The 57335-nt window shown below is 58.4% G+C and carries 51 protein-coding genes (2 of these 51 running past the window's edge); 24 read left to right on the top strand and 27 right to left on the bottom strand.

Annotated elements, in window-relative coordinates; all coding sequences use genetic code 11:
- The 7 genes from AC0TN7_RS23440 to AC0TN7_RS23410 all read right to left on the bottom strand — a co-directional run.
- Nucleotides 1-1217, bottom strand: the 5' portion of a protein-coding gene (locus AC0TN7_RS23440) for a TIGR04028 family ABC transporter substrate-binding protein (protein ID WP_473702515.1). It extends 403 nt beyond the left edge of the window; the window shows 1217 of its 1620 coding nt (coding positions 1-1217); it begins with the start codon at nt 1215-1217; the stop codon falls past the left edge of the window.
- A gap of 150 nt (nt 1218-1367) precedes the next feature.
- Complete coding sequence (adhP, locus tag AC0TN7_RS23435) at nt 1368-2378, bottom strand: alcohol dehydrogenase AdhP (RefSeq protein WP_032647362.1); 1011 nt, start codon at nt 2376-2378, stop codon at nt 1368-1370.
- 196 nt (nt 2379-2574) lie between these two features.
- Nucleotides 2575-4284 (bottom strand): ABC-F family ATP-binding cassette domain-containing protein, encoded by a 1710-nt coding sequence (locus AC0TN7_RS23430; RefSeq protein ID WP_473702514.1) that lies wholly within the window; start codon nt 4282-4284, stop codon nt 2575-2577.
- 382 nt (nt 4285-4666) lie between these two features.
- Entirely contained in the window at nt 4667-6364 is a 1698-nt protein-coding gene (locus AC0TN7_RS23425; RefSeq protein WP_024909550.1) for an NAD-dependent malic enzyme, read from the bottom strand.
- Nucleotides 6365-6540: 176 nt separating this feature from the next.
- Complete coding sequence (gene sra, locus AC0TN7_RS23420; RefSeq protein WP_008501714.1) at nt 6541-6678, bottom strand: stationary-phase-induced ribosome-associated protein; 138 nt, start codon at nt 6676-6678, stop codon at nt 6541-6543.
- Between the two features lie 95 nt (nt 6679-6773).
- The gene (bdm, locus tag AC0TN7_RS23415) at nt 6774-6989 is read right to left on the bottom strand and encodes a biofilm-dependent modulation protein (RefSeq protein WP_008501713.1); all 216 of its coding nucleotides are present in this window, start codon (nt 6987-6989) and stop codon (nt 6774-6776) included.
- A gap of 233 nt (nt 6990-7222) precedes the next feature.
- A complete protein-coding gene (locus AC0TN7_RS23410) occupies nt 7223-8074 on the bottom strand; it encodes a Vmh family MBL fold metallo-hydrolase (protein WP_148768744.1) in 852 nt (283 codons plus the stop codon).
- A 110-nt stretch (nt 8075-8184) separates the two neighbouring features.
- On the opposite strand from AC0TN7_RS23410, the gene AC0TN7_RS23405 reads away from it, so the two are divergent.
- Nucleotides 8185-9060: a LysR family transcriptional regulator gene (locus AC0TN7_RS23405; protein WP_024909548.1), complete on the top strand. Its 876-nt coding sequence runs from the start codon at nt 8185-8187 to the stop codon at nt 9058-9060.
- A 19-nt stretch (nt 9061-9079) separates the two neighbouring features.
- On the opposite strand, the gene AC0TN7_RS23400 is transcribed toward AC0TN7_RS23405, so the two are convergent.
- Nucleotides 9080-10039 carry a hypothetical protein gene (locus tag AC0TN7_RS23400; protein WP_024909547.1) on the bottom strand — a complete coding sequence of 320 codons (960 nt, stop codon included), beginning with the start codon at nt 10037-10039 and terminating at the stop codon, nt 9080-9082.
- A 115-nt stretch (nt 10040-10154) separates the two neighbouring features.
- Between AC0TN7_RS23400 and AC0TN7_RS23395 the strand changes: the two genes are divergently transcribed.
- Nucleotides 10155-10583: an OsmC family protein gene (locus AC0TN7_RS23395; RefSeq protein ID WP_023311893.1), complete on the top strand. Its 429-nt coding sequence runs from the start codon at nt 10155-10157 to the stop codon at nt 10581-10583.
- Between the two features lie 23 nt (nt 10584-10606).
- Here AC0TN7_RS23395 and AC0TN7_RS23390 read toward each other — a convergent pair whose 3' ends face one another.
- Complete coding sequence (locus tag AC0TN7_RS23390; protein WP_463726734.1) at nt 10607-11512, bottom strand: LysR family transcriptional regulator; 906 nt, start codon at nt 11510-11512, stop codon at nt 10607-10609.
- Between the two features lie 115 nt (nt 11513-11627).
- Here AC0TN7_RS23390 and AC0TN7_RS23385 point away from each other — a divergent pair, with 115 nt between their 5' ends.
- Nucleotides 11628-12377 carry an SDR family NAD(P)-dependent oxidoreductase gene (locus AC0TN7_RS23385; RefSeq protein ID WP_008501706.1) on the top strand — a complete coding sequence of 250 codons (750 nt, stop codon included), beginning with the start codon at nt 11628-11630 and terminating at the stop codon, nt 12375-12377.
- Here the strand turns inward: AC0TN7_RS23385 and AC0TN7_RS23380 are convergent.
- From AC0TN7_RS23380 to AC0TN7_RS23350, 7 genes are read right to left on the bottom strand one after another with little or no spacing between them, the layout of a single operon-like run.
- Nucleotides 12374-13303, bottom strand: a complete 930-nt coding sequence (locus AC0TN7_RS23380; RefSeq protein ID WP_463726733.1) for an oligopeptide/dipeptide ABC transporter ATP-binding protein — start codon at nt 13301-13303, stop codon at nt 12374-12376. The two genes, AC0TN7_RS23385 and AC0TN7_RS23380, sit on opposite strands and share 4 nt — an antisense overlap.
- A complete protein-coding gene (locus tag AC0TN7_RS23375) occupies nt 13296-14282 on the bottom strand; it encodes an ABC transporter ATP-binding protein (RefSeq protein WP_167210803.1) in 987 nt (328 codons plus the stop codon). The genes AC0TN7_RS23380 and AC0TN7_RS23375 overlap by 8 nt, the downstream gene beginning before the upstream one ends.
- Nucleotides 14282-15175 (bottom strand): D,D-dipeptide ABC transporter permease, encoded by an 894-nt coding sequence (gene ddpC, locus AC0TN7_RS23370; RefSeq protein ID WP_047647662.1) that lies wholly within the window; start codon nt 15173-15175, stop codon nt 14282-14284. Before ddpC ends, AC0TN7_RS23375 begins: the two co-directional genes overlap by 1 nt.
- On the bottom strand, nt 15172-16194 hold the full coding sequence (locus AC0TN7_RS23365) for an ABC transporter permease (protein WP_417927439.1): 1023 nt from the start codon (nt 16192-16194) through the stop codon (nt 15172-15174). The genes ddpC and AC0TN7_RS23365 overlap by 4 nt, the downstream gene beginning before the upstream one ends.
- 23 nt (nt 16195-16217) lie before the next feature.
- The gene (locus tag AC0TN7_RS23360; protein ID WP_417927438.1) at nt 16218-17750 is read right to left on the bottom strand and encodes an ABC transporter substrate-binding protein; all 1533 of its coding nucleotides are present in this window, start codon (nt 17748-17750) and stop codon (nt 16218-16220) included.
- A 15-nt stretch (nt 17751-17765) separates the two neighbouring features.
- Nucleotides 17766-18341, bottom strand: coding sequence for a D-alanyl-D-alanine dipeptidase (gene ddpX / locus AC0TN7_RS23355; protein ID WP_061715081.1), 576 nt, complete (start codon nt 18339-18341; stop codon nt 17766-17768).
- Between the two features lie 12 nt (nt 18342-18353).
- A complete protein-coding gene (locus AC0TN7_RS23350) occupies nt 18354-19208 on the bottom strand; it encodes a MurR/RpiR family transcriptional regulator (RefSeq protein ID WP_032647349.1) in 855 nt (284 codons plus the stop codon).
- A gap of 264 nt (nt 19209-19472) precedes the next feature.
- Here AC0TN7_RS23350 and AC0TN7_RS23345 point away from each other — a divergent pair, with 264 nt between their 5' ends.
- From AC0TN7_RS23345 to dsbG, 15 genes are all read left to right on the top strand, one after another.
- The gene (locus AC0TN7_RS23345) at nt 19473-20954 is read left to right on the top strand and encodes an alpha/beta hydrolase (RefSeq protein WP_473702513.1); all 1482 of its coding nucleotides are present in this window, start codon (nt 19473-19475) and stop codon (nt 20952-20954) included.
- Nucleotides 20955-21049: 95 nt separating this feature from the next.
- Nucleotides 21050-22261, top strand: a complete 1212-nt coding sequence (locus AC0TN7_RS23340) for a diguanylate phosphodiesterase (protein ID WP_473702512.1) — start codon at nt 21050-21052, stop codon at nt 22259-22261.
- An 88-nt stretch (nt 22262-22349) separates the two neighbouring features.
- The gene (locus tag AC0TN7_RS23335) at nt 22350-23240 is read left to right on the top strand and encodes an aminoimidazole riboside kinase (protein WP_473702511.1); all 891 of its coding nucleotides are present in this window, start codon (nt 22350-22352) and stop codon (nt 23238-23240) included.
- Nucleotides 23241-23412: 172 nt separating this feature from the next.
- Entirely contained in the window at nt 23413-24930 is a 1518-nt protein-coding gene (locus tag AC0TN7_RS23330) for a carbohydrate porin (protein WP_024909535.1), read from the top strand.
- A 67-nt stretch (nt 24931-24997) separates the two neighbouring features.
- Nucleotides 24998-26368, top strand: coding sequence for a sucrose-specific PTS transporter subunit IIBC (locus AC0TN7_RS23325; protein WP_024909534.1), 1371 nt, complete (start codon nt 24998-25000; stop codon nt 26366-26368).
- Complete coding sequence (locus AC0TN7_RS23320) at nt 26368-27774, top strand: sucrose-6-phosphate hydrolase (RefSeq protein WP_463726732.1); 1407 nt, start codon at nt 26368-26370, stop codon at nt 27772-27774. Before AC0TN7_RS23325 ends, AC0TN7_RS23320 begins: the two co-directional genes overlap by 1 nt.
- A gap of 28 nt (nt 27775-27802) precedes the next feature.
- On the top strand, nt 27803-28810 hold the full coding sequence (locus AC0TN7_RS23315) for a LacI family DNA-binding transcriptional regulator (RefSeq protein WP_267216430.1): 1008 nt from the start codon (nt 27803-27805) through the stop codon (nt 28808-28810).
- Between the two features lie 98 nt (nt 28811-28908).
- The gene (locus AC0TN7_RS23310; protein ID WP_024909531.1) at nt 28909-30459 is read left to right on the top strand and encodes a methyl-accepting chemotaxis protein; all 1551 of its coding nucleotides are present in this window, start codon (nt 28909-28911) and stop codon (nt 30457-30459) included.
- 119 nt (nt 30460-30578) lie between these two features.
- Nucleotides 30579-31097, top strand: coding sequence for a P-loop nucleotide/nucleoside kinase family protein (locus tag AC0TN7_RS23305; protein ID WP_024909530.1), 519 nt, complete (start codon nt 30579-30581; stop codon nt 31095-31097).
- A gap of 579 nt (nt 31098-31676) precedes the next feature.
- A complete protein-coding gene (locus tag AC0TN7_RS23300; RefSeq protein WP_463726731.1) occupies nt 31677-32096 on the top strand; it encodes a hypothetical protein in 420 nt (139 codons plus the stop codon).
- 5 nt (nt 32097-32101) lie between these two features.
- Nucleotides 32102-32662 carry an RNA polymerase sigma factor gene (locus tag AC0TN7_RS23295; protein ID WP_417927707.1) on the top strand — a complete coding sequence of 187 codons (561 nt, stop codon included), beginning with the start codon at nt 32102-32104 and terminating at the stop codon, nt 32660-32662.
- A gap of 87 nt (nt 32663-32749) precedes the next feature.
- Complete coding sequence (locus AC0TN7_RS23290; protein ID WP_024909526.1) at nt 32750-33121, top strand: hypothetical protein; 372 nt, start codon at nt 32750-32752, stop codon at nt 33119-33121.
- A 48-nt stretch (nt 33122-33169) separates the two neighbouring features.
- A complete protein-coding gene (locus AC0TN7_RS23285; RefSeq protein ID WP_473702510.1) occupies nt 33170-35194 on the top strand; it encodes a protein-disulfide reductase DsbD family protein in 2025 nt (674 codons plus the stop codon).
- 7 nt (nt 35195-35201) lie between these two features.
- On the top strand, nt 35202-35813 hold the full coding sequence (locus AC0TN7_RS23280; RefSeq protein WP_024909524.1) for a DsbA family protein: 612 nt from the start codon (nt 35202-35204) through the stop codon (nt 35811-35813).
- A gap of 41 nt (nt 35814-35854) precedes the next feature.
- On the top strand, nt 35855-36613 hold the full coding sequence (gene dsbG, locus AC0TN7_RS23275) for a thiol:disulfide interchange protein DsbG (RefSeq protein ID WP_473702509.1): 759 nt from the start codon (nt 35855-35857) through the stop codon (nt 36611-36613).
- A gap of 41 nt (nt 36614-36654) precedes the next feature.
- On the opposite strand, the gene AC0TN7_RS23270 is transcribed toward dsbG, so the two are convergent.
- The 9 genes from AC0TN7_RS23270 to AC0TN7_RS23230 all read right to left on the bottom strand — a co-directional run bounded on the left by AC0TN7_RS23270 (nt 36655) and on the right by AC0TN7_RS23230 (nt 49664).
- Nucleotides 36655-37947, bottom strand: a complete 1293-nt coding sequence (locus tag AC0TN7_RS23270) for a glycoside hydrolase family 10-like protein (RefSeq protein ID WP_463726730.1) — start codon at nt 37945-37947, stop codon at nt 36655-36657.
- Nucleotides 37948-37954: 7 nt separating this feature from the next.
- Nucleotides 37955-38242 carry a VF530 family protein gene (locus tag AC0TN7_RS23265; protein WP_032647326.1) on the bottom strand — a complete coding sequence of 96 codons (288 nt, stop codon included), beginning with the start codon at nt 38240-38242 and terminating at the stop codon, nt 37955-37957.
- A 94-nt stretch (nt 38243-38336) separates the two neighbouring features.
- Nucleotides 38337-40508, bottom strand: a complete 2172-nt coding sequence (locus AC0TN7_RS23260; protein WP_473702533.1) for a glycoside hydrolase family 2 protein — start codon at nt 40506-40508, stop codon at nt 38337-38339.
- Entirely contained in the window at nt 40508-43174 is a 2667-nt protein-coding gene (locus AC0TN7_RS23255; RefSeq protein WP_473702508.1) for a hybrid sensor histidine kinase/response regulator, read from the bottom strand. The genes AC0TN7_RS23260 and AC0TN7_RS23255 overlap by 1 nt, the downstream gene beginning before the upstream one ends.
- 11 nt (nt 43175-43185) lie before the next feature.
- The gene (locus AC0TN7_RS23250) at nt 43186-43611 is read right to left on the bottom strand and encodes a globin family protein (RefSeq protein ID WP_024909518.1); all 426 of its coding nucleotides are present in this window, start codon (nt 43609-43611) and stop codon (nt 43186-43188) included.
- Nucleotides 43608-45002 carry a DUF3131 domain-containing protein gene (locus tag AC0TN7_RS23245; RefSeq protein ID WP_473702507.1) on the bottom strand — a complete coding sequence of 465 codons (1395 nt, stop codon included), beginning with the start codon at nt 45000-45002 and terminating at the stop codon, nt 43608-43610. The genes AC0TN7_RS23250 and AC0TN7_RS23245 overlap by 4 nt, the downstream gene beginning before the upstream one ends.
- Nucleotides 44987-46534, bottom strand: coding sequence for a DUF3131 domain-containing protein (locus tag AC0TN7_RS23240; protein WP_473702506.1), 1548 nt, complete (start codon nt 46532-46534; stop codon nt 44987-44989). The genes AC0TN7_RS23245 and AC0TN7_RS23240 overlap by 16 nt, the downstream gene beginning before the upstream one ends.
- Nucleotides 46531-47850 (bottom strand): DUF3131 domain-containing protein, encoded by a 1320-nt coding sequence (locus AC0TN7_RS23235; protein WP_473702505.1) that lies wholly within the window; start codon nt 47848-47850, stop codon nt 46531-46533. The genes AC0TN7_RS23240 and AC0TN7_RS23235 overlap by 4 nt, the downstream gene beginning before the upstream one ends.
- Nucleotides 47847-49664 (bottom strand): glycosyltransferase family 2 protein, encoded by a 1818-nt coding sequence (locus AC0TN7_RS23230; RefSeq protein ID WP_090416884.1) that lies wholly within the window; start codon nt 49662-49664, stop codon nt 47847-47849. The genes AC0TN7_RS23235 and AC0TN7_RS23230 overlap by 4 nt, the downstream gene beginning before the upstream one ends.
- 280 nt (nt 49665-49944) lie before the next feature.
- Here AC0TN7_RS23230 and opgC point away from each other — a divergent pair, with 280 nt between their 5' ends.
- Genes opgC through AC0TN7_RS23205 form a run of 5 tightly spaced genes read left to right on the top strand, consistent with a single transcriptional unit; the run spans nt 49945 to nt 54051 of the window.
- Complete coding sequence (gene opgC, locus AC0TN7_RS23225; RefSeq protein ID WP_473702504.1) at nt 49945-51162, top strand: OpgC domain-containing protein; 1218 nt, start codon at nt 49945-49947, stop codon at nt 51160-51162.
- 11 nt (nt 51163-51173) lie between these two features.
- The gene (locus AC0TN7_RS23220) at nt 51174-52073 is read left to right on the top strand and encodes a hypothetical protein (protein WP_463726725.1); all 900 of its coding nucleotides are present in this window, start codon (nt 51174-51176) and stop codon (nt 52071-52073) included.
- A gap of 9 nt (nt 52074-52082) precedes the next feature.
- Nucleotides 52083-53297, top strand: a complete 1215-nt coding sequence (locus AC0TN7_RS23215; RefSeq protein WP_473702503.1) for a PP2C family protein-serine/threonine phosphatase — start codon at nt 52083-52085, stop codon at nt 53295-53297.
- Nucleotides 53287-53625, top strand: coding sequence for an STAS domain-containing protein (locus tag AC0TN7_RS23210; protein ID WP_196352235.1), 339 nt, complete (start codon nt 53287-53289; stop codon nt 53623-53625). Before AC0TN7_RS23215 ends, AC0TN7_RS23210 begins: the two co-directional genes overlap by 11 nt.
- On the top strand, nt 53626-54051 hold the full coding sequence (locus tag AC0TN7_RS23205; RefSeq protein ID WP_473702502.1) for an ATP-binding protein: 426 nt from the start codon (nt 53626-53628) through the stop codon (nt 54049-54051). It begins immediately after the preceding gene.
- Nucleotides 54052-54079: 28 nt separating this feature from the next.
- Here AC0TN7_RS23205 and AC0TN7_RS23200 read toward each other — a convergent pair whose 3' ends face one another.
- Nucleotides 54080-55567, bottom strand: coding sequence for a UbiD family decarboxylase (locus AC0TN7_RS23200; RefSeq protein WP_473702501.1), 1488 nt, complete (start codon nt 55565-55567; stop codon nt 54080-54082).
- A 113-nt stretch (nt 55568-55680) separates the two neighbouring features.
- Here AC0TN7_RS23200 and AC0TN7_RS23195 point away from each other — a divergent pair, with 113 nt between their 5' ends.
- Nucleotides 55681-56565 carry a LysR substrate-binding domain-containing protein gene (locus AC0TN7_RS23195; protein ID WP_473702500.1) on the top strand — a complete coding sequence of 295 codons (885 nt, stop codon included), beginning with the start codon at nt 55681-55683 and terminating at the stop codon, nt 56563-56565.
- On the opposite strand, the gene AC0TN7_RS23190 is transcribed toward AC0TN7_RS23195, so the two are convergent.
- Nucleotides 56556-57335: the 3' portion of a LysR family transcriptional regulator gene (locus tag AC0TN7_RS23190; RefSeq protein WP_473702499.1), read on the bottom strand. It continues 132 nt past the right edge of the window; 780 of the gene's 912 nt are visible here — the last part of the coding sequence; its start codon lies beyond the right edge, outside the window; its stop codon occupies nt 56556-56558. The genes AC0TN7_RS23195 and AC0TN7_RS23190 overlap by 10 nt on opposite strands.

The raw sequence follows: 57335 nt of genomic DNA, 5'->3' as shown, positions 1-57335 counted from the left end.
ACGCTCAGCGCCACTCCCACCTGTCGCCACTGCTGGGCAACCAGCTGCAGCACCTCTTTATTTTGTGGCTGCGGCAGGGATTCATACACCGTCAGCGCCAGCCGCTGGCCGTCTTTGGCGCGGATCCCGTCGCCGCCCGCTTTCCAGCCCGCCTCGTCCAGCAGCTGGTTGGCTTTAGCCGGGTCAAAGGTCAATTTATCGCTGAGATCGACAAAACCTGCGGCGGAATCGGCAATCACCGACTTCGCCTGCGGATAGTTGGCCGAGAAGAGGGTCTCGACCACCTGCTTTGCATTGGTGGCATGCAGCAGCGCCTGGCGTACGCGAATATCAGAGACCAGCGGGTTATCCGGGCGGAAGCTGATGCTGTCATTCACCCCGCGCGTCGGGGCGGCGTAGATTTTATAGCCCTGGTCTGTCGCCTGCTTTTCGTCATACGCCTGCACCTGACGAATAAAATCCGCCTGACCGGCCAGCAGGGCGCCGACGCGCACGCTGTCCTCCTGGGTCACAATAAACTTGATGCCGTCAAGATTGGCTGGCCCCTGCTGCGCCAGGTTTTTCGGTCCCCACTGGTAGTCCTTACGCGCTTCCAGCGTCACTTCGCGACCCAGCTTCTCGTCCTTCACCACAAACGGGCCGGAGCCAATAATATGCCGGGCATCACCCAGCTCTTCAAAGTTGCGCTTCAGCGTGCTGAGCGAGACCAGGCCCGACCCGATTGTGGCGGTGCCCTGCAGGAACCCAGGCGACGGTTTTTTGAAGTAGAACTTCACGGTCAGCGGGTCGATGACTTCGCTACGATCGTAGTTATTGATCACTTCTGACACTGGCAGGCGCTGCGCCTTGTTACCTAAGCCGTAGGTATCAAAGTTTTTCGCCACGGCGTTGGCGTCCAGCGGCGTGCCGTCGGAGAAAGTGATCCCAGGTCGAATTTTAAAGGTGTATTCGGTTTTATCGGCGTTGGTGGTCCAGCTTTCGGCCACCCAGGGTTCCACCTGCAGCGTCTTTGGGTTCTGCCACGTCAGTTTGTCGGTGATCTGGTTCAGGATGCCGCCGTTCGGGTAAAAGCCACCGGCAGGCGGATAGAGGTTGGTGTGCGCCTGTTGCTCCAGATAAATCAGCGTGCCGCCTTTGACGGGCGCATCCGCGGACCAGGCTGCGGTTGTCGTCAGAATCAGCGCCGTCAGCAGCGGCAGACGAAATGGGGTTTGCATGGTGAATTCCTTTGTTATCTTCTTGTTAGCGTCGGATTCATCATCGGGCGCGGGGGAAAACAAGGGAACAAAGGAATTGAGATAAGGATTGCCGGAAAATGGCTATAAAAAAACCGCCCCTGTCAGGAGCGGTAATTGAACGGTGGGTGATTATGAACGCAGGTCAATCACCATACGGCCGCGGATCTGGCCCTGTTCCATCTCTTTAAAGATGGCGTTGATATCCTCGATCGGGCGCATCGTGACTTTCGGCACGACCTTGCCTTCAGCGGCGAACTGGAAGGCTTCCTGCAGATCCTGACGGGTACCGACGAGCGAACCCACTACCTGAATGCCGTCCAGCACCAGGCGCGGAATGTCGAGGCTCATGGCTTCCGGCGGCAGACCAACGGCCACCACGCGGCCACCGGCACGCACGGCATCAACGGCTGAGTTGAAGGCGGCTTTTGCGACGGCAGTGACGACTGCGGCATGCGCGCCGCCGGTTTTCTCCTGCACAATTTTAGCGGCATCTTCGCTGCGGGAGTTGATGGTGAGATCCGCACCCATGCTGGCCGCCAGCTTCAGCTGTTCGTCGTTAACGTCAAGGGCGATGACTTTGGCGTTAAAGACGTTTTTGGCGTACTGCAGCGCGAGGTTGCCCAGCCCGCCCAGACCGTAAATCGCAATCCACTGGCCCGGTTTAATACCCGACACCTTCACTGCTTTATAGGTGGTGACGCCAGCGCAGGTGATGCTGCTGGCCGCCGCCGAATCCAGACCGTCCGGCACTTTTACCGCGTAATCTGCGGTGACGATGCACTCTTCCGCCATCCCGCCGTCGACGGAGTAACCGGCGTTTTTCACGTCACGGCACAGGGTTTCGTTGCCGGTATTACAGTATTCGCAGTGGCCACAGCCTTCAAAGAACCAGGCCACGCTTGCGCGGTCGCCGACTTTCAGCGACTTCACGCCAGGGCCGACTTCTTTTACGATACCAATCCCTTCATGGCCCAGGATAACCCCGGTTTTATCGCCGAAATCACCGTTCTTCACGTGGAGGTCGGTATGGCATACGCCACAGCACTCCATTTTCAGCAGGGCTTCCCCATGCTTTAGCGGGCGTAAGGTTTTTTCGGTAACGTTGACCTGGTGATCCTGAGTGACAACAGCAGCCTTCATGTGTATCTCCTTGTTCATGATAAGAATCTGCATAGCAGGTATAGTACCTCTTAAGGATTAATACATTAGCCTGGTAATGCAAGGCTGCGGCAACATAATGTCATCATTTGATTCGATTTCAGATTAAGAATACGGCGTTCCTCTAATAATTAAGGGGGAAAATTCTGGCCCGGCGAGATGCTCGCCGGGCGCAGACTTACAGCTGTGCTTCTATCTCCTCTATCTCTTTACGCCATTGCGCCTGTAGCTGCGGCTTTTGATGCTTCGGCTTACGCGCCAGATCGTCTTCCAGCAGCGTTTCCAGCGCGACCAGCCGCTCCAGCAGATCGTCATACGGCGAGGATTGAATCGTCGCGGCGACAGCGGGCGCAGCGGATGTCATAAGCCCCGCGCTTTCACGCAGACGCTCAAACACCGCTTCTGCATCGTGCCACTCGCTCAGTTTTCCCTCTTCAATCAGCCAGAAACGGTTGCAGCTTTGGCTAATTAACTGACGATCGTGGCTGACCAGCAGCACGCCGCCTTCAAACTGCTGAAGGGTTTGCGCCAGCGCCTCTTTGCCTTCCATGTCGAGGTGGTTGGTCGGCTCATCCAGCATCAGCAGGCTATAGCGGGCGAGCGTCAGGCCAACGAACAGCAGGCGCGAACGTTCACCACCGCTGAGCGTGCTGACCGTTTGCCCGTGACGCGCCCACGGGAAACCGGCGCTTATCAGGGCCATTTTGCGGTTCTGCGGATCCGGCGCGAAAGGTTCCAGCGCGTCGAGCAGCGTGGCGTCATCCGGCAGCTGATGAAGCGTCTGGTCGTAATAGCCTGGCGACACGCGCGGATGGATTTTCAACCCGCTGTCTGCGGACTCATCAGCAAATTGTTGCCAGATAAGCCTCATCAGCGACGATTTGCCGCAGCCGTTACGCCCGACAATCGCTACGCGATCGCCGCTTTTCAGCCGCGCCATGTCGATGTTAAACAGCGGCGGTAGCCCGGGCGCAGGCGGGACGCTGAGATTTTCCATCTCCAGCAGACGGTCAGCCCGCAGCGCGTCGCCGCGCAGAGTTAACGTCCACGGGCTGCCTGCCGTGAGCGCCGTCTGGCTCTCCTTCAGCCGTTCGACCTGTTTTTCCATCTGTTTGGCTTTGCGGGCCAGGTCTTCGTTGTCGTAAACCTTGCCCCAGGTCGCCAGCCGCTTCGCGCTGGCGGTCACGCGATCGATCTCCTTTTGCTCGGCCTTGTGGCGCTGGGCATCGCTTTCATCCTTTGCTTCAAGCGCCTTGCGGGCGGCCGTGCAGGGAAGGGCGAAGTAGTGCAGCGTTTTATCGCGCAGGATCCAACTGCCGTTGGTGACGGCATCCAGCAGCTGTCTGTCATGCGAGACCAGCACAAAGCTGCCCGACCAGTTCTGTAGGAAGTGTTCCAGCCAGAGCATTGTCGGGAGGTCCAGGTGGTTGCTGGGTTCATCCAGCAGGAGCAGATCCGGCTCGTGAATCAGCGCCCGCGCCAGCAGCAGGCGGGTGTGTTGCCCGCCGCTCAGCGTGGCGGATTGCAGCATCATATCCTGCGGCGTGAAGCCCATGCTCGCCAGCAGCGTTTCGGCTTTCCAGCGCAGACTGTCCCGTTCAGTTGAGGGCAACTGGGCCAGGACGGCATCCAGCATGGTCAGCGGAAAAATAGCGTCCGGGAGATGTTGCTCCACGCGCGCCATCAGGCAGTGCCCGGCCAGTGCTACCGTTCCGGCGGCAGGGGAGTCCGTGCCGTTCAGCACCTTCAGCAGCGTACTTTTGCCGCAGCCGTTGTCGCCCAGCAGGCCAATGCGGTCGCCTTTTTTCAGCGTAAAGGAGAGTGAGTCGAAGAGCGTGCCAAACGCCGTATCAACGCGTAAAGATTGTGCAGTGAGTAAAGTGCTCATTGTTGCTTACCCAAGAGTTACAGGCATGTTTATGCCTCGTCAAACATCGCTGACGATAACTCAGTAAGCCCGAGAGAAGGGATTTCAGGGGTTGGTGTCTTCGCTCAAGCAGAAGTTATCGCAGCACGATACCGATAACGCTTGAGCTGGTGCGATCACCAAATGTATGTGAAACATTGAAAATTTCACAGTACAGCATAATTGGCCTCCTTATATATTCAGTGGGTTAATGGATGAAGGGAGTGTAGCGGGGGAAAAGGGGTTTGGCTAGTGGGTATTCGATGGTGCGGTCTGGTGCCCTCACCCTGACCCTCTCCCACAGGGAGAGGGAAAACAGCCAGCCCGTAGGCCCGGTAAGCGAAGCGCCACCGGGCGGAGCGAATTAAATCGACGTACGGCGATAGCTGCGGTATTCAGGCTTCCAGAAGTTGTCGTCGATGGCCTGCTGCAGCGCGTCGGCAGAGGTTTTCACCGCCACGCCCTGCTGCTGCGCCATTTTACCTACCGCAAACGCGATGGCGCGCGACACCTTGTGAATGTCCTTCAGCTCCGGCAGCACCAGCCCTTCACCGTCATTGACCAGCGGAGAGTAACCCGCAAGGGTTTCGCTCGCCGACATCAGCATTTCGTCGGTAATGCGGGACGCGCCGGAGGCGATCACCCCCAGACCAATACCCGGGAAGATGTACGAGTTGTTGCACTGGGCAATCGGATAGGTTTTATCCTTCCACACCACCGGATCGAACGGGCTGCCGGTCGCGACCAGCGCGTTACCTTCGGTCCACGCGATGATGTCCTGCGGCGTCGCTTCCACGCGGGAAGTCGGGTTAGACAGCGGCATCACGATAGGGCGCTCACAGTGCTTGTGCATCTCGCGAATGATCTCTTCGGTAAAGAGACCGGTTTGCCCGGAAACGCCGATCAGAATATCCGGCTTCACGTTGCGCACCACGTCCAGCAGGGAAAGGACTTCGTTGTCGGTATCCCAGTTTTTCAGGTTTTCGCGCTTCTGCACCAGCTTGGTCTGGAACGGCAGCAGGTTTGGCATACCGTCGGTCAGCAGGCCGAAACGGTCAACCATAAAGACGCGGGAGCGGGCCAGCTCTTCGCTTAACCCTTCACGCTGCGTCTGGGCGATAATCTGCTCGGCAATACCGCAGCCCGCAGAGCCTGCGCCCAGGAAGACGATTTTCTGGTAGCTCAGCTGGCTGCCGGCTGCGCGGCTGGCGGCGATAAGCGTACCCACGGTCACGGATGCGGTGCCCTGGATGTCATCGTTAAAGGAGCAGATCTCATCGCGATAGCGGTTCAGCAGCGGCATCGCGTTTTTCTGCGCGAAGTCTTCAAACTGCAGCAGAACGTCCGGCCAGCGGTGCTTCACGGCCTGAATGAAATCGTCGACAAACTGATAGTACTCATCGTCGGTGATGCGCGGGTGGCGCCAGCCCATATAGAGCGGATCGTTGAGCAACTGCTGGTTGTTGGTGCCAACGTCCAGCACCACTGGCAGGGTATACGCCGGGCTGATGCCGCCGCAGGCGGTGTAGAGAGAGAGCTTACCGATTGGGATCCCCATCCCGCCAATGCCCTGGTCGCCAAGGCCGAGAATACGTTCGCCGTCGGTTACCACAATCACTTTGATATTGTGGTTCGGCACGTTCTGCAGAATATCGTCCATGTTGTGACGGTTCTGATAAGAGATGAATACCCCGCGTGAACGACGGTAGATCTCTGAGAAACGCTCACAGGCCGCACCCACCGTCGGGGTGTAGATCACCGGCATCATCTCTTCGAGATGGTTCTGCACCAGGCGATAGAAGAGGGTTTCATTGGTGTCCTGAATGTTACGCAGGTAGATGTGTTTGTCGATTTCGGTTTTGAAACCCTGATACTGGATCCACGCGCGCTCCGCCTGTTCTTCAATGGTCTCAACCACTTCCGGCAGCAGGCCAAGCAGGTTAAAGCTGCTGCGCTCTTCCATGCTGAAGGCGCTGCCTTTGTTGAGCAGGGGGAATTCGAGTAAAACCGGTCCGGCGTATGGGATGTATAAGGAACGATGTTTTTTCAGTTTGTTGTCCATGTCACTCACTCTTTTTATGAAGATCCGTCCCTGACACTGCTGTTTGTCATCTTTCTGGCCTGTGCGCTGGGAGGCGGTCAGGCGGTATTATAAAGGAGCTAAATATTAATTACCGCAACACATAAACAAAAACACCATCGGGATTACCGATGGTGTTCTGGATCTCAGTCTGGAACTTACTTGCCCGCGTGGCGTTTTCTGCCGGTGGCGTGAGTGACCTGCGTTTCATGGTCGCCTTCAATCACCACTTTGCGCTGATTAGAAAGCTTGTAGTTCAGTCCCAGAATATGGCGTGCCTGACGGTTCGATTTCATATTAACTCCTCAATCCTGTTGATAGTTTTAAGGACCAGTTTGCTTACGCAAACGAAATGTAACCCCTTAGGTTGCTGATCCAGCTTAGCAGGTTTTTACAAAGGTGCGTTTTGCCCGCTGACTACGTAGTTAATGGTCTGCTGGTAGATGTCACTGAGGATGTCATTATCTGTGGATTCCACCCACCTGGTCAGTTCCATCAAAATGTCATCTTCAGTCACAGCACCGTGCTCGGCGTGAAGACCCTGCGCAATCGCGTTAACGAGTTCAGGTTGTGCTGCTGCGGTATTAGCCGGGTAATAAGTAAACATGCTGCCTCCGTGTCGTTGTCTGTTTAATGGTACGGCTCGCAAAAAATTTAATTCATAAACAGAATGGCAAATATTTTCCCGGTTGTGGCTCAGATTCATCTTAGAAATAAAAATGACATAAGTGTATGCTTTTGTGTGCTTTTGAAATGTGGGGGGGTAAATTGAAGTGGCGTTGAGAGGATATTATAACGTGCTCCTGCTATCACGAAAATATAGCAGGAGCAGAGTTTACATTACCACTTCATTTCGCCGGTATTCACCTTGGCGCTTAATTCCAGCGAGCTCTCTTCAGCCAGGTTCGGATACTGTTTTTTCAGGGTGCTGATGACGCCTGCAGAATCTTTATGAACGGATAAGGCCTTTTCAAAGCGCTGGAGATAGTCACGGGTAAAATCAATCGCACCCGCGCCGGCTGGCGGGGTACCCAGATAGTGACCCGGGATCACGCGCTCGGGTTTGTGCGCCGCCATATTTACCAGCGTTTCCTGCCACTGCTTACGGCTTGCCGCCGTCTGGGTGTCAGCCGTCCAGACGTGGATCCCCCAGGCTACCCCGGTGCCGCCGAGGATGGTTTTCGCTGACGGGATCCACACATAGGCCGCGTAGCTGTCAGGCTCTTCGATATCGATCTTTTCCCCGTCCACCATAAACGTGGTGGAGGCGAGCACCTGCGGGACGACCAGCTCCGTTGGCGCGCCGTCTTTCATCTGCGGACCCCAGAAGGCGAGCTTGGCGTCTTTGGTGGCCTTGATGTGGTCAACCACGTGCTGCGTGGCCACCACTTTGGCGTTCGGGAAGGCTTTGACCAGCGGCTGCAGGCCAAAATAGAAATCCGGATCGCCGGAGGTGATCACAATCTTGTTCAGGGTCTTACCGCTTTGACGAATTTTCTCTACCAGCGCTTCGCCATCCTTCACGCTGAACTGCGCGTCAAACAGCACAGCCTCTTTCGGGCCGGAAACCAGCGTGGAGGAGACCGCGAAAATGCCTTTCTCCTGCGGGTTATAGGTATCAATGCTCAACGGCGCGGCAAAAACAGCCGGAGTGAAAAGCGTGGAAAGCAGGGCAAGGTGAGTGAATTTCATGCTGTTGTCTCTGTTGTTCAGGAATGTCTCTATTGTACGGATATTCGCATTTGCCAGAATTCCTGAAACAGGACATGCTTAGTTTCATAAATCGAGCAAATGGAGCTTATATGGATCGCGTTATCGCCGCCCAGGTTTACAACCGGATATGCGAGCTGGGAAGTTTGAGCGCGGCGGCCCGCGCGCTGGGTATTTCCCGACCGATGGTGAGCCGCTACCTTGAACAAATGGAAAAGTGGGCGGGGACGCGTCTGGTAAACCGCTCCACGCGCAAGCTGACGCTGACCGCGGCAGGGGAAAAGGTGCTGCAAAAAACGCGGACGCTCTCGCAGATTTCGCAGGAAATTGAAGGCCAGTCGGAGAAAGATCTCCCGTCCGGCACGCTGCGGGTGGCCTGCGCGCACTTTACCGCGATGCACCTGATTGCGCCGGTACTGCCCGGTCTGCTCTCGCGCTACCCACAGCTGCGCATTGAGCTGGACGTGAATAACCACCCGGTCAGCCTGGTGGGAGAGCGCATCGACGTCGCCGTGCGCATTACGGATAACCCTGAACCCGGCATGATTGCCCGCCGGCTGGGGGAATGTCGCTCGGTGCTTTGCGCCTCGCCGGACTATCTGGCGCAGCACGGTACCCCCGTCAGCCCCGAAGAATTAGCGCAGCACAACTGCCTGCACTACAGCTTTTTCGCCGGGCAGTCCTGGCACTTCCTGACGCCGGAAGGCGAAAGCCTGAGCGTGGCCGTCAGCGGTAACCTGAGCGCCAGCATCTCTTCGCTGCTGATGGACGCGGCGATTAAGCACTGCGGCATCGCCATGCTGCCGGAGCGCGAAGCGTCTGCCGCGCTGGAGCAGGGATTACTGGTGCCGGTACTGGCGGCCCTGGAGCCGAAACCGCTTGCCATCCATGGCATTTATCAGTCCCGTGAATACCAGCCTGCCGCGCTGCGCGTGTTCCTTGACGAACTTGCCCGGTACCTGGCTTAAGAGCGGGATGTGCAGGCGATTACTTTGCCTTTAGCCAGGGAGACGAGGTGCTCCAGAATATAATATCGGCACCGAGATAACTTTCGCCGAAGCGGACAAATTCCGCTTTGGTAAAGGGCTTACCGGTCTGAGGATTCTTATAGGTCAGGGTCGGTTCCTGAACCGCCATGGCGATGAGCGGCAGCGTTTGTTTATTTTTATGGAAGAAGGGATAGGCATTCTTCATGTGTGCCTTGCGGTTGGGAACAATGTCCGGCCCACCCAGGCCGACATTGTTAGCGCTGGCATACGCAAATAGACGCCCCATGTAGTTGCGGTCATTATCCCATTCGCACGGCCAGAAGTTCACATATTGCACCACGTGTGATTTCTGAAAAGCCTTTCGCGCAAAGGCCAGGTTTTCCATTTCTCCCGCAAAATAGCTGTCGCAGGTAAACCCGGCTGGCGGATTTTTTTCGTCGATATCAATCGCGGTTTCGGGCAGGTTTACCCCATACACCTCGCCGTCAAAGCGCTTCGCGAGGGCGGCCAGCAGCGCCTGGTAGCGTTGGCGCACGGCAGGATCCCACTGACGCGCCACCCATCCAGAACCGACTGGCTTGCCTTCGCCGGGGTTATCGAACTGCGGCGCAATCCCGCCGCTATATCGCTTATCGTGCATCAGATAGTCCGGCACGTAGCGGGCGTCCGGCTCAAAGAAACGATCCTGGATTTGAATAAAAAGCTTTTTTCGGGCGGCCTTAACGCGCGCCAGATCCTGTTCAATCCGCGAGAAGTCATAGTTGTCCTTCTCGGGTTCCAGCAAGCGCCAGTTGTAAACGATCTGCACGCCGCCGATATCGCTTCGCGCAACAAGCGGAAACGCCGCGTCGAGATCGCCCGAGCTGGTGTAGATAAAGTTCTCCGGCGTTTTCGCCAGTGAAGACAGCGACAGAGCCAGTGTGGTTACGGCAACGGCCATCCTGAATTTTAGCGCCATATCATTATCCTTTTTGCCGGTACAGCAGGTGAAAGTCCTGGAATTGTCTGTGTTCCAGGGTGTGCCAGATGCGTAGTCTATACTTAACCCTTTGTAAGCCAAAAGGAGAGCAAGAATGACTATTCATAAGCACGGTTCGGCACACTGGTCTGGCGACATTAAGCGCGGTAAAGGGACGGTTTCCACCGAGAGCGGCGTTCTCAATCAGCAGCCTTATGGTTTCAATACCCGCTTTGAGGGTGAAAAGGGGACCAACCCGGAAGAGCTGATCGGCGCGGCACATGCGGCCTGTTTTTCGATGGCGCTGTCGCTGATGCTCGGCGAAGCGGGCTATACCGCTGACTCTATTGATACCACTGCGGACGTCTCTCTGGATAAAACCGACGGCGGCTTTGCTATTACGAAGGTAGCTCTGAAAAGCAAGGTGACCGTTCCCGGCATCGCCCCACAGCAGTTCGACGGTATTATTCAGAAAGCCAAAGCGGGCTGTCCGGTATCGCAGCTCCTGAAGGCTGAGATTACGCTGGACTATAAACTTAACTAAGCCACAGCCGGGTTTACGCCCGGCTATCCCTTCAGTGCGGCGGGAAACACCTCCGCCAGCCACGCAATAAACACCTTAAGACGGTGCGTCAGATGCCGGTTCTGAGGGTAAACCACATGAAACGGATAGGCGGCAGGGCGCCAGTCGCTCAGGATCGCCGTCAGCGTACCCGCCTGTAAATACGCATTTGCCGAATACTCAAACGTCTGAACGATCCCCAGTCCCGCCGCGGCAGCCGCCAAATGGGCATTACTTTCGTTTACGCCGAGATAATGCGGAATATTGATTTCCAGCGCCTCGCCGTTTTTTCTGAAGCGAAACGGAAATGCCCGCCCGGTGACGGGCGAAAGGTAGCTGATAAGCTTGTGGCCGTTGCACAGCTCCTGCGGATAGGCCGGGACGCCATGATTTTTCAGGTAGCCCGGCGTCGCGCAGGTCACCATCTCAGCGTTGCCAATATGGCGTGCGATAAGGGTCGAATCGTCCAGCGGACCGCCGCGGATGACGCAGTCTACGTTACCGCTAATGAGATCGACCGGCCGGTCGGCCACGCCAAGGTCGATGCGGATTTCCGGATAACGCTGCATAAAATCCGGAAGCCGAGGGATAAGAACGTCCCGGGCGGTGGAGCCGCCCACGTCAACCCGCAAATGCCCTTTGGGCGTCGAGCGTGAAACGCGAAACGCGGTGTCGATATCTTCGATATCAATCAGCACCCTGAGCGCTTTTTCATAGTATTCCATCCCTTCCGGCGTCGCGACCACCCGACGAGTCGTCCGGTGCAGGAGACGTATCTCCAGATGCGCCTCAAGGGATTTCACCAGCTTGCTCAGGGTGGCGATGGGCATGTTCAGAGAGTCCGCCGCGCGGGTAAAGCTGCCGGTTTCCACCACCCGGGTAAAAGCGCGCATCGCCATGAGCTGGTCCATTAGGCTCCCCTGATTATTTCTGTGTGTGAATAGTCATTTTCATTCTTGCCGGTTTTTCACTAATCCCGCAAGGGCTAAAGTTTGTCCAACGCAAACCCAACAAAAGGTAAATGACATGAACACGACTCTCTCAGGAAAAATCGCACTGGTCACCGGCGGCAGTACCGGCATCGGTCTTGCCACGGCGCAGGAGCTGGCGGCTCAGGGCGCGAAGGTATACATCACCGGGCGTCGCCAGGCCGAACTGGACGCGGCGGTGGCTGAAATCGCTTCAACGGCAGTGGGCATTCGCGCTGACGTGTCAAAACTGGCGGACCTGGACGAAGTCTATGCCCGGATAGCCAAAGAAGAAGGCCGCCTCGATATTCTGTTCGCCAATGCGGGTGGCGGCGATATGCTGCCGCTGGGCGCGATAACCGAAGAGCAGTTTGACCGGATTTTCGGCACCAACGTCCGCGGGGTGCTGTTTACGGTACAGAAGGCGCTGCCGCTGCTGTCCGCCGGATCCTCGATTATTCTTACCGGCTCGACGGTGTCCATTAAGGGGACGGCCAACTTTAGCGTCTACAGTGCCAGCAAAGCCGCCGTGCGCAATTTTGCCCGCTCCTGGGCGCTGGATTTGCAGGGCCGTGGGATCCGCGTCAACGTGGTGAGCCCGGGTCCGATCAAAACCCCTGGTCTCGGCGATCTGGTGCCGGAAGAACATCGTCAGGGGCTGTACGACGCGCTGGCCGCTCAGGTGCCGCTCGGCCGTTTAGGCGCGCCGGGTGAGGTGGGTAAAGCGGTGGCGTTTCTGGCCTCCGACGCGGCCAGCTTTATTAACGCCACCGAGCTGTTCGTGGACGGTGGGATGGCGCAAATTTAACCCACACTGCGCCAGCAGCGGACGTCACGGCCCTCGCGTGAGGGCTGTAACGGCTGGGGACGCTCACACCCTTGCGTTGCCATTGGACAACGGTCGCGGAAGAAACAGCCTTCGGGCAGGCGGCGATTGCCGGGAAGCTCCGTTTTGCGTAAGGTCAGCGTCTCATCCAGCGGTTCACCGGTGCGGGGAACAGAGTCGAGCAGCAGACGGGTGTAAGGATGGCGCGGCTCGCCAAGCACCTGCGCGGCGCTGCCCAGCTCCACAATCTGCCCAAGGTACATCACCGCCACGCGGTCGCTCATGTGCCTGACCACCGAGACGTTATGTGAGATCAACACGTAGGTCAGATTACGCTGCTGTTGCAGGGTCACCAGCAGGTTGAGGATCTGCGCCTGCACGGAGATATCCAGCGCGCTGGTGGGTTCATCGAGCACGATAATATCCGGATCGGACGAGAGCGCCCGGGCGATGGCAATGCGCTGGCGCTGCCCGCCGGAGAAGGCGTGCGGAAGCCGGTCGAGATACTCTGGGCGAATGCCCACCTGCAGCGCCAGGTTTTCAGCCAGGTGACGACGCTCGCGCTCGCTGCTGCGCTTTTGCACCCATACCGGCTCGGTGATGATGCGCCAGACCGGCAGGCGCGGGTCGAGCGAGGAGAGCGGATCCTGAAACACCATCTGCATGCCGCCCGCGTGGTGCGCCCGCTGGCAGGCGCCGGTGCTGGGCTTAAGCATGCCCATCAGCAGCTGGGCCAGCGTGCTTTTCCCGCAGCCGGATTCCCCGACAATGCCAAGCGTCTCTCCCCGACGGATCTCCAGGTCGAGCCCGTTGAGCGCATGGACCTGTTCCGTCACGCGACCCAGCCAGTTTTTGCGCGCCGCAAAGTTCACGTGCACGCTATCCAGTTCCAGCAGTACATCAGACATGGGCTTTCTCCCGTTGTGGATACCAGCAGGCAGCCTGTTGGCCTTCTGCGCCATGGGGCTGCAGGCGCGGCGTTTCGCTGCATTTCGCCCCGGCGGCAAAGCAGCGCTCGCGGAACGCGCATCCCTGCGGAAGCTGGCTGAGGTTGGGGACCGTGCCGGGGATGGCGGGAAGCGGGGCGCGCGGCTGGCCGTTTTCCGGCGCGCACTGCAGCAGGCCGATGGAATAAGGATGAACAGGCTGATGGATCAGCGTTTGCGTGGCACCGCTCTCGATCACGCTGCCCGCATACATCACGTACATTCTGTCGCAGAGCTGGGACACCACGGCCATATCGTGGCTGATAAACAGCACCGAGGTGCCGCTGGCCCGTGCCTTGTGCTTCAGCAGGCGCAGCACCTGCAGCTGGACGGTGACGTCCAGCGCGGTGGTCGGTTCGTCGGCGATAATCAGCTCCGGCTCGCAGGAGAAGGCAAGGGCGATCATCACCCGCTGGCGCATCCCGCCGGACAGCTCAAACGGATAGCGCGCCATGACCGCCTTCGCATCCGGGATTTGCATCTCTTCCAGCAGGGTAATCGCCTTCTGCTGCGCCTCATGCCGGGAAAGCGGCTGATGCTGGCGGATCACCTCGACCATCTGTTTGCCAATTCGCCGCGTCGGGTTGAGGGCAGTCATCGGCTCCTGAAAAATCATCGCGACCTTTGCGCCGCGCCACTGGCGAAGCTGTTTCTCGGATGCCGTCAGGACATTTTCGCCGAGTAATTTCACCTGACCATGATGAATGCGGTAGCTGCCTTCCGGCAGCAGACGCATGGCGAGCATGGCGGTCACCGACTTCCCCGAACCGGATTCGCCCACCACGCCGACAATTTCACCCCTGCCGATCTCCAGCGAGACGTGGTTCAGCGCGTGAACCTCGCCGCGAAAAATCGGGAAGCTCAGATGCAGGTCTTCAATCTTGAGTACCGGATCGGTCATCACTGTTTACCTCCCGATTTCGGATCCAGCAGATCGCGGATACCGTCGCCAAACAGGTTAAAGCCCACGGCGGTTATCAAAATCGCCGCACCGGGAAACGCGCAGTACCACCACTGGTCCAGAACGTAGTTACGGCCGACGGCCACCATCGCCCCCCATTCGGCGGTGGGCTGCTGCGCCCCCAGGCCAATAAACCCCAGCGTGGCGGCCATCAGGATGGCGCTGCCGATGTCCAGCGACGCCTGCACAATTAGCGGCGGCAGGGCGTTGCGCAGGATATGCCAGCGGATCAAATGCCAGCGGGACGCGCCAAAGGTGCGGGCGGCCTGCACGTAGGTAAACTGGCGCACCACCAGGGTTTGCCCGCGCGCCAGGCGGACGTAAAACGGAATGCGGACAATCGCAATCGCCAGCATGGCGTTAAACAGGCTCGGCCCGAGCGCGGCGGCCAGCGCCATGGTCAGCACCAGGGAGGGAATCGAGAGCATAATGTCCATCACCCGCATGATGATGGCGTCGCCGCGCCCGCCGAGCACGCCGGACAGACAGCCCAGCAGCGAGCCAATGCCGCCCGCAATCACCACCACCGCCAGCCCGGCAGTAATCGACTGCTGGCTGCCCGTCAGCACGCGGCTGAACAGGTCGCGGCCCACCTCGTCGGTACCAAACCAGTGCTGCGCAGAAGGCGCCTGCAGGCGGGCGGTCAGATCCAGCGCGTTCGGGTCATGCGGCACAATCCACGGTGAGGCCACCATCAGGAAGAGCATCGCAATCATAATGACGCCGCCAACGATCGTGAGCGGGCTTTGACGCAGCATCCAGAACAGCTTTGCCCAGTTGATGCGTTGTCTGGCGGTTTTAACCGGGACGGGCGTTTCCTGCGTTAACATCATTCGGCACCTCCGCGCCCGATTCGCGGGTCAATCCACAGGTAAAGCAGATCGACCACCAGATTAACCAGCACGTAGGCCAGCGAAACAACGACGGCAAAGCCCATCACGGCAGGGAAATCGAGCGCCTGAATGGAGGTCACCACCCAGGCGCCCATGCCCGGCCAGGCAAAGACGGTTTCGGTCAGCACGGCGCCGTACAGCAGATCGCCCAGCGCCAGCCCGAGTACGGTAATGGACGGGATCATCGCATTCGGCAGGGCATAGCGCAGGACGATATACCAGCCGGGCAGGCCGCTGGCGCGGGCCGTGCGAATGTAGTCTTCGCTAAGCTGCTCCAGCATCGCGGAACGGACCTGACGCGCCACGATGCCCAGGTGAACAAACGCCAGCGTCAGCGAGGGCAAAATCAGGTGCTGCAGCGCATTGAAAAAGACCTCTCCGTTACCTTCCAGCAGCGCGTCCAGCAGATAAAAGCCGGTGACGTGGGCAGGCGGGTCGAGCCAGTCGTCCAGCCTGCCGCCGCCCGGCAGGATCTGCAGGTGCCCATAGAACAGGACAATGACGCCCAGACCGAGCCAGAAGGCCGGCGTGGAGATCCCGGTCATCGCCATTAAACGCACCAGGTGATCCAGCCAGCGGTTGCGGTAAACCGCCGACAAAATCCCCAGCGGCACGCCGATGACCAGCGCCAGCATCAGAGAACAAAAGGCCAGCTCCAGCGTGGCGGGGAAAAAGGCCTTCAGGTCTTCAGCGACCGGACGCCCGGTACGGATGGAGGTGCCTAAATCACCGTGGGCCAGAGCGTCCACGTAGCGGCCAAACTGTATATACAGCGGCCGATCCAGCCCTAACTGCTGGCGGATGTTCTGCACGATTTCGTCGCTGGCGCGATCGCCGGCCAGCAGACGGGCCGGATCGCCGGGGATCAGGTGTGAAATAATAAAAGTGATAATACAGACACCGGCCACCACCAGGAGTAACCCCCAACAGCGCTGGCGCACTATGCTCCAGAACGTCATACACTTTCCCCCGGCGAGAACCGTTATTTACTCATGGTGGCGATGTTGAACACCTGCTCGAGCATCGGATTAAAGGTGAAGCCTTTGACCTCTTTGTTCATCGCCAGCTGGTAGTTCTTCTGGAACAGATAAACGTAGGCCGCCTCGTCGATGACCACCTTTTGCGCCTGCTGGTAATCTTTGGTGCGTTCCGCCTGGTCGGTGGTTTTCAGCGCCGCCTGCAGCAGGGAATCGACCTCTTTGTTCTCATAGAACGACCGGTTGCCCGGCAGCCCTTTTTTGTCCGATTCGAACCAGTAGTTCATGAACATGTACGGGTCGGCAAAGTCCGGGCTCCAGTTGCCGATGGCAATGTCGTAATCGCCTTTGCCGACGCGGTCGCGCATGGTGGCGTTGGCCAGTTTTTCCAGCTTGACGTTAATGCCGATCTTGCCAAGGCTGGCCTGCGTCGAGAGGGCGATAGGCTCCCAGTTCGGATCGTTGTCCGAGTAGAGGAAGGTCAGGCTGGCGGGCTTATCTTTGACCTTCTCCAGCGCCGATTTAGCTTTGGCCTCATCGAAGCTGTACTGCATTGCCGTGGCGTCAAAGCCCCACATGCCTTCCGGGATCGGGCCGCGCATCTGCTTGCCGTTGCCGCTCAGAATGCCTTTCACCATCCCCTGATAGTCCGTCGCCCAGGAGACCGCGCGGCGTAAATCGACCTGATTGAGCGGCGCTTTGCTGTTGTTGAGATAGAGGTAAGTCACGCGCAGGGACGGGTATTCGGCGACGGCCACTTTCCCTTCCTGCTTCAGGGCCGCAAGCTGATCGACCGGAAGTGAGTCGGCAATGTCCAGGTCACCGCGGGAAAGCTGCAGACGACGCGATGCGCTCTCACCGATAATTTTCACCGAGACGCGCTTGAAGTGCGGCTTGTCGCCCGACCAGTGCGGGTTTGGCACCAGCACCAGCTGCTGGCCTTTCTGCCAGCTCTTCAGCATAAACGGCCCGGACCCGGCGGTGTTTTGCGCCAGATAGCCGCGCGCGTCGTCCGCGGCATTGGCCTTCAGCACCGCAGGGTTAATGATGGAGGCGCCGTCGTTCGCCAGGGTGTAGAGGAAAGGCGCGAACGGCTGGCTGAGGGTGAATTTCACCGTGTGCTCATCAACGGCCTCCACTTTCAGATCTTTCGGGAAGGCCTCAGACGGCCCCTGGCCGAGCTTCAGCAGGCGCTCAAAGGAGAGTTTGACCGCCTCGGCGGTGACCGGCGTGCCGTCGGAGAATTTGGCGTTATCCGCCAGGGTGAAGGTCCACTCTTTCTGGTCGTCGGACGCTTTCCAGCCCGTCGACAGATCGCCTTCCACCTCGGTAGAGCCTGGCTTGTACTTGACCAGACGCTGGTAGGACGGATAGGTGACGGTCCAGTCGTTGTTATCAATGGTGATGGCCGGATCGAGCGTTTGTGGGTCAGCGGCTTTGCCGATCGCCAGCATGTCTTTCGGGACGGCAGCCAGCGCCAGCGGGGCACTCAGGGCCAGCGTGGCGGCGATCAGAGTCGAGATAAGCGATGTTTTCATGGCAGTGCTCCAGGTTTAAAGAGGGGTGTGCGTCAGTGGAAAACAGGCAAAACGGTCGTCAAGCAGCGGGTAGCTGGCGGCATTCGGCAGTTCAAAGTGCCACCATTCGCTGCTGATACCCACAAAACCGCCGCCAAACATGATGGCGTTCAACAGCAGACGGTTGCGCTGGGCGTGCGGCGGCACGGAGGGGTGATACGGATGCGATCGGTCATGCATTTCATCAAAACCGGCCCCCATATCCAGCACGGCGTTATGTTCATCCATCAGGGTCACGTCGATGGCCGTGCCGCGGCTGTGATTGGAGCCAATCGCCACGTCGACCACGTATTCCGGGTTCGGACAGGCATCCCACAGCTGAGCCTGCGCCTGCTGCGGCCGATAGGCGTCGTAGACCACCAGCTTCAGACCGGCCAGAGAGGCAATGCTGATGGCTTTTGCCAGGGCGGTGGCCGCGTCGGTATGCAGCAGGCACAGCGCCTCCTGATAGATCGGGCGGCCGGTGATGTTGTCGGCGGTGGCGTACTTCAGATCGATATGCAGCGTGGGAAACGTCTTCACCACATCAATCAGTTCACTCTCTTCGGGCATAGCTCCGCTCCTTTAGCGTTCGAATTGACCAAACTCTTGTTGTAATTGTCGGTTTACCGCCAGACGCGCCGGGAGCGCCTCACCCAGCGCTTCCACCACGCCCGACAGCAGCAGGTTGAACAGACAGCTCACGGGGGCAAGTGAATCCCAGAAATGACCGGTATCGGTTTTCACCTGCAGTAAATCAATCGGGTAATCCCGCGCCCACGGGCACCAGATGTCGGTGATTAAGGCCAGCGGAATGCCTTTCTCGCTCGCGACGCGGCAGTACTGGCGGGCCATCGTGGAGTAGGTGCGCGTGTCGGTCAGCACGACATAAGGGTGCGCAAACCCGGAGTTCAGGGATTCCACCCAACTGCCGGAAGCGCCCTCCGAATAGCTCACGCGCGGGCGGAGGTATTCAAGGTGGCTGAAGAAGGCATTGGCAATCCCGCGCGTGGACTGGATCCCCAGCACAAAAACCGCGTCCGCGTGGGCGAGGTTGTGCACCACCTGACGAAAGGCATCCGTTTGTGCCAGCTGGTACACCTGTGTGATGGCATCCACCTCCAGCGACAGGGCATGCTGAAGGCGGTTGGGCAGGGGGCGCTGCTGCTGCCAGGAGTCGAGGCGCTCGTTCATGCCCCAGGGCTGGTACGGATCGCGCAGGCTCTTTTTGGCATCCTCCAGGTTGCGATACCCCAGCTTGCGCAGGAAGCGACCGACGGTAATTCCGCTGGTCCCGCTTGCCAGCCCGACGCTCTCCGCCGTTTCAAACGGGATTTGCGCGGCGTGCGCCAGCAGCCAGCTCCCGACCCGCTTTTCGCTGGGTGTCAGCTGGCTGAAGGTCGCTTCGATACGGCTCAACATCTCAGGTTTCGTCGTCATACCGCCTCGCTGTTAACTGGCTGTCAATGGCCGAAAATGTGTTACCTGGTTAACAATGCATGACGCGTGCCATGTTCACAGGCGGGTGAAACCCCGCTGCGCAGTAAACTTCATGCAATATTTGGTTAACCAATGATCAACATTTGTGCAGCGTAGTTCACTTTTGGTGCACTGTCTGACCGTGCAGGTATGAATTTGGTGAATACGTCAGCCTGTTCACATTTTTGATAAGATAGAAGCACTGAGAACATAAAAGGATCCCTCATGGCGAATTTGCCCTGGCGAGTCAGCGTGCGCCTGATCGCGCTTGCAAAGAAAACAGGAATGGTCGTGGGGATCGTTCTGGTCGTTCTGCTGGCGGTGCGGGTGTATCTCTCGCAGCAGGGGCCGGAACTGCACCTCTGGCACACCTGGCGGGCCGATGAGATGTCCGTGCGCGAGCTGGATAACGCCGACTTTGCCGGGTACCTCGCGCGGGAAAAGGCGATTTTCACCGATCTGGATAACGCGGTGACGGCGAAAACAGCGGGCGAGGAACAAACCCCGTTAAACCGCTATTACCGTCATAGCCTGGTGTGGCCCGGTCAGTTTGCCCCCGATGCCAACCGCTCCTTTGTGCTGATGCCAGCCGGCAAGCCCCTCGGCGCGGTGGTGCTGCTGCACGGGCTGACGGATTCGCCATACAGCGTCAGGCGCCTTGCCGTGAACTATCAGCAGCACGGCTTTGTGGCCGTAGTCCCGCGTCTTCCCGGACACGGCACCGCGCCCAGCGCGCTGACGGACGTTGACTGGGAAATGTGGCTGGCGGCCACGCGCCTTGCCGTACGGGAAGCCACACGCCTGGCGGGTGAGGCTGTCCCTCTGCATCTGGTGGGCTACTCTAACGGCGGGGCGCTGGCGATGAAATATGCCCTCGATGCGCTGGACGCGCCTGCGCAGCGCAAACCGCAGCAGGTGATACTGCTCTCACCGATGATCGGCGTGACGGCCTTTGCGCGGTTCGCCGGTTTCGCCGGGCTACCGGCGCTGCTGCCGCCGTTTGCCAAAGCGGCCTGGCTGAATATCTCCCCGGAATATAATCCGTATAAATACAATTCGTTCCCGGTGAACGCCGCCCGCCAGTCGTGGTTATTGACAAAGGCCCTGCAGGAGCAGATTGGCCGCGCGGCGCGGGAAAACAGGCTGGCGAATTTGCCGCCGGTGCTGGCGTTCCAGTCGGTGATGGACTCCACGGTCAGTACCCGCGCGGTGGTCAGTGGCCTGTTTGACCAGCTTCCGGCAAACGGCAGCGAGCTGGTGATGTTCGATATCAACCAGGCGGCGAGCTTCCGTCCGCTCTTCAAACCGTCGTCCTGGACGGCCACCACGGCGCTGCTACCGGTCGCGCAGAGACGTTACAGTGTCACTATCATCACCAATGCCAGCGAGCACACTTTCTCGACGGTGGCGAAAATAATCCCGGCAGGCAGAACGCAGGAGACGGTGGTGCCGCTTGCCCAGTCCTGGCCGCAGGATGTCTATTCCCTGTCGCACGTTGCGGTGCCGTTCCCGCCGGATGACGATCTCTATGGTCGCGAACCTGGGGTGAAAAATCGCTACGGTATCAGCCTGGGGACGATTGCGCTCTGGGGAGAAACGTCCGTATTAAGCGTCGGAAAAGAGGCGCTGATGCGGGTCACCTCGAACCCGTTTTACGACTACATGCAGGAGAGGATTAACAGCCGGATCGGGGACGCGAAAAAGTAACGTTCCCCTGTAGCGTGAATATGTTAGGTCGCATTGATTAAGTATGTTACATAGTAGCTTCAAGGCACCTCTCTTTCTCATTGGAACCCCTTTTTGTGCTGACGACTCTGATCTACCGAAGCCAGTTGAATTTATCCCGCCCGTCCACTGAACTGCGGGAGCTGGTGGCGCGCGCCAGGGGCCGCAACACAAAACTGTCTATTACCGGCGTCCTCCTGGCTAATGGGAATGAGGTTCTGCAGGTCCTCGAAGGGTCGGAAGAGAGTGTGGTCAAACTTTTCCATACCATCCGTGAGGACAAGCGGCACAGTGGGGTGGTAGAACTGCTGCGGGACTATGGTCCGCGCAGACGCTTCGAAAACGTCGGCATGCTGCTGTTCGATCTGCAAACGCAGTCGCCGAAAGAGGTGCTGCAGTCGGTGCTGCGCTACAGCAAGCTGGACAGCTATCTGACCTCCGACGATCGGGTGTTCAAATTTATTCAGACCTTTATAACCGGTAAACGTCCGGTCCCGTCGGGGGCACGCTACACCGCGGACAAATGGACGCTCTCGACCGAAACGCTACCCTTTGGCGAACACCTGGGCCTGATTGCCGGGCAAACCTGCCAGTTTGCGTTGCAGCCTATTGTCGAGCCCTCGGAAGGGAAGATCAGCTCCCTTGAGGCGCTTATCCGCGGCAACGACGGCGGCAGCCCGGAGCATTTCTTCAGCACCGTCAACCCGGACAACGTCTACGAAGTCGATCTCCAGACGAAAGCCTATGCCTTTGCGCTGGCGGAAAAGCTGGGCATTGGCAGCCATAAAATCGCGGTAAACCTGCTGCCCATGTCGCTGGTGAATGTCCCTGGCGCAGTGGAATTTCTGGTCGATCAGATTAAAAAACATGGCCTTCAGCCGGAGCAGGTGGTCATTGAAGTCACTGAAAACGAGATGATCTCCGGGTTCAACCAGTTTAACAGCGCCATCAAGCAGCTTCGCGGTGAGGGGATTGGCCTGGCGATCGATGATTTTGGCTCGGGCTATGCCGGACTTTCGCTGCTGACCCGGTTCCAGCCGGATAAAATTAAAATCGACCGGGAAATTGTCAGCAATATCCACCTGAGCGGCCCGAAACAGGCGATTGTGCGCTCCATCATCAGCTGCTGCTCCGATCTTGAAATCACCCTGGTGGCGGAAGGCATCGAGAAAATAGAGGAGTGGTGCTGGCTCGAATCTGCCGGGATCCGACGCTTTCAGGGATTCCTGTTTGCCCGGCCGCAGCTGAATGGCGTCGGCGATATCCACTGGCCGCACCTGGTGCGTTAAGTCAATTTTCCCTCCCGTTATTTCCCCTTTGCCCAGCCTGTGCTTAAATAGCTAAAACGGTTTAACATAGTTTAGCTGAGAGGGTTACATGAAAAAAATCTGGGTACTTGGCGATGCGGTAGTGGATTTGCTGCCCGATGGAGAAGGCAGATTACTGCAGTGTCCCGGCGGCGCACCGGCAAACGTCGCGGTAGGCATTGCCCGGCTGGGCGGCCAGAGCGCCTTTATCGGCAGGGTTGGCGACGATCCTTTTGGGCGTTTTATGTCTAAGACATTAGCCGACGAGCGGGTCGACGTGAAGTATATGCGCCTTGACCCGGCGCACCGCACCTCAACGGTGGTGGTCGTTCTGGATGACCACGGCGAACGCTCGTTTACCTTTATGGTGCGCCCGAGCGCCGATCTGTTTCTGGAATCTGCCGATCTGCCGACGTTCAGCGCCGGGGAGTGGCTGCACGTCTGCTCCATCGCCTTAAGCGCCGAGCCGAGCCGTTCTGCGACCTTTCAGGCGATGGCCGCCATCCGGGAGGCGGGCGGTTACGTCAGTTTCGACCCCAATATTCGCCCGGACCTCTGGCAGGATGAGAACGAACTGCGTCGCTGCCTGGAGCAGGCCCTGCAGAGTGCAGACGTGGTGAAACTCTCTGTCGAAGAGCTGGCGTTTTTAACCGGAGATGTGCAGGTAAACGTCGGTCTGGACACGCTGATGGCGCGCTGCCCGGCGCGTCTGGTGCTGGTCACCCAGGGTAAAGAGGGGGTGATCGCCTGGCATGAGGGCACTGTGAAACATTATCCGGCCACCCCCGTTCAGTGTGTCGATACAACCGGCGCGGGCGACGCCTTCGTCGCGGGGCTACTCTACGGCCTGGCCGACGGTCAGACACTGCCTCCGGTTATCGCGCTCGCCCAGCGCTGCGGCGCGCTGGCCACCACGGCCAAAGGGGCGATGACCGCGTTGCCCTGGCAGCACGACCTGTAATTTCTCCTCTCCTGGCCGCCATCCGGCGGCCTGAATTGTCGCCTCGATCACACTTACTAAATCGGTTTAGCAAAAAAGATTGCCGATCCAAAATCCAGAGGTTTAGTATCAGCAACCTAAACCGGTTTAGCAATTTAGCACGTTTAATGACTTCTTTTAGGGATGCGACAAAATGTATAAAAAACGCAGACTTGCCGTGATGATAGGCATGCTGGCCGGAAGTACCTCTGTTTTTGCCCAAACGGATATGACAAGTATCGAAGCGCGTCTTGCCGCAATGGAGCAGCGCCTCCAGGCGGCGGAAACGCGTGCGCAGGTGGCTGAGAAGCGCGCCACCGATGCAGAACAAAAAACGCAGCAGCTGGTTGCCGCCCAGCAGCAGGCGCAAACGACGACCCAGGAGGTGGCGCAGCGCACCACCGCGCTGGAGAAGAAGGCGGATCAGACCGGCGGGTTTGAGTTCCACGGCTATGCCCGTTCTGGCCTGCTGATGAACGATGCGGCTTCCAGCAGCAAAAGCGGCCCTTATCTGACCCCGGCCGGTGAAACCGGCGGTGCGGTAGGGCGTCTGGGTAACGAAGCCGATACCTACGTGGAGCTGAATCTGGAGCACAAGCAAACCCTGGACAACGGGGCGACCACGCGCTTTAAAGCGATGCTGGCCGACGGTCAGAGAACCTATAACGACTGGTCAGCCGATACCAGCGATCTCAATATTCGCCAGGCTTTCGCGGAGCTGGGTAACCTGCCTGATTTTACCGGCGCGCTGAAGGGCAGCACCTTCTGGGCGGGTAAACGCTTCGACCGCGACAACTTTGACATTCACTGGCTGGATTCCGACGTGGTGTTCCTCGCCGGTACCGGCGGCGGCGTCTACGACGTGAAATGGAACGATTCGCTGCGCAGCAACTTCTCCATTTATGGCCGCAACTTCGGCAGCGTGGAGCAGACCGACAACAACGTTCAGAACTATATCCTCAGCATGAACCACTTCGCCGGCCCGTTCCAGCTGATGGTGAGCGGCCTGCGGGCGAAAGATAACGACGACCGTAAAGATACCAATGGCGATCTCATCAAAACGGATGCCGCCAATACCGGCGTTCATGCCCTGGTGGGTTTGCATAATGACAGCTTCTACGGCCTGCGCGAAGGGACCGCCAAAACGGCGCTGCTTTATGGACACGGGCTGGGTGCGGAGGTGAAAAGCATCGGCTCCGACGGCGCGCTGCTGTCTGAGGCGGATACCTGGCGCTTCGCAAGTTACGGTGTCACGCCGATCGGCGGTGGCTGGAGCGTTGCGCCAGCCGTACTGGCACAGAGCAGTAAAGATCGCTACGTCAAGGGCGATAGCTATGAGTGGGTAACGCTCAACACTCGCCTGATTAAAGAGGTGACGCAGAACTTCGCGCTGGCGTTTGAGGGAAGCTATCAGTACATGGATTTAAATCCTGAAGGTTATAAGGACCGCAACGCCGTGAACGGCAGTTTCTACAAGCTGACCTTTGCGCCAACGTTAAAAGCGAGCAAAATCGGCGATTTCTTCAGCCGTCCGGAGCTGCGCCTGTTTGCCACCTGGATGGACTGGAGCAGCAAACTGGATCATTACGCCAGCGATGATGCCTTTGGCAGCAGCGGCTTCAACGCCGGCGGGGAATGGAACTTTGGGGTCCAGATGGAAACCTGGTTTTAACCCATCACGCTCCCGCCTGGCGGGAGCGTTTCGCACATCATAAAAAAGAAGTCAGGCAGAGGTATCTATGGATTTTAATCAAATCGCCCGCGAGCTTATTCCACTGCTCGGTGGCAAGGAAAATATCGCCAGCGCGGCGCACTGCGCAACGCGTCTTCGTCTGGTGCTGGTCGATGACGCGCTGGCGGATCAGCAGGCTATCGGCAAGGTCGACGGCGTGAAAGGCTGCTTCCGTAACGCCGGGCAGATGCAGGTGATTTTTGGCACGGGCGTGGTTAACAAGGTGTACGCCGCGTTTATTCAGGCGGCGGGGATCAGCGAATCCAGCAAATCGGAAGCCGCGGACCTGGCGGCGCGCAAGCTCAACCCGTTCCAGCGCATTGCCCGTCTGCTCTCCAACATCTTTGTGCCGATCATTCCCGCGATTGTGGCGTCCGGTCTGCTGATGGGTCTGCTCGGCATGGTGAAAACCTACGGCTGGGTCAATGCGGATAACGCCATCTACATCATGCTGGACATGTGCAGCTCGGCGGCGTTTATCATTCTGCCTATTCTGATTGGCTTTACCGCCGCGCGCGAATTTGGCGGTAACCCGTACCTCGGCGCGACGCTGGGCGGGATTCTGACCCACCCGGCGCTGACCAACGCCTGGGGCGTGGCCTCTGGCTTCCACACCATGAACTTCTTCGGCCTTGAGATCGCGATGATTGGCTATCAGGGTACGGTATTCCCGGTGCTGCTGGCCGTCTGGTTTATGAGCATCGTGGAGAAAAACCTGCGTCGCGCGATCCCGGATGCGTTAGACCTGATCCTGACGCCGTTCCTCACCGTCGTTATCTCCGGATTTATCGCCTTGCTGATTATCGGTCCGGCGGGGCGCGCCTTAGGGGATGGCATCTCCTTCGTTCTGAGCACGCTGATCGCCCACGCGGGCTGGCTGGCCGGGCTGCTGTTCGGCGGGCTTTACTCGGTGATTGTGATCACCGGTATTCACCACAGTTTCCACGCGATTGAAGCCGGGCTGCTGGGTAACCCGTCGATTGGCGTTAACTTCCTGCTGCCTATCTGGGCCATGGCGAACGTGGCGCAGGGCGGCGCCTGTCTGGCAGTGTGGTTCAAAACCAAAGATGCCAAAATCAAAGCCATTACCTTACCGTCGGCGTTTTCTGCGATGCTGGGCATCACCGAAGCGGCCATTTTTGGTATCAACCTGCGCTTCGTTAAGCCGTTTATCGCCGCGTTGATTGGCGGCGCGGTGGGCGGAGCCTGGGTAGTCTCGGTTCATGTCTACATGACCGCCGTTGGGTTGACCGCCATTCCGGGTATGGCCATCGTGCAGGCCAGCTCGCTGCTCAACTATATTATTGGCATGGTGATTGCCTTCGGCGTGGCGTTTACCGTCTCACTGCTGCTGAAATATAAAACGGACTCTGAATAATGACGTTGCCTTCCCGCTGGCCTGCGATCCTGCAGGCCGTTATGAAAGGTCAGCCACGGGCGCTGGCGGATAGCCACTATCCGCAGTGGCACCCCGCGCCGGTGACGGGGCTGATGAACGACCCGAACGGGTTTATCTGGTTTGCCGGCCGCTACCATCTGTTCTATCAGTGGAACCCGCTGGACTGCGAGCATCGCTTTAAGTGCTGGGGGCACTGGAGCTCTGCGGACCTGGTGCACTGGCGGCATGAGCCGCTGGCGCTGATGCCTGACGAAGCGTATGACCGCAACGGCTGCTACTCCGGTAGCGCCGTGGATAACCAGGGTGTTCTGACCCTGTGCTACACCGGAAACGTTAAGTTCGATGACGGCAGCCGCACGGCCTGGCAGTGCCTGGCCGTGGAACAGCCGGACGGAACTTTTACGAAGCTGGGGCCGGTGCTGGCGCTGCCGGAAGGTTACACCGGCCACGTGCGCGACCCGAAGGTGTGGCAACACGACGGGGAGTGGTACATGGTGCTCGGCGCGCAGGATGTGCAAAAGCGCGGCAAGGTGCTGCTGTTTAAATCAGCCGATTTGCACGCCTGGACGTCCTGTGGGGAGATCGCCGGTCACGGGGTCAACGGCCTGACGGAGGCGGGGTATATGTGGGAGTGCCCGGACCTGTTTGCCCTCGACGGCACGCACGTCCTGATCTGCTGCCCGCAGGGGCTGGCACGCGAGCCGCATCGCTATCTCAACACCTATCCGGCCACCTGGATGAGCGGGGCGTTTGACTATGCCAGCGCCGCATTCGATCACGGCGCTCTGCACGAGCTGGACGCGGGGTTTGAGTTTTACGCGCCGCAAACGGCGCTGGCGGAAGATGGACGCCGCATTCTGATCGGCTGGATGGGCGTACCGGACGGGGAAGAGATGCTTCAGCCAACCCGGGCGCACGGCTGGATGCACCAGATGACCTGCCCGCGCGAATTACGCTATCGCGACGGCAGGCTCTGGCAGACCCCGGCGCGCGAGCTGGCGGCGCTGCGTGAAGATGAGCAGCGCTGGCAGGGGCACGCCAGCGACGCGCCAAACCTGGACGCGACGCGCCTGGAGTTTGAGCTGGGCGCATCGCAGGTGAATGTCGATTTTGGCGGTGCGCTGCGTCTCACGCTCGATGAGCAGGGTATACGCCTGGAACGCGCGAGCCTGAAAACCGGTGAAACGCTGACCCGCTACTGGCAGGGCGACGTCCGTCATTTACGCGTTCTGTGCGACCGTTCCAGCGTTGAAATTTTCATCAATCACGGTGAAGGGGTGATGAGCAGCCGCTATTTTCCTGACCATCCGACCCGGGTGCGATTCGAAGGTGCGTCCGATATCACATTACGCTACTGGTCGCTGCGCGCCTGCATGATAGAATGAGGGTTTTGGCAGCCGGATCTAAGTCGTTGTGAGAAAAACAAAACGCGTCACCATTAAAGACATCGCGGAGCTGGCGGGTGTGTCAAAAGCCACCGCCAGCCTGGTCCTGAACGGGCGCAGCAAAGAGCTTCGCGTGGCGGAAGAGACGCGCGAGCGCGTGCTGGCGATTGCAAAAGAGCACCACTATCAGCCCAGCATTCATGCCCGGTCGCTGCGGGATAACCGCAGCCACACCATTGGTCTGGTGGTCCCGGAGATCACCAACTACGGTTTTGCCGTTTTTTCTCATGAGCTGGAAACGCTGTGCCGCGAGGCGGGCGTTCAGCTGCTGATCTCCTGCAGCGATGAAAACCCGGGGCAGGAGACGGTGGTGGTGAACAACATGGTGGCGCGTCAGGTGGACGGGCTGATTGTGGCCTCCAGCATGCTTAACGATGCGGACTACCACAAGCTGAGCGAGCAGCTGCCCGTTGTCCTGTTTGACCGCCACATCAACGACAGCGCGCTGCCGCTGGTGATCACCGATTCCATTACCCCGACGACCGAACTGGTGGCGGACATTGCGCGCCAGCATCCTGATGAGTTCTACTTTCTCGGCGGCCAGCCCCGCCTGTCGCCCACACGCGACCGTCTGGAAGGGTTTAAGCAAGGGCTGCGTGAGGCCGGTGTGGAACTGCGCCCCGAGTGGATCATTCACGGCAACTATCACCCGAGCTCCGGGTACGAGATGTTTGCTGAACTCTGCGCACGCCTGGGGCGTCCGCCGAAAGCGCTCTTCGCCGCCGCCTGCGGGCTGCTGGAAGGGGTGCTGCGCTATATGGGCCAGCATAACCTGCTGCAGAGCGATATCAGGTTAGCCAGTTTTGACGATCACTATCTCTACGATTCGCTGACGATCCCGGTGGATACCATCCGCCAGGATAACCGCCAGCTGGCGTGGCACTGCTTTGATTTGATTAGCAAATTGATCGAGGGAGAGACCCCGGAACCGTTGCAACGCAAGCTGGCTGCCACCCTGCAGCGGCGCTATAAGTGAGCAATATAGCCCGGACCGATACATCAATAACTTTAATTAATTTAAGTTTTGGAAGCGCCGATAACCATAAGGAATAATTCTCCTTGAGGTATTGGTTTATGTCGTTGAAAAAGTCATCCCTGATTGTCCTGTTCTCACTGCTTTTCTTCTTTGTTGTCAGCACCGTAACCAGCGTTGGCCTCATCATTAAAAGTAATAATTCGCTGGATAACGTCAACAAAGAGATCCAGGTTGTGCTGTCCATTATTGACCCGATCAACCATAGCCGTACGCTGCGCGTGCGGGTGATGGAGTATGTGAAGATGGTGGAAGCGGGCAACGCGGCGGACGGCGCTGCAAAGCTTACCGCCGTGAAAGAGGCGCTGACCAAAGCGGATCACGCCTTTGCGGCCTTTATGGCGTCGCCGCGCCTGAGCGATGAAGCGCCGCTGGTCACTGCCTATCAGGATGCCTGGCAAAACTACCGCAATCAGGGGCTGGCGCCGCTGATCGATGCCGCCGAGGCGCACGATGTCGCCAAATTTAACGCGCTGATCCCGGAAGTCTCCCGCCTCGACCGCCAGTACGAGATCGTTCTCGACCAGGTCCTTTCCGTCCACCAGAAATACGCCAAAAGCCTGAACGAAGATGCGAGCAGTAACTTCGTCTCTGGTCTGGCGATCATTGCCGCTATCGCCAGCCTGTTTGTGGTGGTGATTGTCGCCGTCAGCCTGCTGATGAAGCGCTTTGTTTTTGCGCCGGTCAACCTGGCGCGCGAGCACTGCAGCCAGATTGCGGCAGGCAAGCTGGACATTCCGGTGCCGGTGAAGGGGAGTACAGGCAACGAAATCGACCATCTGATGGGCTCGATGGAGCAGATGCGTCAGGCGCTGCTGGCGACCATCGCCCAGGTGCGCGATGCGAGCCATACCGTAACGCACGCAGCCCAGGAGATTGCCTCCGGTAATATCGACCTGGCGTCACGCACCGAGCAGCAGGCTTCGGCGTTAACCCAGACGGCGGCCAGCATGGAAGAGCTGAGCGCGACGGTGGCGAACAATACCGATAACGTGTATCAGGCCGGGAAGCTGGTGCAGGACGCTGTGAAAAATGCCCACACCGGTGAAGCGGTGACCCGTGAAGTGATCGACACGATGAATACCATCGCGGCGAACTCGAAGCGCATTGAAGACATTACCAGCGTGATTAACAGCATCGCCTTCCAGACCAACATCCTGGCGCTGAACGCGGCGGTTGAAGCGGCGCGCGCCGGTACGCAGGGCCGCGGCTTTGCGGTCGTGGCCAGTGAAGTCCGCACCCTGGCGCAGAAAAGCGCGGTGGCGGCCAAGGACATCGAAAGCCTGATCGCGCAGTCGGTATCCAGCGTGAAAAACGGTGCGGAGCTGGTGAGCCGCTCCGGCGAGGTGATTGACTCGATTATTTCATCGGTGAATAAAGTAAATACGCTGATGGAGCAGATCTCCGTCGCCTCCGAAGAGCAGAGCCGCGGGATCAGCCAGGTCGGGCAAGCGGTGACCGAGATGGACGGCGTGACGCAGCAGAATGCCGCGCTGGTGCAGCAGTCCGCCGCGGCAGCGGCCTCGCTGGAAGAGCAGGCGCAGCAGCTATCGCGGAGTATTTCGAGTTTTAGTTTGCCGGTGCAGGCTTGATGGTATGAAGGAGGCTCCTGGGGGGAGCCTTTTTTGTATCTGGTGTAACCCTTTCTGTATAATTCAGGACGTCTCTACAGGCAGCACGAATCTACTAGTAATTATCGCCAGGGAAAATTATGTTAATTATTTTTAGTGGGCTACCCGGCAGTGGTAAAAGCACTGTTGCAAAAATCGTTACTCAAAGGCTGGGGGCTGTTTATCTGCGGGTTGATACCGTTGAGCAGGCCATTCGGTCGGTCTCTGAACCTGGTCAAAAAATTGGACCGGAGGGATATTTTGCCCTCTATGGTTTAGCGAGTGAGAACCTTAAGCTGGGCTCCACCGTTGTGACCGATTCCGTTAATGATATTAACCTTGTGCGAGATGCTTTCCGCAATATTGCTCTGTCGTTGAATGTCCCTTTCCTGGAAGTTGAAATTGTCTGCTCAGACGAAAAAGAACATCGTTATCGCGTAGAGAACAGAGTCTCTGATATCCCAGGACTCACGCCTCCTGACTGGGGACAGGTAAAAAACCGTGAGTACGAACCCTGGGAGAGAGAACATCTCATATTGGACACTGCTGTGTTATCAGCGGCAGAGTGTGCAGATAAAATCCTGGAAATAAGGCATAAGATTGCGCTTAACTGGTCTTAAACGATGGACAAGCGCCTGCAATGGCTTAACTACTTTGAGGATTCGCCTGAATTCAGCATAATTGGCTTCAGGAAATAAAAAGCTTCGTTTTTTACCGGCAACGTAAACCGCAGCGCAATCAGAAATCGGAACCGCGCATTGGAAGAATTAATTCTCAACATGAATTGAGGGGCAACATCGAAAATGGGAAAGCGCAAGAGTGCTCTGATTTATGTCCTGACCGTAATTATATTTTTGCTTATTATCCCTGAGATCATTCTGCGTGTATGCACGTCCGAGCAACTTGGCCGTATCAGCGACTTCACTAGTTTAGGTGGCTTGTTAAATCCACTATTATCCTTGCTCATCTTCCTGGCATTGCTTTCAATCATACTGGCCGTCATTGCTATCGCATTGGTTAAGCGAATTCTTCATACGCGGTGATTTGCCTGCAAGCGACTCATAGTATCCGCCAGCCGTTACCGCTATGAGTCCAAATTCTGCAGCACAAAAATTTTATTCACCCCAGCAATATTTCACTCCCTCATCCGTCTACCTCATCACACGCCATAATCAGTTACTGCAAACGAGGTAAACACCATGAGAGATTTTGATATGCACGGCAGAGGTCATGGACGCGGATTTGGTCGCCACCGTATGGGCAAGGGGTTAGTCATCGGCGCGGTGATTTTCATCGTGCTCGGCCTGCTGGTGATGACCCTTTGGAACGCCTTACTCCCGGCCATCCTCGGCGTTAAGGCCATCGGATTCTGGCAGGCGCTGGGCATTCTGGTGCTGAGCCGCATTCTGTTTGGCGGGTTAGGTTTCCGCCCCGGGATGTTTGGCGCGCACCGCCGGATGCACGAACGCTGGATGAACATGACGCCCGAGCAGCGCGAGGCGTTTATTCAGCAGCGCCGCGAAGGGTTCGGTCGCCACGGCCGCGGCCACTGCGGCTGGCATGGTCATCGTGACGAAAAACGCGATGACGCCACGCCAAAAGCGCCGGACGCAGAGTGAGCGAGATGAAAGCCGGGGAGGCGGGCGGATCCATGCTGATGTCGGCGCTCAACGCCTGTCGCGCCCGGCTGAAAGCCTTCATTCGCGGACGGACGTCCGTTCGCGATGATGCCGACGACATTTTGCAGGAAGTGACGTATCAGCTGATGAAAGTGGAGCAGCCGGTCGAAAACGTCGCCGCCTGGCTGTTCCGCGCGGCGCGTAACGAGATGACCGACCGGGCGCGTAAAAAGCGCGAGGTGTCGCTCTCCGGCTATTTTACGGGCGAAGATGACGACGGTTTTCCGGAAGACGAGCTGGCCGAAACCCTGTTTGGCGTACCGCACACGCCGGAGGAGGAGTACCTCAAAACGCTGCTGTGGGAAGAGCTGGGGCAGGCGCTGTCTGAACTGCCGTCGCCGCAGCGCGAGGTGTTTGAGAAGACCGAGCTCCACGGCTACAGCATTAAAATGCTGGCAGAGGAGACCGGCGCCAGCGAACAGGCGCTGTTATCCCGCAAGCACAAGGCGGTGCTGTTTCTGCGCACGCGGCTGCGGGACGTCTATGACGCGCTGACGGGCGAATAGCGGCGACAGACAAAACCTTACACTTCCGGCACTTGTAGATTCATCACTATCGTTTATGATCGGGGCGTCTTGTCACTCTGGAATGTTATGCGCAACCGTCAGCTCCTCGGAAAATGGCTTTTGATTATCACCTGTCTCGCGATGGCGCTTTGCCTCGTGCAGCGTGCGGTGATGCTAAACCATTTTTTACAGGGACTGGATCCGCAGATTTCGCTGAGTGCAGATGCCCCGGCTCAAACCAGCAGCACTGAACAACCCGGCCCGTCGCCGTGTCAGCTCGGCGCACACTCGCTGCTTTGCGCGCAGCCGCTGTTCTTCGACGGCGCGCTGCCGGCCATTGTTATCTTCTTCGCGCTGCTGCAGCTGTTGACGCAAGGGCGGGCATTGGCTCCCGTGGAACAGCCCGTTCAGGCACCTCCTCCCCGAATACACCTTAAAAACTGCGTTTTCCGTGAATGAAAAACATCGTCACCACACGATAATTTTTCACTGTTCACGGAGTACAACATGGTTAACCTCTTCAGGGGATTCGTCTTCCTGTGGCTGTCCTGCATCGGCATTGTCCATGCGGCGGACACCGGCTGGCTGGTCTCCCCACAAAACGATCACGCCCGCATCCGCTTTCAGGCGGAGAGGGAACAAACGCATGTTAAAGGCCTGCTCACCGTTGAGCTAAAGCCCGGCTGGAAAACCTACTGGCGATCGCCGGGCGAGGGCGGCGTCGCGCCAAAAATCAGCTGGCCGGAAGGCGTAACGGACAGCTGGTCCTGGCCGGTGCCGTCGCGCTTCGATATCTCCGGCATGACCACGCAGGGCTATCACGATAAGGTGACGATCCCGATTACGCTCGATGGAGCGAAGGGCGACACGCTCGACGGGACGCTGACGCTCTCTACGTGCAGCAACGTCTGCCTGCTGACGGACTACCCGCTGCACCTCGATTTTACCCAGCCGGTTGATGAGGGCTTCCGCAGCGCCTTCGGGCAAGCGATGCGCGCCGTGCCGGGCACGTCTGGCGTATCCAAGGATCTCTCTGCCTGGCTCTCTGGCGACAAGCTGGTGATTACCGGCACGACGGACGGGAAGTGGGACAATCCGGGGATCTACTTTGACCCGCTGGAGGGTGACATTCTGCCCGGCGAGCCGGTCATTAAACATGACGGCACTGCACTTCGGGTGACGGTACCCGTGACTGACGAATGGGGCGAAAAACCCGCCTCGCTGGCAGGCAAAAGGCTGTCGTTTGTGCTGACCAACGGCGATCGGGCGCAGCAAACCACCATGACCGTTGGGACAACGCCCGAAGAGACCTCCGTACCGGACAGCACGGGAAAAATGGTGCTCTTTGCGCTGCTGGGCGGGCTGATCCTGAACCTGATGCCCTGCGTGCTGCCGGTGATGGGCATGAAGCTTAACAGCATCCTGCTGGCGGGATCGGACAGCCGCGCCATCCGGCTGCGCTTTCTGGCCACCAGCGCCGGGATCCTCACCTCCTTTATGCTGCTGGCCGGGATGGTCACCGCGCTGAAGCTGGCCGGGGCGTCGCTGGGGTGGGGCATCCAGTTCCAGAACCCGTGGTTTATCGGCCTGATGGTCGCCGTGACCTTCCTGTTTGCGCTGAACCTGTTTGGGACGTTTGAAATGCTTCTCCCTTCTTCTGCCGCAGGACGGCTGGCGACGGCAGGGGGATCGGGGATCGGTGGCAGCTTCTGCGAAGGAATGTTCGCCACGCTGCTGGCGACGCCGTGCTCCGCGCCGTTCCTCGGTACGGCGGTTGCCTTTGCCCTTGGTGCGCCGCTGCACGCCCTGTGGCTCATCTTCCTGATGCTCGGCGTGGGCATGAGCCTGCCGTGGCTGTTCGTTGCCCTGGTGCCGAAAACGGCGATGCTGCTGCCAAAACCCGGCCGCTGGATGAACACGCTCAAGGTCATCCTCGGCCTGATGATGCTGGCCTCCAGCCTCTGGCTGGCGACGCTGTTGAGCGTGCATCTGGGCGAGGCGGTCAGCCAGATCGTGATGCTGGCGCTGACTGCCGCTGCGCTGGTGCTGTTCGCGCTGAAGGGGCAAAAATCCTCACCCTTGTTCTGGCTGGTGGTCATCGCGCTGTCGGCGTTCGGCGGGTATCAGCTGCGCGGTCTACTTAACGCGCCGCCTGACGCACCGGCACAAAACGTTGCGCAAACCATCCCGTGGCAGCCGCTCAGTGAAGAGGCCATTGAGCAGGCGCTGGCGCAGGGGAAACGGGTGTTTGTAGATATCTCGGCGGACTGGTGCGTGACGTGTAAGGTGAACGAGCACCGCGTACTCGGTCAGCCGGACGTTATTGCCGCGCTGCGCCAGCCGGACGTGGTAGCCCTGCGCGGAGACTGGAGCCAGCCGTCCGCGTTTATCGCGGATTTTCTGGCGAAGCGAAACCGTTACGCCATTCCGTTTAACGCGGTGTATGGCCCCGGCCTGCCTGAAGGGGAAGTCCTCTCGCCGCTGCTGGACAAGCGCATCCTGGTCATCACCCTGAACAATGCAAAAGGCTAACGTTATGATGAAAAAACTCTTTATTACGCTTCTGCTCCTGCTGGCCCCGCTTCAGGTATTAGCTGGCCAGCCGCTGACGCCGGACCAGGAGCAGCGCGCGCAGAAGATGATCGCTGATTTCCTGTTTAACGATCCGAACTCACCGCGCATCGGCGCGAAAAACCCAAAGCTCACCCTGGTGGTGTTTACCGACTACAACTGCCCGTACTGTAAAAAATTCGACCCGTACCTGGAGAAGATTGTCGAAAAACACCCGGACGTGGCGGTGGTCTTTAAGTTTTTACCTTTCCGCTCGGAAAGTTCGCTGACCGCCGCGCGAGACGCCTTAACGCTCTGGCGAAAAGATCCCGGGCAGTTTATGAAGCTGAACCACACTCTGATGGCGAAAAAGGGGTACCACGATGACGCCAGCATTCAGGAGGCGCAAAAGCGGGCGGGCGTGAGCGTGACGACGCCGGACGAGGAGAGCTTTCTGACGATCAGGCGCAGCCTCATTGTGGCGGAAAAAATGGGGATCCAGGGCACGCCTGCCACGCTTATCGGCGAGGGGCTGCTGCCCGGCTGGGTGCCGTACGAACAGTTCGACGAAATGGTCAGTGAAGCACTGAAAAACCGCTAACCTGAAGGGGGCGTGATGCCCCCGACAAACCGGAGAGGGAAATGAAAAAATTACTGTTACTTTCGGCGCTGGCGACGTCAGGGCTGGTACAGGCGGCTGAAGCCATACCGGATGTGGTGAAGCACTTCAGCGAGCAGCAGAACATCAAAATCATCAAGAAGCTGGATGAGCCTGGCGGCGCACCGGCCTGGCTGGGGCAGTATCAGGATATGGGCGTGACGCTCTTTCTTACGCCGGACGGCAAGCACGTGATCTCGGGATATCTTTATGATGACAAAGGGAAGAACCTCAGCGAAGGCTATTTCCAGAAAGAGATCTACGCCCCAATGGGACGCGAAATGTGGAAGAACCTCAACGCGGCGCATCCCCTGAAGGAAGGGGCGGATAACGCCCCGCGTAAGGTCTTTGTCTTTGCCGATCCGTTCTGTCCGTACTGCAAGCAGTTCTGGGCCGAAGCGCAGCCGTGGGTGAAGGCGGGCAAGGTTCAGCTCAACACGCTGCTGGTGGCGTTTCTCAACCCCAACAGCGGGCGTAACGCCTCAGCGATTCTGAATGCGAAAGATCCGGTTGCGGCCTGGCGCGAATACGAGCTCTCCGGCGGCAAAAAACTGCCCAAGCCTGAAAGCGAGGCTTCCCGCGAAACGGTTGAGATCTTACAGAAACATCAGGCGCTGATGGACAGCCTGGGCGCTAACGCCACGCCGGCTATTTATTATCTGAATGCGGAAAACGAGCTGCAGCAGGTGGTGGGGATGCCGGATGCGCAGCAGCTCGAGGCGATGTTCGGGCCGAAACCGTAAAAAAATACAGGCAGAAACGGGCGTTTCTGCCTGGTAATCACTTAGCTACCCCAGCGTCCACGGAGGTAGTTTACCGCCTGCTGGGTCTGCGGCTGGTTCAGGTAATCTTCCCGGAACAGAATAGTGCCGTTGACGTTGGGCAGCGAATCGTTGAGATCGAGCTGCTTTTTCAGCTCCGGCACGCCGCCCTGAACCGTCCAGTCTGGCTCGTTTCTCGACGGTTCGCCCACTTTATAGAACGCAATGCCGATATACAGGCGCGTGTGGGTCGGCTTCACGACGTCGGCCCACCATTTGGTCAGCACGTCGTAGCGCGCGGCATCCCGGGAGAAGGGCCAGTAAATCTGCGGCGCGATGTAGTCCAGCAGGCCCTGCTGCACCCACTGACGCGTATCGGCGAAGGATTCATCGTAGGCCGCGGCGCCGCGTGTGTCGGAGCCTGCCGGGTCAAAGGAACGGTTACGCCACACGCCCGCCGGGCTGACGCCAAACTCAACGTCGGGCTTGGTCTGTTTAATCGCGCGGGAGACCTGGACGATCAGCTGCTGCGTGTTGTGTCTTCGCCAGTCGGCCTTTGAGGCAAATCCCTGGCCGTACTGCCGCCAGGTCTGTGCGTCATTGAGCGCGGACCCCGGCGTTTCGGTATAGAAGTAATCGTCAAACTGCACGCCGTCTACCGGGTAGTTCGCCACCACTTCGGTCACCACTTTGGTTATCCAGTCCCGCACCTCGGGAATGCCCGGGTCAAGCACAAAGCGGTCGCCTGAGATGCGCACCCACTCCGGATGCTGAACATAGACGCTGGACGGGGTCTGATAGGCGGTCCGGTTTAGCGCGGCGATGGTGGACGGCTTCGTGTTGGTCGACACGCGATAGGGGTTGAACCAGGCATGGACCTTCATGCCGCGCTTGTGCGCTTCATCGAGCATAAACTGCAGCGGGTCGTATCCCGGATATTCGCCGACGTTGCCCGTCAGCATATCCGACCACGGTAGAATCTTTGATGACCAGAGAGCCGTGCTGTCCGGCTTCACCTGGAAAAACACCGTGTTGATGCCGAGTTGCTTAAGGTTGTCGAGCTTTGCGATCAGCGCCTGCTTTTGCATCGCGATGCGCTGGTCCGCGCTGCGGCCATTCACCGAGGCCACCGGGGGCCAGTCGAGACGCGAGACGGTCGCCAGCCAGATGCCGCGCATCGGCTGGTTTGCCTGCGGCGTCGGTTTGCTGACGGTGGGGAGAGGGGTAACCAGCGATTTCGGTGGTTTTGAGGAGCAGCTCACAAGTAAAAGCGCGCAGGCAGCCAGCGCACCGATCCGTTTTACGTGTCGCGTCATTTGCGTATTAGCTCTTGATAATCCGACTGTTGGCCCAGGGATTAAAGGCGGGCGCCGCCTGCTCTGTATTTCCCTCATCGTTGAGAGAGTCCAGATACAGGGCTTCCACTTCCGCGCGCGCCCATGGGGTACGGCGCAGAAATTTCAGGCTCGATTTAACGCTGGGGTCTTTTCTGAAACAGTTAATTTTGATGCGGTCGCCCAACTCGCTCCAGCCATATTTCGCCACCAGGGCGTTGACCATCATCTCCAGCGTTACGCCATGCAAAGGATCTTTGGAAATATGTGCAGTCATAGGCGTCCGGATGTCTCGATTTTTAGGGGATTGGGGTAAACGCTGAAAGGGTACAAGAAAGCAGGGGAAGCGGCAATTTTCCTTTTCCCCTCGCTCACTTTATGACGGACTCCGTGCGCTGATTTTCGCCGACAATTTTTCCCGCACTGTTTTTAATCGTAAACCGAATCGACACGTCATCCTGGCCCGCGGGCGTAGCCGTGACCGCTTTTACCATCGTTCCCGAGTCTGCTGCGATCGTCATCGTCGTCGTGCCTTTTGCCAGCACCTTATCGCGCTGGGTGATGCGCCAGGTCAGACGGCATTCGCGGCACGGTTTCCAGGTGTCGTTGATGGCCCACAGACGCACGGTCGCCGCCGCCCCGGATTGCCACTGCGCGGTGACTGGCTCAATGGACGGCAGAACAGGCTGGTACGCACGTTGTAACGCGTAAAACCCGGCTTTAGGCTTACGCAGGTAGTCCACCACGCCCCAGTTGATGGAGGGCCAGGTTTCCACGAACATGAAGTGGAACAGGGCAGTCACCGGCTGGTAGCGCTGTCGGCGATAGCTTTCTGCCGCCGTGGCCACCAGCTGAGACTGGTACGCCTGAGTATTGCGAATCATCTCCTGAATGTTCTTCCCGCGCGGAATACCGGCAAACTTAAAGGTCTGGAAGGGCTGAAAATTATGGTATTTCCAGATGGTCCAGCCGGGATCGTCAGCGGCGGTCGTTTTTGGCCAGAGCGACGCCGCCGGGATGATGGTTTTTAGCGTCGATAAGCGGGGAAGCGCCTGCGCGCCGAACTCGGTAATGATCCCCGTTTTGGCTGGCGCCAGCAGGTCGCGCACGGTGCCGAAGTACCAGCCCGCCCAGTAATGTTCCTCGACGGCGGAAAAGCGATGCACGATGCGCGAAGTATCTTCGGCAAGCGTATCCGCTACCTGCTGCGTGAGCTCGCGATTCAGATCTTTATTCCAGTCCGGGAAGCGTTTTTCCATCCACGGCGAATTCCAGGGCGGTTCGTTATGCCCGCCCCAGACGATGATGGCGGGGGAATTGCCAAACTGTTCGATCATCTCCCGCGTCTGGCGAACCGCGTTTTTCGTAAAGGCGTCACGGCTGTCGTAGCCCCACTGCAGCGGGACGTCCTGCCAGATCATCATCCCCATCTCATCGGCAACGTCATACAGCGCGCGCCCGGCAACGTGTCCGTGCACGCGTATGGCGTTGGCGTTCATGGCCTCCACCAGACGAAGATCGCGACGGTATTTTTCTCGCGTCATGGTGCTGAGCCACGGGGAACCGATGTAATTGCTGCCTTTAATAAAAAGGCGTTTGTCGTTAATGAGCCAGCCCTTATTGTCGGGCTGCTCGACGATCTTACGCAGGCCGGTGCGGGTCACCGCAGTATCCATCAGGCCGTTTTCATCGCGCAATGCCACGCGAATGGTATACAGGTGCGGTTTCCCCGTGCCGACCGGCCACCACAGTTTTGCCTTCGGCATGGGCAGCGTCACCTGCACGGAATGGGCGCCGCTTTCGAGGGTAACCGGAAAGTCAGCCTGATAGCGCTTGCCGCTGAAATTGGCGGGCGTGGCGGTGAGCCGCACGGTCGCCGGGCCCTGACCGAGCGCGCGATAGCGTATCTCCGCCTTCAGCGCCGGGCGAGTCAGCCCCTGCGTCCAGTCGGTCCGCAGGATGGTCTCATCAAGGGTAGCGCCCCGGCTAAGATGCAGCCTGACCGGTGCCCAGATGCCGCCCGAGTTGGCGTCCTGTCCTTGCGGCGACCAGGCCCCACCGGGACGCGTGTCATGCTGGTTAAGGATCCCCTTCATGAGCGTTTTATGCAGCGGCCAGACCTTAGTGGGATCTTCGTAAGGGCTGTCGACCCTGACTACGAGCTGGTTGTGACGTTGTAACGCCGAGCGGGCATCCAGCGAAAAGCGCTGAAAATAGCCCTCATGCTTGCCCAGCGGCTGGTCGTTTAGCGTCACCTCTGCTAGATAATCGACGCCGTCAAACACCAGGGTACTCATCACGTCGGGGGGCTGCACGGGCAGGGAAAACGCGTGCTTATACCACAGCGCGCCCTGGTGATCGTACCCGGCGCTGTACCAGTTGGCAGGAACCTGAAGCGGGCGCCAGCCTGATGCAACAGGATGTGCGCTGTCATTGGCATCCTGAACCTGCCATTCTCCAGCCAGAGACCAGCTGACCGGCGCAGAGTTCGCCACCGTGTGGGGGGCCAACAGGGCAAAAAGCAGCGCGCAGTTGCGAGTCATCATGCGTTTACCCCGCGCGCGGTGAGCCATGCCGTCAGGCGCCGCGATTCCTGGCGAAGGTTTTCATTCAGGGCTGCAAGCTGTTGCCTATCCAGCGCATGCGCGTCGCTTTCCAGCACCTGTAGCTGCTGTGCGAGCGTGCTGAAGTCCAGGGTGACGGCTTCTCCCCGCAGCTTGTGGGCAGCGCGGCGCAGCGCGTCGCGGTCGTCGCTGTCGATAGCCCGGGTGATGGCCTTCATGGCCTCCTCCAGCCCTTCGCCAAACAGGGCCAGCAACTCCTGCACCAGGTCAGGGTCGTCAGCACACTGCTTCAGCAGGCGTGCTTCATCCGGAAGACCGGAGGAATCTTCGTGGCGCTGGAGCACGCGAGCAATCTCTTCAGCGAGACGTTCCTGGCTGATGGGTTTAGCAATGTAGCCGTCAAAACCCATGTTAAGACAGCGCTCTTTGTCCCCCTGCATGGCGTGTGCGGTCATGGCGACGGTGGGCTGAGCCGGGCCAGGCCGGGACCGTTCTTCTTCACGCAGCAGGCGAATGGCGGTCTCACCGTCCATCTCTGGCATCTGAAGGTCGATCAGCAGAACGTCCCACGCGCCTGCGCGCCAGCTTTCCAGCAGCGAGACGCCATTATCGACGATCTGACAGGTGTGCCCGAGCCGCTCAAGCAGGCGCGCGGCGACCTTCTGGTTAACCAGATTATCTTCTGCCAGCAGGATCCGCAGTCCCGTAGCCCCTGGCGAGGCGACAGGCGCGGGCGTGCTTTCACCCACGGGTGCCGGCGAACGTTCAAACGCGGCGGCAATCGCCTGATGTAATTCATCCTGGGCGATAGGCTTATGCAGATAGTTCTTGATCCCGATCCGCTTCAGCATATTGATATCAAAATGTCGGCTCATGGAGCTCAGCATGATGATATGGCTCTCAGCAACTTGCGGCAGAACTGAAAGCTCAAGGGCCAGAGACACGCCGTCCATATCCGGCATCTGTGCGTCCAGCAGGATCAGCGGCCATACTGTTCCAGCTTTAACCCGGGTGATGGCCTCGCTGGCGTTGTTGACGCAGGTGGGTTTCAGCCCCATCTGGCTGAGCATCGCTGCCAGCAGCCGCAGATTGGTCTCGTTATCATCAACTACCAGCACGGGGTCACCGCTAAAGCGATGGCTATGTGGGCGCTCGCCAGGCGCCAGGGTCTGTGCCGCCAGCGGCAGCGAGAACGAAAATTCGCTGCCTTTTCCCGGCTCGCTGGAGACCGTTAATTCGCCCCCCATCGCCGCAACCAGTCGCGCAGAGATGGTCAGCCCGAGCCCCGTGCCGCCATAGCGGCGTGTGGTTGAGTTATCCGCCTGGCTGAAGGCTTCAAAAATGGCCTTCTGCTTATCTGCCGGTATGCCAATGCCGCTGTCACGCACGCGAAAACGCCATCGATCCGCGCTATCGCCGGGCTCAACAACCAGGATCACTTCTCCCTGATGGGTAAACTTCAGGGCGTTACCCAGCAGATTGGTCAGGATTTGGCGCAGACGCGCGCCGTCGACCAGCAGCACGTCGGGGACGTCGGGCGCAATATCAACCAGCAGCTCGATGCCTTTTTCGCTCGCCCCCGGCATGTGCGGGCGAATAAGCGACTGAATGAAGGGGCGGACAGGCACAGGGTCCGTCTGCAGCTCTACTTTGCCGGCTTCGATACGGGAGAAGTCGAGAATATCGTTGATGATATGCAGCAGAGACTGGGCAGAACTCATCACCAGCGTCAGGTAATCGCGCTGATCGGCACTGAGAGACGTATCCAGGCACAGCTGGGTCATGCCAATAATGCCGTTCATCGGGGTACGAATTTCATGGCTCATATTCGCCAGGAACGCGCTTTTTGCCTCATTGGCTTTTTGTGCCTCAAGGGCCGAGGCGAACGCCTGAATTTCAGCCTCTTTGCGCCGCGTAATATCCTGCAGCGTGCCAATAACGCGCTCGGCGTTTCCCTCAATGGAGAGCGTGACCACCTGGCCTGACAGCAGCATCCAGCGCAGTCCTTCGGTAGGATGATGTACGCGAATTTCACATTCAAAGACCGGACGGTGATCCTGCTTCGAAGCGTGCAGCGCCTTGCGCAGCGCTGCGCGATCGTTCTCGTGGACCTGATTCAGCAAAAACCGCACCGGATATCGCCACTGTGTGCGCGACTGGCCCAGCATGGCAAGCAGGGTGTCGTTCACCTGGAGCGTGTCGCCGGAAACCTGCCAGTCCCAGATCCCGATATGAATGGATTCCGCCGTCAGCAGAAAGTCGTCATGCAGCTGGTGGCGCGCGCGCTGCGCTTCATCCAGCTCCGTAATATCGCTGTGCAGGCTGACAATACCGCCGTCCGAAAGCCGCTGATGCTGAACGAAGATCCGCCGCTGGCCTGCCTGCCGCACTTCGCAGTGTTTATCCTGTCGACAGTTGCGTACCACTGACTCCCTCAGCGTCTGACGCAGGCCGGGGTCGACGTTGTAAACGGCATCGATAAAGCGTTCCGCCAGCGCCTCAAGTGTCGTTCCCACCTTCAGCCACGGGGTTATGACCGGATAAAACAGGGCAACGTTGTGATTCCATGCCTGCAGGCGTTCCTCGCGGTCATAAATCATGACGGCGGCCGGCAGTGCGTTAAGATCGTACGTGAACGAACTCATCGTGATCCTCCCTACGCGCGGTAGTGCAGTTCTGCCTGTCGGCGCAGGTATTCCAGCCCGGGCGCGATCGCCATGGCCCAGGCCGTCAGGATCTCATCGTCGCACTGCGGATCGCGCTCGCTCACCGCGTTCAACATCGCTTCGCGCCACAGGGCAAAGAATCGCGGTGGGAGGTGGAGGCCGTCGTCGCTTTGCTCCCGCGCCAGGCGCTCGAGAAAATCAGGCACGATTAATGCGCCGTCTACCGCAAGCATGGCGAAGAAGCTTTTAAACAGGGTCTGCTGACCTTCCCGATCCGGCAGACGAGAAAAATGCGCTTCAGTTTCGGGTGACATGTGGACGAAGGCGTCATAGAACGTCTGAAAAAACGCGGTTTTTTCATTATTCGGAAAGACGCGGTTCAGGCTGGATTCAAACAGATCGCGATAAAACTTCACGGCGTCCTCCTTATAGTGCTTTCGCCCGGCAGACAGTGGCCGACAGGCGTGTATTCCTCTGCCAGACGGCGTGAAAAATAGCTCTCTTTCTTCGACCGACGAACGTCAAACAGCGGCCCGGCGTTGTGTTTAAAGAAAAGGGCTTCCAGAACCGTGGCATTGGTTGAGAGGGTTAAGGCAGCGTTGGTATCACCCGTGGCTTCCTGACGGCCCTCGTACCAGCCTTTCTGCGGATCGTTAAGGTGTTTTGTAACCGTCATCAGCACGTCGGTGTACGGGGTGTCCCACAGGGCCCATAGGGTAAAGACTGCTTTGGTCGATACCTGCGCGAAACGGGTGTAGTCCCGGCCATCGTCGCCGACAGAGTTCCAGGCATAGCCATTTCCCCAGACGGTATCCTGAATATGCCAGGGCGCCTGAGAGAGCGAGAAATCCGCCCTGGCCGTCAGGATCTTATCTGTCTCCCAACGGGTCTTCTGGCTTAGCCAGACGTTTTCGGCCTGCTTGCGCAGACGCTTTTGCAGATCGGCCGCAACGCCTTCGGGCTCCCAGCCAAACTCCAGGCCCGGCAGCATATAGGGAAGGGTGGTAATCAGGGAGGGCTGCCACGTGGTGCGCGGATCCCGGGCATCCACGGCCAGCCGCCGTTGAGAGATGATGACGTGGTTCATCGGCGGCGTAAACGCTTTATCCGGGGAAAAACCCCATAGATGAAACGCCGTCGCGGCGTATTCGCTCTCGCCCAGACGTAGCTCTTCCCGGACCACCGGCTGGCCATTTTGCAGCGAAGATGACCACAGTTCGCCTTCACCGTCGATGACCGGGCAGAAATTCCAGCGCAGGATAATTTTATCGAGGTATTCACTGTACTGCGGCTCCCGCTCAGCGGTGAGGCGCAGGGCGAGCATCAGGCGAGCCATATCGCGTGCGGACCAGCCATTTTTGACGGGGTTGCCGCTAAAATCGATCGGCGCCGCCGTCTGGCTGGAATAGAGCCGGCCCGGTGTCCGGATCTCGGTCAGCGTCAGGCGGTTAAGGGTGCCCATTAGACGGGTTAAACGAGCGTCATACTCGGCGTCATCAATTAGCCCCAGCTCTTTTGCCGCCAGCAGGGCGATAAGCGTATCGCCCATTTGCCAGAGCGTGGCGCGGGGCTGTTTGTCGCTCCCGTTGACCAGGCCCGTTTGCGGCTGGGTATTGTTGACGAAATAGCGCCAGGCGGTTGCCGCCCATTTCTGCTCTTCCGGCGTCAGGGCGGCAATACGCGCGCTGGAGTGCCAGCCGCCATTAATTAGCCAGCGCCAGCCGGCTCCCTGATGGCCAAACAGAGCAAAGATGATCGCGCCTGCGAGGAGTAATCCCGCGAGCCCTCTGGCTATGGTTTTAAGCATTGCGCAGTCACCGGAGGCAGTTTAACGGGCTCGTCCGCGCTGCATGATGCGCACTGACAGGCCTGGCAGGCGGGTCTGGTGCGCTGCGTGACGCCGGTCCGGTCGCACCAGCTTTTTACGGCCGACGTGCTGGTCAGGAACGGACGGCTGCGAAGCGCGTTGTTCTCTTCAAACTGATCGAGGAGCTTTTGATCCCACAGCGACGGGGCAAAATCCTTGCTCTTCGGGTTGTCGGTGTTGAAGGCCAGCAGTTTGCCCTCTTTTTTGAACAGCAGGGCTTCCAGCATGATGCCGTTATTGTTGGCGGTGAACTCTTTGATCGGCCCGTCACCGTTTTCATACAGCCCTTCGTAGTAGCCTTTTCCCTCTTCGTTGGCATTCTCAATGGTGTTCAGCAGGCGGTCGGTATAAGGCGAGTTCCACAGGACCCACATGCCCAGCGCCGCCTTCAACGATATCGCGGCAGCGTTAGGGACGAACTGGCCCTTATCGGTAATGGTGTTCCAGTTGTACCCGTCGCTGAAGACGGTGTCATAGACGAAGTAAGGGGCTTTATCGAGCTGGTGCTCGGAGCGCGCGGTCAGGACGCCGGTAATGGTATAGCGGTTCTCCTGAGCCTGATAAACGCGGTCAGCAAAGTTTTTCATCCACGTCAGGGAGTAGTCGCGCGGGGCGTTATCCCGGTCGGTCGGTTTATCAAAGCCGAACTCCAGCCCGTAGAGCAGGTAGGATTCCGTCACCACGTAGTTATGCTGCGACGTGTTGCGCGGGTCGCGTGTATCGTACGGGACCAGCACGCAGTAGATTTCGGCAAGCTCGTAAGGCTGCGGACGGCTGGCTTTACAGGTATTAAACCCCCACAGCTGGAAACCGGCCGCGCCGTACTCTTCATAGCCCAGCCGACCTTCCTGAACATATTTCGGCTGGCCGTTCTCCAGATAGGCGCCGTACAGCGTGCCGCAGGGGTCGATCGCGTGGCTGAAATCCCAGCCGAGCACCACGTTATCAATGCTGTTGCCGTACTCCGGATAACGCTCTTTGATGATTTTCAGCCAGACCAGCATTCGCCCGATATCCAGCGCCGAGAAGCCAATTTCACCGGGCTTGTTGGTGTAGTCCACTTTCTGGCCGCTGATGGTGTTATAGGCCTTGTTGGGCAGCTCGTTGCGGAACAGTACCAGGGTGTTTAACGTGGCGAGGAATTTTAGCATCCGGCGGTCAAATTCCGCTTTATCAATGATCCCCAACTCGCGCGCCGCCGTCAGGGCGGCCAGATAGGAGGCGCTGTCCCACATGGTGGTGGAGGGGTATTTGTTGACCGCATTCACCAGGCCCGTCGTGGGCTGATAGTTGGAGACGAAATACTGCCAGGCGTTTTTCGCGATGGTCATCTCTCGGGCGGTCAGCTCGCCGCTACGCGGGGAGTAACCTGATGCAGGAAGCTCGGTGTCCGCACGCACGGTCGATAAGGCCAGCCAGCAGATCGTTATTCCCGTGAGCAGGTGGAAAAGGATCGGGGATCGTGGCTTCATGGCGTTGCTCCTGCTGAGGGGGAAGTGGAGAGGCAGGCCAGACAGAGCATCTGGCCATGCGCGATGTAAGACAGACTTTCCAGCACAATGGCATTGGTATCGGCGTCTACGACGGCATTGACGCTGTTGTTGAGATTTAACCCGCGCTGCCAGCCTTTACCCGGCACCTGAAGCGGCAGAACCTGCTGGCGCAGCGCTTCGCTCCAGCTGTTGCGGAACAGGGCGTACCAGGCAAACGCGGTGCGTGTGGAGGTAATCGCCACCTTCTCCGGCACTTCGTCGCGCAGGTTGCGCGCCTGAACCGGCTGCCTGTTAGGCAGATCGTTAACATAATCCGGCGCCGGTTCGGCATAATCCGTGCTGACCGGCGGTTTTGGGGTACGCAGGCTATGACGCCGCTGTTGGATCTGCATAATCCGCCACGCGATTTCAGCGCTCTGCGCGTCAAAGCCCAGCTCAAGGCCGGTTAACAGATAGGGGAGACTGATCAGGGAGGTTTGCTTGCCCCAGGGCGTGCGTAGCCCTTCATCCGGCACCATCACGCCGTCCAGATCGATCATCTTTTGCCCTTCAGGCGGGTTGGTCACCGCGAGGCCTGCCGCGCTGTCAATTAAGCGCAGCGTATGGCTGGCATAGAGCCTATAGCCAAAGCTGTCCCGCTGTTCGTCATCGGTCAGCGTCCAGTGATGGAGCGGCACCGAAGCCTGGCTTTGGGTGTTATTTTCAATCAGCGCCGCGGTGCGCCACACGCTCAACAAATCGCGGATGGCCGCCGCGTGCTGCGGATAGCGCCACAGCAGGGTCTGTAATGCCGTCAGCAGCCGGCTCAGACCGATTGCGGAGACGTCAGGTTTGCCCAGAATCTTGAGTGTGTCAGCATGGTAATACGCGGCAGGGAGGCCTCGCTCGTTGAGCGGCAGCTGCCCCAGCGTAAACAGGGCCGTGCTGACCCTTTCGTCAAACTCATCGGTGGAAATGATGTTGAGCTGCTGTGCGGCGGCAGTCGCAAACAGATAGCTCCCCACGCTCCATAGACTCAGCCACGGTTCTCCGTCGCTGGCGTTCGCCAGACCGTTTGGCTGGGTATTATTCACGTAGTATTGCCAGGCGACCCGCGCCCAGATGGCTTCGTCATAGGTCAGCGCCCGTTTCGCAGGCAGCGGCGGGAAGTCTTTACTGAGCGCGATGCCGCCGCTGCTTTCCACGCGCGTGGGCATCTGTTTCTCCACCCAGACCACAATGGCAAAGCCGATCAGGAAGCCGAGCAAAATGGTGAGGTAGCTGCGCGCGGGCAGCAGGGCATCACGTATCCTCATTGGGTGACCTCGTCCTCTTCAGCGGGCGTCCACATGGCCGCGAAAATCAGCGGCAGCATGGCGGCGATGTTCACCCCTCCCCAGAAAATATTGATGACGTAGCCGGAGGGGTCGTCCACCTGTCCACGCGCCACCTGGATACCGCCCCAGACGAGTCCTGTCAGGGTCAGCACCACGATGGCTATCTGCGGCTTCACCAGGTAGAGAAAGCGGCCCGTCTGCCGCTCTTTTGGCGTAACGTGAAATTTGATCTGCTCGCCCCGCAGCACCGTATTGAGCGCGCGCAGGTTCATGGAAAAGAAGGAGAGGTAGGAGGCCCTGCCGTCCCAGGCCGAAATCCCCCATGTTCCGAACATAAAGGCCAGTTCAGAGAAAATAAAAAACGGGAGAAAGTGGAGATAAAACGGCGTCGACCAGGCGGATACCGGCGGAATGCCGGTGAACAGATAAATTATGGGTGAAATCAAAAATACCGTGTTCCACACGCAGGCCATGTACGACCAGAAGGTGGTGGCATACATCAGCGTCTGGGGTAGGGAAAGCCTGAAGCGGCGACGGCTGAAGATGTTGTCATGGAACAAAATATCCAGCGAGCCGGCGGCGTACTTAAAGCGCTGGATCATCCAGGTCAGCATATCCTGCGGAGAGAGCATCTTCGACTCCACCCGCGGGTGCATGACCGAGCGCCAGCGTCGTGCGGCGTCACCGTGCAGCAGCACCGAGGTGTAAATATCTTCCGAGACGTGGAATTTGTAGGGCGTTAGCTCAGTGTCAAACGCTACGTGCGGGCGCATTGCCTCCTGCAGCGCTTCCCGCGTTTCGTCATCGCGAATATCGCGCGTATGGCGATGGATCTCCTCTTCGACGGACCAGACATAGCTGCGCAGCGCGGCCTGCATGACCGCTTCGCGACGGTGGATGGAGGCCGCGCCGCAGCAGAAAGCCGCGTTCGCCCAGTTTCGCCGCCGCAGGATCACGTCATAGAACATGCGTGGATCGTTAAAAAACGGGTCGCGGCCTATCGTGACCGGGCCAACACACTTTTGAATCAGCCAGCCCAGACCGTAGCCCACTTTTCCCGCTTTCCGCTGGCCCCAGCGTGACAAATTTTCACCTTCCGGAAGATCGAAGAACCACTGCGGTGTCTGCACCCAGGCTACGTCCGGATCGCGGAAATAGCCCAGCGTATGGCTGAGTAGGGTGGGAAATACCCGGGTGTCGGCGTCGCAGATGACAATAAAATCGCCGTCAGTTTGCTCAAGGCCATTACGCAGATTACCGGCCTTAAAGCCGATGTTGGTCTGTCGACTGATGTAATTGACGCCTTCCTCATCGCAAACGGCTTTCATCTCCGGGCGACGGCCGTCATCAAGCACGTGGATCCGGTAGTCAATCGGGAACGGGTACGCCATCTTCAGGGCGTCGCGAATGGATAGCCTGACCAGTTCGGTATCTTCCGAGTAGGTGGCAATGAACAGATCCACTTTTACAGGACGAGGTTCTACGGTCTCTTCTGGCGACAGGCATTCGTTAATTTCGCCAGGCGGCGGGCACTGGGGAGGATCCTGTTCTTTCCATAAATTGATGGTAAACAGCACTGTGCCGATCCACGCCAGCGTTTCGGCGAGAACCAGCGGTATGGCGTACCATAACGCGTCCGTATTCAGGGAGGAGGTCCAGCGCCAGTAAATATAATTGGCGCCCAGAATAAGCGCCGCGACCGCTAACACCTGCCAGGTCATCATTACCCAACGCGGTGTTGTTAACGGCTCCGGAGGACGACGATGTTCAAAACGGGAAAAATAAAAATCCATAGTTCCGGCGTTCCTGATTCCGTGAAAATGCAGACCCATTCTGCTGCGCAGACAGTTGCCCAAAAGAGAAAGAAAATAGCGATTAAACAAGATTTAAGATAAGTGTAGAACGCCCAATAAAAGTGTCCAGCCGCGTTTTTATTAATATGTAGCAGGGGTTAATTCAGCTTTAATTCTGCTTAATATGTTTCATCTGTCGCCGATAAATTGCAGTTACTATTCCTTTAGGCTATCTACTTTATTTAGACCTTAATGTTCGTTTTCAGGCAAAGGACACCCTATGAGCCATGTTGCGCCGTCCATCGCGCAAGAAGATGCCGCTAAATCAATAGCATGGCGTTATGCTGTTGCAGGTGCCCGGGATCTGAGAATTGACTTTATGCGCGGCATTGCCCTCGTCATGATGGTCGTGGCGCATACGGAGGTAATGTCGGTATTTAATATATTCTCCTGGGAGCGCTTCGGGTTGACCACAGGTGCTGAAGGGTTTGTTATTCTCTCGGGGTTTATGCTGGGAATGCTGAATCGCGCGCGTCTGCAAAAAGTGGTTTTACTCACGGTTTCCTGGGGGCTTTATCTCAGGGCGTGGAAAATATATCGCGTAAATATCATTGTCATAGTGTCATTTATTCTTCTGGCCTATATCCCACATATTAATATTTTCGAGGTTACCCATTTTACCGACCGTTTTTCGGGGCAAAGCTGGTCGCTTTATCCTGTTACGCCGCAGATTAAAGAGACCTGGTTCAACATTATTCTCTATTTGCAGATCGGCCCCCATCAGACGCAAATTCTGGGACTGTATATCTTTTTGCTGCTCTTTAGCCCCCTTTTTTTAGGGATGTTGCAGAAAGGGAAAGTCTGGTGGCTGTTAGGGCTGTCGCTGCTGGTGTACGGCCTGTGGCAGCGGTGGCCGCTTCGGCTGACCCCGTCGGAGTTCGAATTTGCCTTTCCGCTGCTGGCCTGGCAGTTCATCTTTGTGCTGGGGATGGCCAGCGGCTGGTATAAAGCCGAACTGCTCTCTTTCGCCCGGACGCCTCCGGGGAAAGGGGTGGTAGTGGGGCTGGTCATGGTGTCGCTGGTGCTGGGATTTGTCGCCCAGAACCATACCAACCCGTTTATGCCGCCCGCGCTACTTATGCACGTCATCCCGCCTGACAGCTTCAATACTTTTTATCACACCTGGGCGGCGAAGAACGGGCTGGGCCCGGTGAGGGTGCTAAACGATATCGCTCTGATGGTTACCGTCTACCTGGTGCTGACGTATTGCTGGACGCCGCTCAACCGCCTGCTGGGATGGTTCCTGATCCCGCTAGGCCAGCACTCGCTCTATACCTTTATTTTGCATGTGTACGTGGTGCTGCTGGTGAGCCAGTTCATCACCTTCGACTTATGGCGTCACGCCTGGATAGAGAACACGTTAGTGCATGCGGCGGCACTGGGTATTTTGTGGCTGATGGCAAAATACGACGTCGGCGCACGCTGGATACCTAACTAAGGATGGCGGTTATGCGCGAAAAATGGCTTCTGGCGGGCGTGCTGCTCGCCGCGATCCCCGCCGCAGAGGCGGCACAAAGCAATGATAAAGAAACCCTGCGCGATAAGAACGGTGAACCCGTTCAGGCAGGCGTTTTTACCAGCCGGTGGGGGCGTTTGTTCTCGGGAAATGACAAGAAATTTTCTGGGGCTCTGAGCTTCAGTTCGGGGCTGAAAGAGCAGCTGGTGAGCGTGCCAAATAGCTCTGACAGCGCCGCGCAGGAGAAAAAAATAAACCAGACGCTCAACCTTAGTCTGCAGTATTCCCCGTACAGCTTCTGGTTTGCCAACATTACCTCCCGGTTGCCGGTCAGAGATACCACCCGCTATACCGCCGATTTTCGCTACAGCTTCGGCTATGATGACTGGCACGCCAATACGTTCAGCCTGGTTTACGGTAACTACGGTGAAAACCACTTCTGGACGTCAGGCAGCCGGAGACATACCTATTTCGAACAGGGCGCCTTCACGCTGGCCTACAAGTTTTCGCTACCGAAACCGGTCGAAAACACGCTCCTGATTAATAAAGGGGATTCCATCATTTGCCAGGTCGGGTACAGCTGGGTGCCGCGCTACTACGACCTCAGCAGCGATGACATCCGCAAAAATAAAAACGTCATGCTGGGCGGCTGCGGCTACACCTTCAAACAACATTTCTTCGTTCGTGCGACGGCATTCTGGTTTCCGGACAGCAGCCAGCAGCAGCCCTGGAACGGCGATTACAGCTACAGCTTTGGCTACGCGGGCTATACGCCGGGATCGTTCTCTGTTCAGTACGCTAACTATGCGGGGACGCGCTATCCGGGGCACGGCAACGGTAACGCAAAATTCAGGGAAGGGACCGTGAGCCTCATCTGGTTCTTACCGCTATAGGAGGGATACATGTCGGCTCTGCACGTGTTAATTGTTGAGGATTCGCTGATTTATCGTCGTCTACTTTCCCGGATGCTCACCCAGTGGGGGTATCTCGTGAGCGAGGCGGAAAATGGCGTCGCCGCGCTGGAAATCTTGTCCAGTCAGCCGGTTAGCATGGTGATAAGCGACTGGGAAATGCCGGAAATGGACGGACTTACGCTCTGTCAGACGATCCGTAACCGTCAGTTTGGCCACTATGTGTATATCATCCTGTTGACGGCCCGCGAGAATGCCGGGGACGTGACGCAGGGGTTTGATGCCGGGGCGGATGATTTTTTGAGTAAACCCGTTGAACAGGCTGAACTCCGGGCGCGGCTTCACGCCGGGGTCCGTATTTTGACGCTGGAAGCGACCCTCGCGGCGCACAACAAGCGCCTGAGTGAAGCCTTGCATCAGATTGAAAAAGATCTTGAACTGGCGGCACGCGTTCAGCACTCGGTGCTGCCTTCACACCGCTTACGCTACGGCGACTACTTCTCCGACTGGCTTTTCCTACCGTCAGCCTGGGTCTCGGGCGATGTGTTCAATATCTTTCCGCTGGATTCCCATTTGGGATTCTATTGCGTTGATGTCTCGGGTCACGGCGTGGGGGCCGCGATGATGTCCCTCGCGGTGGCTCGCCAGTTTTTACATGGCCGGGTGGTGGACCGCTTCCTGTTTACCGATGAGGGCGGCATTCAGTCACCCGCGGAGGTCGTCAGGATGTTGAACAGCCGCTTTTGCAGTGAAGAGAGCGACATCACCAGTTATTTCACGCTCATTTACGGCGTGATCGATCCAGAAACTGGGCAGGGGTTGCTGTGCCAGGCAGGACATCCCACTCCCGTCATTGTGAACGCAGACAGCGAAGTCACGTCCGTGGGCGATGGCGGCCCGCCGGTCGGGCTGATCCCAGACCTGAGCTGGGAGGACGTCGCGTTTACCCTCAATCCGGGGGATCGCTTATGCTTATTCAGTGACGGTATTACGGAGTGTGAGAACGTCAGCGGCGAGCAGTTTGGCCCGCAGCGTCTCGAACGCTGGCTTCATGAGCATGCCCGGCTCCCGGTTGACCAGCTCCTGCCGCGGTTTGGTGACCACCTGACCGACTGGCGCAATGCAAATCGTGATGAACCCATCGCCTTAACCGATGACGTGTCACTGCTCGTGATTGAGCGTCAGGGAGAACAGAATGATTATTAACACCGAACGATTACCACATGCCAATATTCTCACCCCCGCAGTTCGGCGGCTGGATGCGTCCATTGCCGCGACGTTTAAAGCGTCCGTGACGGAGGAAATTGGCAGCGATCGTAAAGCCTTAATCGTCGACTTTAGCAAAGTGGATTTTATCGACAGCAGCGGGCTGGGGATGCTGGTGTCGTTGTTCAAGCTGATGAACGGGAAAGGCGAAATGGCGCTGTGCTCCCTGAACCCCGGGATCATGAACATGTTCACCCTGACCCGAATGGATCGCATCTTCCGCATCTATCCGGATAAACATAGCGCGCTTGCGCAACTGGGGCAGTAGATGCAGAGGCCGGATCAGGCTGAATTTCCGGCGGCGATCGCGTCCCTGACGCCGCTGTCCGGCTGGCTTGGCGACAGGTTGAGCGCGCTTCCCGTCGATGATGAGTGGCGTTTCGCCTTCGATCTCGCCGCCTGTGAAGTGGCGACGAATATCATCCGCTACGCGCTTCACGAGGATAACTCGCGCGCCTTTCGCGTCCAGTTCGACGTCCGCGGCAATGATGTCTGCGTTGTTTTTAACGACGCGGGTGACGCGTTCCCGCAGGAGCGGCTTGAGGCCGCCAGGCGAGACCGTTTCTGCGAAATGTCGCCGCTGCTGGAGAGCGGCAGGGGGCTGATGCTCATTTTGCTGAGCGTCGATCGTTTCACTGTGAAACGCGTGGCGGGTGAAAATATCGCCACGCTTGAAAAGAAAATAAGCGTATGACCTGTGGGCCATACGCGCGTGATTTTCTCTATTTTTTAGCGGCAAACAGCTCCGGCGCCCACGGACGCGGATCCACCTCCATAAACGGCGCGCGCTCGAAGCGGTCCTTCAGCGCCCACGGCACCGTGCAGTCGAAGATCGTCTTGCAGGAAATGCCGTTGCCGCGAATCGAGGTGCTGTAATCCGGCGACTGGGACGGATCCAGCTGGTGGCCGCGGATCCCCGGAATATTGGTGATGCTCACATCACCCTGCATGCGCGTCGTCATTGCCCACAGGATGTCGTCGCTGTCGAAAATATCCACGTCTTCGTCGACAAGAATAATGTTCTTCAGCTCCGAATAGGTGGCTAAGGCGATAAGCGCCGCCTGGCCCTGACGTCCTTCGTCTGACGGCTGGCGTTTTTTCACCTGCAATATTCCGAGGAACTTGCCGCCGCCCGCGGTATGGGCATAGACGTTTTGCAGGAAGCCCGGAATCGCCTCCTCAATGGCATTGCGGATGCTGGCCTCGGTCGGCAATCCGGCCAGTGTGGTATGTTCTTCCCCCGGCCCCACCAGCGTCTGCAGGATGGCGTGGTTTCGCATAGTCACGGCTTTCACTTTGATCACCGGCAGGGAGGGATTCGCCTCGCCGCAGTAGCCCGGGAACTCCGGCATCGCGTGGCCGGTGTTGGTGTGCTGATCCTCTCTCACGCGCACGCCCGGAAGCAGTTCGCCTTCGATGATGATCTCCGCCCGCGCGATGGCTTTCTCTTTGACCGCCACGCCCTGCACCAGCTCAACCGGCTGCTGGCGCAGCGCCCCGGCGACGCCCAGCTCGTTATAACCAAATGGCGTGGTGGGGGCCTCAAAGCACGCGCCGATATAGATGGCGGGGTCGAGTCCCATGTTGATCGTCACCGGCAGCGGTTTTCCGGCATCTTCCGCCTTTTTGCGGAACACTTCGATGTGGCGCCCGGCGGCAAGGAACATGGAAAGCTCGTCGCGCTCCTGCACGCAGAGGCGGTGGATGGTGACATCCGTCAGCGAGCTGTCTTCCGGATCGCTTGCCAGCACCAGCCCCAGACAGAAGAACGGGCCAGCATCAATCGGCGTGTTAGTCGGGGCCGGAAGCAGCCTGCGCAGGTCGAAGTCAGGATCGTCAGCGTAGAAGACCTGCTCCTGACAGGGGGCCTGTGTGGCCGGAACGACAACCGGCGCAACCGGCTTTTTCACCGCCTGGCCGACGTGTTTTGCCAGTTCAGAGGGCTCGCAGCCTAACAGAAGCGCCGCGCGCTCGCGGCTGGCGTGCATGCCCACCAGAATGCGGGAGTGCGGATAGCCCTTAATGCTGTTGAACATCATGGCCGGGCCCGTGCGGGTTGGGCGTTTGACCGTGCCGCCTGCGCCGATATGGCGATAGACGCCCGCCAGCTCCGCGTTGGGATCGACCGGACGATCGGTTTCAAGATACTGCCCTTCGTGGCGCTGCAGTAAGGCGATGGCGCTGCGGAGATCTTTAATCTTGTTTTCCATATTTTCCTCCCTCGGTTGAATACCTCCATTTTTATGGCAATGACCAATAGCATCAATTGCATCATTTCTGTTAAATTGATAAGTAAATTTATATCAATATAAGGAGGCGTCTCGTGCAGTTTCGTCAGATGCGCCACTTCATCGTCGTTGCCGAAGAGCTCCACATGCACCGGGCCGCCGAGCGTCTGAACATGGCGCAACCGGCGCTGAGCCAGCAGATTAAGGCCCTGGAAGAACGTTTAGGCGTCACGCTTTTCAGCCGGGCCAACCGCCGCTTAACCCTGACGCCTGCGGGCGAAGCGTTTCTCGTGAAAGCCCGGCTTGCCATCTCGCTGACCGAACAGGCGGTGCTGGACGCCAGACAAACGGCACGGGGCGAGCAGGGGGTGTTAAACCTCGGATGCGTGTCGAGCGCGATGTTCGACGGCAGGCTACCCGCCGCGCTTCGCCAGATGCACAGCCGCTGGCCGGCCATTACCATGTCGCTGATGACGGGAAACGTGCAGACGCTCTACGCCGCCGTGCAGAGCAACCAGCTGGATGTGGCCATCATCCGCGCGCCGCTACCGTCGCTGCCGGACGATCTGCAAAGTCGTCCGTTCACCTCGGAGAAAACGGTGCTGGCGCTGTATCGTCAGCATCCGCTGGCCGGGTCCGCCGCGCTGACGCTCTCGTCGGTGAAAGACGAAAAATGGATCTCCCTGCGCGACCCGGAGGGAATGGGGCTGGAACAGTATTTCTATGACGCCTGCAGCGTGGCGGGCTTTCAGCCGGACGTAGTGCAAAACGCGACCGACGTGCCTACGGTGATAAGCCTGGTTTCGGCAGGGTTTGGGCTGGCGCTGCTGCCCGTGTCGGCAAGGGCGGTGAGCGTCGAGAATGTGGTTTACGTGGACATTCTCGACCGGCTGCGGGAGAGCGAACTCACCCTGGTTTGCCACCGGATTATTCGCTCAGAAGTGCTTAAAAAGTTTCTGGTTACCCTCGATCACACCTGACGTCCGGCGGCCCGCAGCAGCTGTTCACGCAGCCAGGCATTTGCCGGATCCTGGCTGTTTTTCGGGTGCCAGTACATGTTGATGGTAATTGGCTGGAGCGGCAGCGGCGGTGGGAAAATATCCAGCGTGCTGGCGAACTGTCGCAGCATCCGTTCCGGCAGGGTACAGACCAGGTCGGTACCGGCAACCAGCGGTGGCGCCATGGCGTAGCTCTGGGTGGACATGGCGACGTGTCGCTGATAGCCCAGCCCGACAAGGGTTTGGTCGATAAAGCCGGTAAACGGATCTCCCGCCGACGACACCACCAGATGGGAAAGCGCGCAGTAGCTTTCCAGATCTAACGGACCTGTTCCGCGCGGATGGCCTTTACGCTGGGCGGTGGCAAACGCGTCGTCGAGGAGTTTGCGCCTCACCCAGCCGTCATGAGCGCCCGCGCTCACGCCGATGTAGATGTCCACATCCCCGTTTTCCAGCTGCTGCGGCAGGTCAGCCATCTCCGGCAGGGCGAAGCGCAGGCGGATGCCGGGGGCATCGGTTCTCACCTGGTTAAGCAGTCCGGTGCCGAGCATCAGCGCCGGGTTCTCATGCAGCGCGATAACAAAGGTCCGGCTGCTGGTTTGCGCATCAAATGCCGTGGGGGCAAACATCGCGCTGATGCCGCGCAGTACGTTCGCCACCTGCGGCTTGAGCGCTTCCGCTCGCGGCGTGGGTAATACCCCGCGTCCATGCGGGGAGGGAATGAACAGTGGTTCGCCAAACAGCGAGCGCAG

This window comes from Enterobacter sp. PL_is511 (assembly GCF_055816065.1).
Note: the sequence above shows the minus strand (reverse complement) of the source record. Positions and strands in the feature narration are given on the sequence as shown.

What these genes read in the sequence shown, in the direction of transcription:
- adhP (WP_032647362.1), bottom strand. Translation starts at nt 2,378, where the DNA reads ATGAAGGCTGCTGTTGTCACTCAGGATCACCAGGTCAACGTTACCGAA.
- AC0TN7_RS23430 (WP_473702514.1), bottom strand. Translation starts at nt 4,284, where the DNA reads ATGAGCACTTTACTCACTGCACAATCTTTACGCGTTGATACGGCGTTT.
- AC0TN7_RS23425 (WP_024909550.1), bottom strand. Translation starts at nt 6,364, where the DNA reads ATGGACAACAAACTGAAAAAACATCGTTCCTTATACATCCCATACGCC.
- sra (WP_008501714.1), bottom strand. Translation starts at nt 6,678, where the DNA reads ATGAAATCGAACCGTCAGGCACGCCATATTCTGGGACTGAACTACAAG.
- bdm (WP_008501713.1), bottom strand. Translation starts at nt 6,989, where the DNA reads ATGTTTACTTATTACCCGGCTAATACCGCAGCAGCACAACCTGAACTC.
- AC0TN7_RS23410 (WP_148768744.1), bottom strand. Translation starts at nt 8,074, where the DNA reads ATGAAATTCACTCACCTTGCCCTGCTTTCCACGCTTTTCACTCCGGCT.
- AC0TN7_RS23405 (WP_024909548.1), top strand. Translation starts at nt 8,185, where the DNA reads ATGGATCGCGTTATCGCCGCCCAGGTTTACAACCGGATATGCGAGCTG.
- AC0TN7_RS23400 (WP_024909547.1), bottom strand. Translation starts at nt 10,039, where the DNA reads ATGGCGCTAAAATTCAGGATGGCCGTTGCCGTAACCACACTGGCTCTG.
- AC0TN7_RS23395 (WP_023311893.1), top strand. Translation starts at nt 10,155, where the DNA reads ATGACTATTCATAAGCACGGTTCGGCACACTGGTCTGGCGACATTAAG.
- AC0TN7_RS23390 (WP_463726734.1), bottom strand. Translation starts at nt 11,512, where the DNA reads ATGGACCAGCTCATGGCGATGCGCGCTTTTACCCGGGTGGTGGAAACC.
- AC0TN7_RS23385 (WP_008501706.1), top strand. Translation starts at nt 11,628, where the DNA reads ATGAACACGACTCTCTCAGGAAAAATCGCACTGGTCACCGGCGGCAGT.
- AC0TN7_RS23380 (WP_463726733.1), bottom strand. Translation starts at nt 13,303, where the DNA reads ATGTCTGATGTACTGCTGGAACTGGATAGCGTGCACGTGAACTTTGCG.
- AC0TN7_RS23375 (WP_167210803.1), bottom strand. Translation starts at nt 14,282, where the DNA reads ATGACCGATCCGGTACTCAAGATTGAAGACCTGCATCTGAGCTTCCCG.
- ddpC (WP_047647662.1), bottom strand. Translation starts at nt 15,175, where the DNA reads ATGATGTTAACGCAGGAAACGCCCGTCCCGGTTAAAACCGCCAGACAA.
- AC0TN7_RS23365 (WP_417927439.1), bottom strand. Translation starts at nt 16,194, where the DNA reads ATGACGTTCTGGAGCATAGTGCGCCAGCGCTGTTGGGGGTTACTCCTG.
- AC0TN7_RS23360 (WP_417927438.1), bottom strand. Translation starts at nt 17,750, where the DNA reads ATGAAAACATCGCTTATCTCGACTCTGATCGCCGCCACGCTGGCCCTG.
- ddpX (WP_061715081.1), bottom strand. Translation starts at nt 18,341, where the DNA reads ATGCCCGAAGAGAGTGAACTGATTGATGTGGTGAAGACGTTTCCCACG.
- AC0TN7_RS23350 (WP_032647349.1), bottom strand. Translation starts at nt 19,208, where the DNA reads ATGACGACGAAACCTGAGATGTTGAGCCGTATCGAAGCGACCTTCAGC.
- AC0TN7_RS23345 (WP_473702513.1), top strand. Translation starts at nt 19,473, where the DNA reads ATGGCGAATTTGCCCTGGCGAGTCAGCGTGCGCCTGATCGCGCTTGCA.
- AC0TN7_RS23335 (WP_473702511.1), top strand. Translation starts at nt 22,350, where the DNA reads ATGAAAAAAATCTGGGTACTTGGCGATGCGGTAGTGGATTTGCTGCCC.
- AC0TN7_RS23330 (WP_024909535.1), top strand. Translation starts at nt 23,413, where the DNA reads ATGTATAAAAAACGCAGACTTGCCGTGATGATAGGCATGCTGGCCGGA.
- AC0TN7_RS23325 (WP_024909534.1), top strand. Translation starts at nt 24,998, where the DNA reads ATGGATTTTAATCAAATCGCCCGCGAGCTTATTCCACTGCTCGGTGGC.
- AC0TN7_RS23320 (WP_463726732.1), top strand. Translation starts at nt 26,368, where the DNA reads ATGACGTTGCCTTCCCGCTGGCCTGCGATCCTGCAGGCCGTTATGAAA.
- AC0TN7_RS23310 (WP_024909531.1), top strand. Translation starts at nt 28,909, where the DNA reads ATGTCGTTGAAAAAGTCATCCCTGATTGTCCTGTTCTCACTGCTTTTC.
- AC0TN7_RS23305 (WP_024909530.1), top strand. Translation starts at nt 30,579, where the DNA reads ATGTTAATTATTTTTAGTGGGCTACCCGGCAGTGGTAAAAGCACTGTT.
- AC0TN7_RS23300 (WP_463726731.1), top strand. Translation starts at nt 31,677, where the DNA reads ATGAGAGATTTTGATATGCACGGCAGAGGTCATGGACGCGGATTTGGT.
- AC0TN7_RS23295 (WP_417927707.1), top strand. Translation starts at nt 32,102, where the DNA reads ATGAAAGCCGGGGAGGCGGGCGGATCCATGCTGATGTCGGCGCTCAAC.
- AC0TN7_RS23290 (WP_024909526.1), top strand. Translation starts at nt 32,750, where the DNA reads ATGCGCAACCGTCAGCTCCTCGGAAAATGGCTTTTGATTATCACCTGT.
- AC0TN7_RS23285 (WP_473702510.1), top strand. Translation starts at nt 33,170, where the DNA reads ATGGTTAACCTCTTCAGGGGATTCGTCTTCCTGTGGCTGTCCTGCATC.
- AC0TN7_RS23280 (WP_024909524.1), top strand. Translation starts at nt 35,202, where the DNA reads ATGAAAAAACTCTTTATTACGCTTCTGCTCCTGCTGGCCCCGCTTCAG.
- dsbG (WP_473702509.1), top strand. Translation starts at nt 35,855, where the DNA reads ATGAAAAAATTACTGTTACTTTCGGCGCTGGCGACGTCAGGGCTGGTA.
- AC0TN7_RS23270 (WP_463726730.1), bottom strand. Translation starts at nt 37,947, where the DNA reads ATGACGCGACACGTAAAACGGATCGGTGCGCTGGCTGCCTGCGCGCTT.
- AC0TN7_RS23265 (WP_032647326.1), bottom strand. Translation starts at nt 38,242, where the DNA reads ATGACTGCACATATTTCCAAAGATCCTTTGCATGGCGTAACGCTGGAG.
- AC0TN7_RS23260 (WP_473702533.1), bottom strand. Translation starts at nt 40,508, where the DNA reads ATGACTCGCAACTGCGCGCTGCTTTTTGCCCTGTTGGCCCCCCACACG.
- AC0TN7_RS23255 (WP_473702508.1), bottom strand. Translation starts at nt 43,174, where the DNA reads ATGAGTTCGTTCACGTACGATCTTAACGCACTGCCGGCCGCCGTCATG.
- AC0TN7_RS23245 (WP_473702507.1), bottom strand. Translation starts at nt 45,002, where the DNA reads ATGCTTAAAACCATAGCCAGAGGGCTCGCGGGATTACTCCTCGCAGGC.
- AC0TN7_RS23240 (WP_473702506.1), bottom strand. Translation starts at nt 46,534, where the DNA reads ATGAAGCCACGATCCCCGATCCTTTTCCACCTGCTCACGGGAATAACG.
- AC0TN7_RS23235 (WP_473702505.1), bottom strand. Translation starts at nt 47,850, where the DNA reads ATGAGGATACGTGATGCCCTGCTGCCCGCGCGCAGCTACCTCACCATT.
- AC0TN7_RS23230 (WP_090416884.1), bottom strand. Translation starts at nt 49,664, where the DNA reads ATGGATTTTTATTTTTCCCGTTTTGAACATCGTCGTCCTCCGGAGCCG.
- opgC (WP_473702504.1), top strand. Translation starts at nt 49,945, where the DNA reads ATGAGCCATGTTGCGCCGTCCATCGCGCAAGAAGATGCCGCTAAATCA.
- AC0TN7_RS23220 (WP_463726725.1), top strand. Translation starts at nt 51,174, where the DNA reads ATGCGCGAAAAATGGCTTCTGGCGGGCGTGCTGCTCGCCGCGATCCCC.
- AC0TN7_RS23215 (WP_473702503.1), top strand. Translation starts at nt 52,083, where the DNA reads ATGTCGGCTCTGCACGTGTTAATTGTTGAGGATTCGCTGATTTATCGT.
- AC0TN7_RS23210 (WP_196352235.1), top strand. Translation starts at nt 53,287, where the DNA reads ATGATTATTAACACCGAACGATTACCACATGCCAATATTCTCACCCCC.
- AC0TN7_RS23205 (WP_473702502.1), top strand. Translation starts at nt 53,626, where the DNA reads ATGCAGAGGCCGGATCAGGCTGAATTTCCGGCGGCGATCGCGTCCCTG.
- AC0TN7_RS23200 (WP_473702501.1), bottom strand. Translation starts at nt 55,567, where the DNA reads ATGGAAAACAAGATTAAAGATCTCCGCAGCGCCATCGCCTTACTGCAG.